The 57,671-nt window shown below is 38.3% G+C and carries 58 protein-coding genes (2 of these 58 cut by a window edge); 36 read left to right on the top strand and 22 right to left on the bottom strand.

Going from position 1 to position 57,671, the window contains the following annotated elements:
- The 4 genes from MN204_RS06210 to MN204_RS06195 all read left to right on the top strand — a co-directional run.
- Positions 1-1,091: the 3' portion of a bifunctional cystathionine gamma-lyase/homocysteine desulfhydrase gene (locus tag MN204_RS06210; protein WP_249870205.1), read on the top strand. The gene continues 43 nt to the left of window position 1, outside the view; the window shows 1,091 of its 1,134 coding nt (coding positions 44-1,134); its start codon lies beyond the left edge, outside the window; its stop codon occupies positions 1,089-1,091.
- A 92-nt stretch (positions 1,092-1,183) separates the two neighbouring features.
- Entirely contained in the window at positions 1,184-2,551 is a 1,368-nt protein-coding gene (locus MN204_RS06205; protein WP_249870204.1) for a dipeptidase, read from the top strand.
- 141 nt (positions 2,552-2,692) lie between these two features.
- Positions 2,693-3,448 carry a (S)-benzoin forming benzil reductase gene (locus MN204_RS06200; protein ID WP_249870203.1) on the top strand — a complete coding sequence of 252 codons (756 nt, stop codon included), beginning with the start codon at positions 2,693-2,695 and terminating at the stop codon, positions 3,446-3,448.
- A gap of 93 nt (positions 3,449-3,541) precedes the next feature.
- Positions 3,542-3,679 (top strand): YjcZ family sporulation protein, encoded by a 138-nt coding sequence (locus MN204_RS06195; RefSeq protein ID WP_249870202.1) that lies wholly within the window; start codon positions 3,542-3,544, stop codon positions 3,677-3,679.
- A gap of 133 nt (positions 3,680-3,812) precedes the next feature.
- Here MN204_RS06195 and MN204_RS06190 read toward each other — a convergent pair whose 3' ends face one another.
- Both MN204_RS06190 and MN204_RS06185 read right to left on the bottom strand, forming a co-directional pair.
- A complete protein-coding gene (locus MN204_RS06190) occupies positions 3,813-5,453 on the bottom strand; it encodes a putative ABC transporter permease subunit (RefSeq protein ID WP_249870201.1) in 1,641 nt (546 codons plus the stop codon).
- Positions 5,446-6,171 (bottom strand): ABC transporter ATP-binding protein, encoded by a 726-nt coding sequence (locus MN204_RS06185; protein ID WP_249870200.1) that lies wholly within the window; start codon positions 6,169-6,171, stop codon positions 5,446-5,448. Before MN204_RS06185 ends, MN204_RS06190 begins: the two co-directional genes overlap by 8 nt.
- Positions 6,172-6,427: 256 nt before the next feature.
- Between MN204_RS06185 and map the strand changes: the two genes are divergently transcribed.
- A complete protein-coding gene (map, locus tag MN204_RS06180; RefSeq protein ID WP_249870199.1) occupies positions 6,428-7,180 on the top strand; it encodes a type I methionyl aminopeptidase in 753 nt (250 codons plus the stop codon).
- 22 nt (positions 7,181-7,202) lie between these two features.
- Positions 7,203-7,964 (top strand): cobalamin-binding protein, encoded by a 762-nt coding sequence (locus MN204_RS06175; protein ID WP_249870198.1) that lies wholly within the window; start codon positions 7,203-7,205, stop codon positions 7,962-7,964.
- A gap of 590 nt (positions 7,965-8,554) precedes the next feature.
- Here the strand turns inward: MN204_RS06175 and nhaC are convergent.
- The gene (gene nhaC / locus MN204_RS06170) at positions 8,555-9,925 is read right to left on the bottom strand and encodes a Na+/H+ antiporter NhaC (RefSeq protein WP_249870197.1); all 1,371 of its coding nucleotides are present in this window, start codon (positions 9,923-9,925) and stop codon (positions 8,555-8,557) included.
- Positions 9,926-11,261: 1,336 nt separating this feature from the next.
- Between nhaC and MN204_RS06165 the strand changes: the two genes are divergently transcribed.
- Both MN204_RS06165 and MN204_RS06160 read left to right on the top strand, forming a co-directional pair.
- Positions 11,262-11,945: an AzlC family ABC transporter permease gene (locus tag MN204_RS06165; protein ID WP_249870255.1), complete on the top strand. Its 684-nt coding sequence runs from the start codon at positions 11,262-11,264 to the stop codon at positions 11,943-11,945.
- Positions 11,942-12,235: an AzlD domain-containing protein gene (locus MN204_RS06160; protein WP_249870196.1), complete on the top strand. Its 294-nt coding sequence runs from the start codon at positions 11,942-11,944 to the stop codon at positions 12,233-12,235. Before MN204_RS06165 ends, MN204_RS06160 begins: the two co-directional genes overlap by 4 nt.
- Positions 12,236-12,263: 28 nt before the next feature.
- On the opposite strand, the gene MN204_RS06155 is transcribed toward MN204_RS06160, so the two are convergent.
- Positions 12,264-13,142 carry a cation diffusion facilitator family transporter gene (locus MN204_RS06155; RefSeq protein WP_249870195.1) on the bottom strand — a complete coding sequence of 293 codons (879 nt, stop codon included), beginning with the start codon at positions 13,140-13,142 and terminating at the stop codon, positions 12,264-12,266.
- A 346-nt stretch (positions 13,143-13,488) separates the two neighbouring features.
- Here MN204_RS06155 and MN204_RS21465 point away from each other — a divergent pair, with 346 nt between their 5' ends.
- From MN204_RS21465 to MN204_RS06140, 3 genes are all read left to right on the top strand, one after another.
- Complete coding sequence (locus MN204_RS21465; protein WP_249870194.1) at positions 13,489-13,722, top strand: IDEAL domain-containing protein; 234 nt, start codon at positions 13,489-13,491, stop codon at positions 13,720-13,722.
- Positions 13,723-13,807: 85 nt separating this feature from the next.
- Positions 13,808-15,277 (top strand): methyl-accepting chemotaxis protein, encoded by a 1,470-nt coding sequence (locus MN204_RS06145; protein ID WP_249870193.1) that lies wholly within the window; start codon positions 13,808-13,810, stop codon positions 15,275-15,277.
- A gap of 116 nt (positions 15,278-15,393) precedes the next feature.
- Positions 15,394-16,698 (top strand): MFS transporter, encoded by a 1,305-nt coding sequence (locus MN204_RS06140; protein ID WP_249870192.1) that lies wholly within the window; start codon positions 15,394-15,396, stop codon positions 16,696-16,698.
- A 40-nt stretch (positions 16,699-16,738) separates the two neighbouring features.
- Here MN204_RS06140 and MN204_RS06135 read toward each other — a convergent pair whose 3' ends face one another.
- Entirely contained in the window at positions 16,739-17,653 is a 915-nt protein-coding gene (locus MN204_RS06135; protein WP_249870191.1) for a zinc dependent phospholipase C family protein, read from the bottom strand.
- Positions 17,654-18,034: 381 nt separating this feature from the next.
- Between MN204_RS06135 and fumC the strand changes: the two genes are divergently transcribed.
- Both fumC and MN204_RS06125 read left to right on the top strand, forming a co-directional pair.
- The gene (fumC, locus tag MN204_RS06130; RefSeq protein WP_249870190.1) at positions 18,035-19,420 is read left to right on the top strand and encodes a class II fumarate hydratase; all 1,386 of its coding nucleotides are present in this window, start codon (positions 18,035-18,037) and stop codon (positions 19,418-19,420) included.
- A 183-nt stretch (positions 19,421-19,603) separates the two neighbouring features.
- Positions 19,604-19,801, top strand: coding sequence for an alpha/beta-type small acid-soluble spore protein (locus MN204_RS06125; RefSeq protein ID WP_249870189.1), 198 nt, complete (start codon positions 19,604-19,606; stop codon positions 19,799-19,801).
- 99 nt (positions 19,802-19,900) lie between these two features.
- Here MN204_RS06125 and MN204_RS06120 read toward each other — a convergent pair whose 3' ends face one another.
- Both MN204_RS06120 and MN204_RS06115 read right to left on the bottom strand, forming a co-directional pair.
- Entirely contained in the window at positions 19,901-21,001 is a 1,101-nt protein-coding gene (locus MN204_RS06120; RefSeq protein WP_249870188.1) for an ABC transporter ATP-binding protein, read from the bottom strand.
- An 89-nt stretch (positions 21,002-21,090) separates the two neighbouring features.
- On the bottom strand, positions 21,091-21,981 hold the full coding sequence (locus MN204_RS06115) for a PucR family transcriptional regulator (protein ID WP_249870187.1): 891 nt from the start codon (positions 21,979-21,981) through the stop codon (positions 21,091-21,093).
- Positions 21,982-22,139: 158 nt separating this feature from the next.
- Between MN204_RS06115 and MN204_RS06110 the strand changes: the two genes are divergently transcribed.
- Complete coding sequence (locus MN204_RS06110; RefSeq protein WP_249870186.1) at positions 22,140-22,496, top strand: YlbF/YmcA family competence regulator; 357 nt, start codon at positions 22,140-22,142, stop codon at positions 22,494-22,496.
- Between the two features lie 107 nt (positions 22,497-22,603).
- On the opposite strand, the gene MN204_RS06105 is transcribed toward MN204_RS06110, so the two are convergent.
- A complete protein-coding gene (locus MN204_RS06105) occupies positions 22,604-22,789 on the bottom strand; it encodes a YhzD family protein (protein WP_249870185.1) in 186 nt (61 codons plus the stop codon).
- Between the two features lie 445 nt (positions 22,790-23,234).
- Between MN204_RS06105 and MN204_RS06100 the strand changes: the two genes are divergently transcribed.
- The 6 genes from MN204_RS06100 (at position 23,235) to MN204_RS06075 (ending at position 31,439) form a co-directional block, all read left to right on the top strand.
- Positions 23,235-24,710, top strand: coding sequence for a potassium/proton antiporter (locus tag MN204_RS06100; protein WP_249870184.1), 1,476 nt, complete (start codon positions 23,235-23,237; stop codon positions 24,708-24,710).
- 98 nt (positions 24,711-24,808) lie between these two features.
- Positions 24,809-25,810: an LLM class flavin-dependent oxidoreductase gene (locus tag MN204_RS06095; RefSeq protein WP_249870183.1), complete on the top strand. Its 1,002-nt coding sequence runs from the start codon at positions 24,809-24,811 to the stop codon at positions 25,808-25,810.
- Positions 25,811-25,971: 161 nt separating this feature from the next.
- Positions 25,972-27,189 (top strand): metallophosphoesterase family protein, encoded by a 1,218-nt coding sequence (locus MN204_RS06090; RefSeq protein WP_249870182.1) that lies wholly within the window; start codon positions 25,972-25,974, stop codon positions 27,187-27,189.
- A 7-nt stretch (positions 27,190-27,196) separates the two neighbouring features.
- Complete coding sequence (locus tag MN204_RS06085; protein WP_249870181.1) at positions 27,197-30,160, top strand: ATP-binding protein; 2,964 nt, start codon at positions 27,197-27,199, stop codon at positions 30,158-30,160.
- Positions 30,161-30,229: 69 nt separating this feature from the next.
- Positions 30,230-31,177 (top strand): 3'-5' exoribonuclease YhaM, encoded by a 948-nt coding sequence (gene yhaM / locus MN204_RS06080; protein ID WP_249870180.1) that lies wholly within the window; start codon positions 30,230-30,232, stop codon positions 31,175-31,177.
- Between the two features lie 67 nt (positions 31,178-31,244).
- On the top strand, positions 31,245-31,439 hold the full coding sequence (locus tag MN204_RS06075) for a sporulation YhaL family protein (protein ID WP_249870179.1): 195 nt from the start codon (positions 31,245-31,247) through the stop codon (positions 31,437-31,439).
- Positions 31,440-31,511: 72 nt separating this feature from the next.
- Here the strand turns inward: MN204_RS06075 and MN204_RS06070 are convergent, their stop codons facing one another.
- The 3 genes from MN204_RS06070 to MN204_RS06060 form a co-directional block, all read right to left on the bottom strand.
- Positions 31,512-32,390, bottom strand: coding sequence for a peptidylprolyl isomerase (locus MN204_RS06070; protein ID WP_249870178.1), 879 nt, complete (start codon positions 32,388-32,390; stop codon positions 31,512-31,514).
- Between the two features lie 109 nt (positions 32,391-32,499).
- Positions 32,500-32,685, bottom strand: a complete 186-nt coding sequence (locus MN204_RS06065) for a hypothetical protein (RefSeq protein ID WP_249870177.1) — start codon at positions 32,683-32,685, stop codon at positions 32,500-32,502.
- 144 nt (positions 32,686-32,829) lie between these two features.
- Positions 32,830-33,372, bottom strand: a complete 543-nt coding sequence (locus MN204_RS06060; protein ID WP_249870176.1) for a DUF3267 domain-containing protein — start codon at positions 33,370-33,372, stop codon at positions 32,830-32,832.
- A 198-nt stretch (positions 33,373-33,570) separates the two neighbouring features.
- Here MN204_RS06060 and MN204_RS06055 point away from each other — a divergent pair, with 198 nt between their 5' ends.
- Complete coding sequence (locus tag MN204_RS06055; protein WP_249870175.1) at positions 33,571-33,930, top strand: DUF1878 family protein; 360 nt, start codon at positions 33,571-33,573, stop codon at positions 33,928-33,930.
- A 168-nt stretch (positions 33,931-34,098) separates the two neighbouring features.
- Here the strand turns inward: MN204_RS06055 and MN204_RS06050 are convergent, their stop codons facing one another.
- From MN204_RS06050 to MN204_RS06040, 3 genes are all read right to left on the bottom strand, one after another.
- Positions 34,099-34,458, bottom strand: coding sequence for a YtxH domain-containing protein (locus MN204_RS06050; RefSeq protein WP_249870174.1), 360 nt, complete (start codon positions 34,456-34,458; stop codon positions 34,099-34,101).
- A gap of 217 nt (positions 34,459-34,675) precedes the next feature.
- Positions 34,676-35,197 (bottom strand): tryptophan transporter, encoded by a 522-nt coding sequence (locus tag MN204_RS06045; protein WP_249870173.1) that lies wholly within the window; start codon positions 35,195-35,197, stop codon positions 34,676-34,678.
- A 386-nt stretch (positions 35,198-35,583) separates the two neighbouring features.
- Entirely contained in the window at positions 35,584-36,009 is a 426-nt protein-coding gene (locus MN204_RS06040; RefSeq protein WP_249870172.1) for an HIT family protein, read from the bottom strand.
- 1,231 nt (positions 36,010-37,240) lie between these two features.
- On the opposite strand from MN204_RS06040, the gene MN204_RS06035 reads away from it, so the two are divergent.
- Positions 37,241-37,987 (top strand): ABC transporter ATP-binding protein, encoded by a 747-nt coding sequence (locus tag MN204_RS06035; protein WP_249870171.1) that lies wholly within the window; start codon positions 37,241-37,243, stop codon positions 37,985-37,987.
- Entirely contained in the window at positions 37,980-39,194 is a 1,215-nt protein-coding gene (locus MN204_RS06030) for an ABC transporter permease (RefSeq protein WP_249870170.1), read from the top strand. Before MN204_RS06035 ends, MN204_RS06030 begins: the two co-directional genes overlap by 8 nt.
- 27 nt (positions 39,195-39,221) lie before the next feature.
- Here the strand turns inward: MN204_RS06030 and MN204_RS06025 are convergent, their stop codons facing one another.
- Both MN204_RS06025 and MN204_RS06020 read right to left on the bottom strand, forming a co-directional pair.
- Entirely contained in the window at positions 39,222-40,403 is a 1,182-nt protein-coding gene (locus tag MN204_RS06025) for a M20 family metallopeptidase (RefSeq protein ID WP_249870169.1), read from the bottom strand.
- Positions 40,404-40,766: 363 nt separating this feature from the next.
- Complete coding sequence (locus tag MN204_RS06020; RefSeq protein ID WP_249870168.1) at positions 40,767-41,201, bottom strand: ferritin-like domain-containing protein; 435 nt, start codon at positions 41,199-41,201, stop codon at positions 40,767-40,769.
- 102 nt (positions 41,202-41,303) lie between these two features.
- On the opposite strand from MN204_RS06020, the gene MN204_RS06015 reads away from it, so the two are divergent.
- The 6 genes from MN204_RS06015 to MN204_RS05990 all read left to right on the top strand — a co-directional run bounded on the left by MN204_RS06015 (position 41,304) and on the right by MN204_RS05990 (position 45,542).
- Positions 41,304-41,948: a phosphatase PAP2 family protein gene (locus tag MN204_RS06015; RefSeq protein ID WP_249870167.1), complete on the top strand. Its 645-nt coding sequence runs from the start codon at positions 41,304-41,306 to the stop codon at positions 41,946-41,948.
- Positions 41,949-42,054: 106 nt separating this feature from the next.
- On the top strand, positions 42,055-42,801 hold the full coding sequence (liaF, locus tag MN204_RS06010) for a cell wall-active antibiotics response protein LiaF (RefSeq protein WP_249870166.1): 747 nt from the start codon (positions 42,055-42,057) through the stop codon (positions 42,799-42,801).
- Between the two features lie 11 nt (positions 42,802-42,812).
- Complete coding sequence (locus tag MN204_RS06005) at positions 42,813-43,865, top strand: sensor histidine kinase (protein WP_249870165.1); 1,053 nt, start codon at positions 42,813-42,815, stop codon at positions 43,863-43,865.
- Positions 43,866-43,901: 36 nt separating this feature from the next.
- Positions 43,902-44,528, top strand: coding sequence for a response regulator transcription factor (locus MN204_RS06000; RefSeq protein WP_249870164.1), 627 nt, complete (start codon positions 43,902-43,904; stop codon positions 44,526-44,528).
- Positions 44,529-44,633: 105 nt separating this feature from the next.
- The gene (locus MN204_RS05995; protein WP_249870163.1) at positions 44,634-45,059 is read left to right on the top strand and encodes a disulfide oxidoreductase; all 426 of its coding nucleotides are present in this window, start codon (positions 44,634-44,636) and stop codon (positions 45,057-45,059) included.
- A gap of 3 nt (positions 45,060-45,062) precedes the next feature.
- A complete protein-coding gene (locus MN204_RS05990; protein WP_249870162.1) occupies positions 45,063-45,542 on the top strand; it encodes a thioredoxin family protein in 480 nt (159 codons plus the stop codon).
- A 76-nt stretch (positions 45,543-45,618) separates the two neighbouring features.
- Here MN204_RS05990 and MN204_RS05985 read toward each other — a convergent pair whose 3' ends face one another.
- On the bottom strand, positions 45,619-46,122 hold the full coding sequence (locus MN204_RS05985; protein WP_249870161.1) for an antibiotic biosynthesis monooxygenase family protein: 504 nt from the start codon (positions 46,120-46,122) through the stop codon (positions 45,619-45,621).
- Positions 46,123-46,286: 164 nt separating this feature from the next.
- Between MN204_RS05985 and MN204_RS05980 the strand changes: the two genes are divergently transcribed.
- The 5 genes from MN204_RS05980 (at position 46,287) to MN204_RS05960 (ending at position 52,996) form a co-directional block, all read left to right on the top strand.
- Positions 46,287-48,458, top strand: a complete 2,172-nt coding sequence (locus MN204_RS05980; RefSeq protein WP_249870160.1) for a transglycosylase domain-containing protein — start codon at positions 46,287-46,289, stop codon at positions 48,456-48,458.
- A gap of 190 nt (positions 48,459-48,648) precedes the next feature.
- Positions 48,649-49,683 (top strand): uroporphyrinogen decarboxylase, encoded by a 1,035-nt coding sequence (gene hemE / locus MN204_RS05975; RefSeq protein WP_249870159.1) that lies wholly within the window; start codon positions 48,649-48,651, stop codon positions 49,681-49,683.
- Between the two features lie 31 nt (positions 49,684-49,714).
- Entirely contained in the window at positions 49,715-50,650 is a 936-nt protein-coding gene (gene hemH / locus MN204_RS05970; RefSeq protein WP_249870158.1) for a ferrochelatase, read from the top strand.
- Positions 50,650-52,056 carry a protoporphyrinogen oxidase gene (hemY, locus tag MN204_RS05965; protein ID WP_249870157.1) on the top strand — a complete coding sequence of 469 codons (1,407 nt, stop codon included), beginning with the start codon at positions 50,650-50,652 and terminating at the stop codon, positions 52,054-52,056. The genes hemH and hemY overlap by 1 nt, the downstream gene beginning before the upstream one ends.
- 319 nt (positions 52,057-52,375) lie before the next feature.
- Positions 52,376-52,996, top strand: coding sequence for an NAD(P)-dependent oxidoreductase (locus MN204_RS05960; RefSeq protein ID WP_249870156.1), 621 nt, complete (start codon positions 52,376-52,378; stop codon positions 52,994-52,996).
- 289 nt (positions 52,997-53,285) lie between these two features.
- On the opposite strand, the gene MN204_RS05955 is transcribed toward MN204_RS05960, so the two are convergent.
- From MN204_RS05955 to yhfH, 5 genes are all read right to left on the bottom strand, one after another.
- On the bottom strand, positions 53,286-53,501 hold the full coding sequence (locus MN204_RS05955) for a pepsin/retropepsin-like aspartic protease family protein (RefSeq protein ID WP_249870155.1): 216 nt from the start codon (positions 53,499-53,501) through the stop codon (positions 53,286-53,288).
- Positions 53,485-53,622: an aspartyl protease family protein gene (locus MN204_RS21460; RefSeq protein WP_368858647.1), complete on the bottom strand. Its 138-nt coding sequence runs from the start codon at positions 53,620-53,622 to the stop codon at positions 53,485-53,487. Before MN204_RS21460 ends, MN204_RS05955 begins: the two co-directional genes overlap by 17 nt.
- 42 nt (positions 53,623-53,664) lie before the next feature.
- Positions 53,665-53,922 (bottom strand): hypothetical protein, encoded by a 258-nt coding sequence (locus MN204_RS05950; RefSeq protein WP_249870154.1) that lies wholly within the window; start codon positions 53,920-53,922, stop codon positions 53,665-53,667.
- A 362-nt stretch (positions 53,923-54,284) separates the two neighbouring features.
- Complete coding sequence (gene pepF, locus MN204_RS05945) at positions 54,285-56,099, bottom strand: oligoendopeptidase F (protein ID WP_249870153.1); 1,815 nt, start codon at positions 56,097-56,099, stop codon at positions 54,285-54,287.
- A 273-nt stretch (positions 56,100-56,372) separates the two neighbouring features.
- Positions 56,373-56,504 (bottom strand): protein YhfH, encoded by a 132-nt coding sequence (yhfH, locus tag MN204_RS05940; RefSeq protein WP_249870152.1) that lies wholly within the window; start codon positions 56,502-56,504, stop codon positions 56,373-56,375.
- A gap of 112 nt (positions 56,505-56,616) precedes the next feature.
- Here yhfH and MN204_RS05935 point away from each other — a divergent pair, with 112 nt between their 5' ends.
- A complete protein-coding gene (locus MN204_RS05935; RefSeq protein ID WP_249870151.1) occupies positions 56,617-57,348 on the top strand; it encodes an MBL fold metallo-hydrolase in 732 nt (243 codons plus the stop codon).
- Positions 57,349-57,435: 87 nt separating this feature from the next.
- A protein-coding gene (gene lplA / locus MN204_RS05930; RefSeq protein WP_249870150.1) for a lipoate--protein ligase crosses the window boundary here: on the top strand, positions 57,436-57,671 show its start. The gene runs 760 nt beyond the window's last position; only the first 236 of its 996 coding nucleotides appear in the window; its start codon is at positions 57,436-57,438; its stop codon lies beyond the right edge, outside the window.

The raw sequence follows: 57,671 nt of genomic DNA, 5'->3' as shown, positions 1-57,671 counted from the left end.
ATGAAACCACAGGTGCTGTTTCTGTTCCAATATATCAAGTAAGCACATACAAACAGGATGGAGTAGGGAAACACAGCGGCTATGAATATTCCCGTACTGGAAATCCAACCCGGAACGCCCTGGAAACAGTAATTGCAAATTTGGAAAACGGTACGGCTGGATTTGCATTTGGTTCCGGAATGGCAGCAATCAGTTCGGTTATGATGTTATTTAATTCAGGAGATCATGTCGTCATGACTGATGATGTATACGGCGGTTCCTATCGTGTCATGACAAAGGTATTCAATCGTTTTAATTTGGATCACACCTTTACGGATACTAGTTCACTGGAAGCAGTGGAAGCTTCCCTAAACGAAAATACCAAGGCGATCTTCGTGGAAACACCTACAAATCCACTCCTGAAAATTACGGATCTCGAAAAAATAGCTGCTATCGCCAAAAAGAATGATTTATTACTAATTGTCGATAATACATTCGCAACACCTTACCTTCAGCAGCCTTTGGATTTTGGAGCGGATATTGTTCTTCACAGTGCGACGAAATATATCGGTGGGCATAGTGATGTTGTTGCTGGTTTGGTTGCCGTCAAGACGGAAGAACTTGCAGAACAGCTACATTTTATCCAAAACTCCGTCGGTGCCGTTCTCGGACCTCAGGATTCCTGGCTTTTGATGCGAGGAATTAAAACCTTGGCATTACGGATGGAAGCAATTGAGCAAAATACGAAGAAAATCGTTGCCTTTCTACAAAATCATAAGAAGGTATCGACTATATATTACCCGGGAATAGAAAGTCACCCTGGACATGCAATTGCAGCCAAACAAGCTACCGGTTTTGGTGGAATGGTTTCATTTGATGTCGGCAGTGAAGAAAAAGCAGAAAAAGTGTTGGAGAATGTGAAGTATTTTACGCTGGCAGAGAGCCTTGGGGCTGTGGAGAGCCTGATTTCCATTCCAGCCAAAATGACACATGCATCCATCCCAGCGGATAGAAGGAGAGAGCTTGGCATTACAGACGGATTAATTCGAATTTCTGTAGGGATAGAAGATGCAGACGATTTAATAGAAGATCTCGAAAAAGCGTTGGATTAATATACTGGGACAGTCCATATTTGGTGGATTGTCCTTTTTATTTTGTCTGTTATGCTAAAATAGGTATACTAAAGAATATGGAGGTATGTGCGATGAGTGAAAAAGCTTTAAACTATATTCAAGAAAACAGAGCTAGTCTACTTGAGAAATTAAATGAATTTTTATCCATACCAAGTGTGAGCACGGACAGCAGTCATAAAGATGATGTTAGAAATGCTGCAGATTTTATCATTACATATTTAAAGGAAATCGGTTTTGAAAATGCTGAGATACAGGAGACAGCTGGGCACCCTCTTGTATTTGCCGAATATAATGGAGCAGGAGCAGATGCCCCAACAGTACTTTTCTATGGCCATTACGATGTACAGCCTGTCGATCCAATCGAATTATGGGAAAGTGACCCTTTTAAACCTGAAGTAAGAGACGGCAGACTATATGCCCGTGGTTCCAGTGATGATAAAGGTCAGGTATTTATGCATTTGGCAGTTTTCGAGGCATATATGAACACGGAAGGCGAACTTCCAATCAATGTGAAAGTATGCATTGAAGGAGAAGAAGAAATCGGCAGTGAAAACCTATACCATATTCTCATGGAGAAAAAAGAACAATTTCAGGCGGATTTTGCAGTAATATCCGATTCAGGGATGGCAGCAAAAAATCAGCCTACCATCCTTTATGGCTTAAAAGGATTTACCGGTATTGAAATTACGGTAAATGGTCCTGATCATGACTTGCATTCCGGAATGTATGGCGGTGCAGTTAGGAATCCGATTATGGCCCTCAGCCACATACTGTCTTCCATGAAAGATGAGAATGAAGTCATTACGGTAGATGGTTTTTATGATGATGTTGAACCACTGACTGAGGATGAAAGGAAATTAATGGAGCAGGCCCCAGGTGAAGATTTTGTTGAAACGGCAGGTGTTCCGGAAACAGTATCGGAAAAAGGATATACTGCGAAAGAGCATACGATGGGTCGTCCGACTTTTGAAATTAACGGAATTTACGGGGGCTACCAAGGTGAAGGAACGAAAACAATTATTCCTTCTCAAGCAACCGCTAAAATAACCTGTCGTCTTGTTCCTGGTCAGGATCCTGGTAAGATTCAGGCCTTACTGGAAGCACATGTAAATAAAGTAGCACCTTCTGGAGTAAACGTGGAAGTGAAAAAAGAGAAGCTCTCAGCAAGAGCATATAAAGTAGAGCCGACACACCCACTTATTAAAAAAGCGGCGGAAAGCTATACGAAAGCATTCGGAAAAGACACTGTCTATCTAAGAATGGGTGGATCGATTCCGGTTGTGGAGTGGATTGATGATATCTATAAGATGCCAATCATTTTACTGGGATTTGGGACACCAGAGGATCGACTGCATTCCCCAAATGAGAGTTTCCCCTTGGATAGTTTCGATAAAGGTATGGAAACACTTGTGTATTACTGGAATGAAGTTAAGAACTAAACTACCGCTGTAATAGGTTTGAAAACGGATTGATAAAAACTGTGTGGTAAAAGTTAAGTTTATGTTACCATTCCGTTTCTGACGATCGGATTCGGGGTATTTCACTTAATAGAAAATAATGTAAAAAAAGGGGGGGATTGGATGAAATACGCTATAGTTACAGGTTCCTCTAAAGGACTCGGTGAATCGATTGCACAGCTATTTCTGGAATCAGGAGTACATGTGATTGGATTATCCCGAAGTACAAATGGGCATTTATCTGAAGTAGCTAAAGAGAATAACACAATATACAAACATATAGCCTGCGATCTATCGAAAATTGAATTATTGAATGAGGCATGTGAGGAAATTAGTGAAGCGATTTTTCCAGAAAATCCAAGTACCATTTATTTGGTGAATAATGCAGGGGTTGTTGAACCCATTCAACAATCGATGCATATACAAACAGAAGAGCTTCTGAAGCATGTCCATGTGAATACAGTTGCTCCTATGGGACTTACAAATTACTTTCTGAACAAGGCAAATGAAAAAGGTGTTCCACTCATAAGTGCAATCATCACATCCGGAGCTGCAGAATCTCCTATGTTTGGCTGGAGTGTGTATTGTTCAACAAAAGCGAGTATGAATATGTATACAAAAACGGTGGCATTGGAGCAGGAGGAACTGAAAACGGAGAATAAAATCATTGCCTTCAGTCCCGGTATTATGGATACAGAAATGCAGAAAAAAATTCGTTCTAGTTCAAAGGAAGAATTTATGGATGTGGAAAAATTTAAAGACTATAAGAAACATGACCTTTTGAAGGGGACAGAGCTTATAGGTGGTGTCCTTGTGGATATTCTTACTGACGATGATATTAAAAATGGTAAGATTTACTACGCAAGAAATTACTTGTAACGTTCAAATCCAAAAAAATAAGCAAATAGCCCTCCCAATTTTAGAAACGCTGCATAAAGTAAAGTAGTCTTCGAAAATAGGGGAGGGAAAAGAATGAGTAAAGCTAGAGCAGTATCACCTGTTGTATCACCTTTCAAAACTAGCGGTTTCGCATTGCTGGTCGTATTATTCATTTTATTGGTAATCATCGGGACAGCATATACAGATGGTTATGGAAAAGGATATTACTAAGGATTAAAAAAATGCAGCGGACTTTCCGCTGCATTTTTTAGCATGTAGAAAATTATAAAAATCCAATGAAGACATTCGCCAAGACTTGGATGGATAATGTCTTTGCTATCGAGCATATATCGTTGCGCTTTTACTATAGCTGCTGAAAAGCATTGTTTCTCATTTTCTTATTGAATAGCTTATTGACGATAAAGATGCAAATGAAAAGTGAACCTAGTAATATAATAGAAATTCCATACATAGTTTGAATTCTCTCCGTACGCCATAAAACAAAAGTAATGATTCCGAATAATCCACCTTCAAATAAAAAGGCAATTAAACCAATAAGGCGCCCCTTGAAAAGTTCCTGTTCATCTGTCCAGTCCAGTTTAGGCTTCAATAAATCAAGATATGTTCCCACACTGCTTGCCAGCCAACTGCCAGTAAGAATGATCACAAGCCAGATCAATACCGCATCAAAAGGTATTCTGACAAGGAGGGCAAGGATAAGAAACAAGGATATGACGAATAAATTAATAAGCCAGGAAGCTGCAATTTTACTGAATAAAACTTGCTTTGGGTCAAGTGGCAGATACAGATTGCTGTACCATGTCTTTCCTTCCCTTGAAAAAGATGAAATAGGTGTGACATTTGTGCTGATTATGATGAAAGATGTTATAAAAAGTAATAGTACATACTGTTTATCGGATAAGGAACCGAGGAAGTCCGCTTGAAACCCAGTACCAAAGTCAAATAGAAGTATAACTACGATGAATATCGGTCCGAGCAAGCCTTGGACGACACACTGCATCAGAAAAGTTGGAGTTCGAAAAATAACCCGTAATTCTTTCTTCATATAGGAAAGCCACACCGGTCGGCTTTTCATTCTTCTTTGTATTTTCTGCCCAGACATCTTTCGTTTCCTTCCACTATTAACCCCTAATACACCCTTAAGATAGAATAATTGTCCCATTGTGGCAAATAACAGGAGTGCACCTACCGTTAAGACAATAATCATTATGAAAAAGAACAGTCCAATCCAAGACTCGGCTTCATTTAAAGTCCTTGCACTCAGATACGCAGGTGGGTAAAATGCGGTCACCATGTTCAATAGACCATCCTGGTTCTTAAGCAGTACAGTCAATTCATCTATCATTTTAGTGGAATCGGCATTTAACCTGATCAGTACATTGATTAAAATAATGAACAGAAAGGATGCTATTCCTGCAATTATTTTTGACCTGTCTTTGTTTTTTGCTATATTTACAAAACGCATCATGAACATCAGTATGATGGCAGCAACCGAAAAGGGAATAATTGGTATCAACAAAAACAGACTAATTCCATATAGATAATAAGGTAACGAACCGCCGCTCGCACTGCCATAGGAAAAGAATGCAGGCAGATATACGATAGCGGCAGTCACATATAAATAAAGGAATGGCAGTGTAGCCTTTCCAAGCAGCAATTGATAGGCTTGGAAAGGGAATGGAATATAGGACTGTATATCGTCCGCGAAATAAAATGCGCTCAATACCGAAACAAAGCTCATAATAAATAATAAAATGTGAATGCTTAAGAATAAAATCCCCAATAAAACGGATTCCTGACCAAACGGTTGAAGGCCCGAATAGAGAGAATGAATAAACCGATTTATAAAAGATATATAAATGACAGATAAAGGCAATAAAAAGATGAAAGATATAACATAGAACCAAATATGAGATTTTTTATTTTCAGGATTGGAAAACTGCATTTTTAGCATCGTTTTCATAAGGAGCCATGTATTATTCATCACTCGTCAACTCCAGAAATACTTTCTCCAATGACTGATCGGATTGGTATTGGGCCCTTAATTCTTCCATATTTCCATAGAATATTAATTTTCCTTTATTAATGATGGCTACAGCATCACATAATTGTTCCACTACTTCAAGACCATGGCTAGAGAAAAACACCGTATTTCCCTTGTCCGCATGATTTCGCATCATTTCTTTCAGGATGTATGCCGATTTTGGGTCTAGGCCAGTCAGTGGCTCATCCAGTATCCATATAGCAGGATCATGGATTAATACACCTGTAACGATCATTTTTTGCCGCATTCCATGTGAATATGTCTGGATATAATCCTCGAGGGCTTCGTAAATGGAAAACTGCTTCGTGAAGTACTCTATCCGCTCTTTTCGAATATCAGAAGGGACATTGAAAATATTACCTATGAAATTTAAATATTCGATGCCCTTTAATCGAAGGAACATATCCGGTTGGTCAGGTACAAGACCAAATACCTTTTTGGCTTCCAATGGCTGCTTCTCAATATCCAGGCCATTTAGTTTGATTGTACCCACATCAATAGGGAGAATTCCTGTCATCATCTTGATGGTGGTCGATTTTCCAGCACCATTTGGACCGAGAAACCCAACAATTTTTCCATCAGGAATCACTAGATTGAGACGATTAATAGCATTATGTTTTCCATAAAAACTTTTACTTACATCATTAATTTCAATCATAAAATGCCCCCATTTCAATTTAACTAGTAAGAAGTGTTCTGTTGCTGTATTTGGTACTATTTTATGATACACTTTATTTTGGATAATTTTTTTAGTAAAGAGGAAAGTAGATAGCTTTCTTAGCTGCATATGTGCAACTAGGCTGTCACAGAAAGTCTTTGTTAAACTTTAGTTTTCTACCAATACTTCATTTGATGGATGATAATTTATAGTATAACGTATATCGATTCACCATAAAAGAAAGGAAGTTATATATATGATTACAAGAAAAAGCAATCGTGAAATTGAACAAATGCAGGCGGCAGCCGATGTACTGGTAGCATGTCACAAGGAAATCGCTAACATGATAAAGCCGGGGATTACTACATTGGAGATTGATGCATTCGCGGAAAAATTCATGGCAGAAAACGGTGCAACACCAGAGCAAAAAGGATATAGTGGCTATCCATATGCTATCTGTGCATCTGTTAATGATGAAATATGCCATGGTTTCCCCACTGACGAAAAATTAAAAGATGGAGATATGGTTACCATTGATATGGTCGTAAACCTTAATGGAGGATTGGCTGATTCTGCCTGGACCTATGCGGTGGGAGATGTCGATGTTGCAGGGAAAAGATTAATGGAAGTTACGAAAATAGCCCTTTACAAAGGAATCGAGCAAGCACAGGAAGGGAATAGAATTGGTGATATTGGCCATGCAATTCAATCCTATGCAGAAGGGGAAGGCTTTTCGGTAGTTCGTGATTTTACAGGTCATGGAATTGGACCGACGATACATGAGGATCCGCATGTCCCACATTTTGGGCTACCAAATAAAGGATTACGTTTGAAAGAGGGGATGGTTATTACCATTGAACCAATGATTAATGAGGGGACATGGGAAAGTCAGATGGATGACAACGGATGGACTGCCAGAACGATTGATCAGGGACGTTCTGCACAGTATGAACACCAAATTGTCATTACAAAAGGTGGCCCACTAATTTTAACTGAACAAGATAAATAAAAGAATAAAGGAGAGGGTTGTCATGCGTGTCGTATCCATTTGTCCGAGCAACACGGAAATTTTAGCCTATTTAGGTAAATTGAATGTATTAGTCGGCATTGATGACTTTTCGGATTGGCCTGCATCTGTCTTGACGTTACCGAAAGTTGGACCGGATCTTTCCATTGATATGGATAAGGTGGAAGCATTACAGCCAGATTTAGTCCTCGCTTCCCTTAGTGTTCCAGGTATGGAAAAAAACATCCAGGCGTTGGAAGAGCGGGGGCTTCCTTATATTATTCTGAATCCAAATTCCCTCAAAGAGATAGCTAATGATATGAAGACTGTAGGGGAAGCTCTTAACTTTAAAAAGACCGGTGAGGAAAAAGCGGAAGAATTTCTTAGTGAAGTGGCTGAATTAAGAAGAATTGCTTCAGATAGGAAGGGAAAGCCCACTTTATATTGGGAATGGTGGCCGAAGCCAGTATTTACACCAGGCAGTGTGAACTGGTTGACAGAAATCAGCGAGCTTGCAGGAGCGGAAAATATTTTTGCGACGGAGAATGTAGCAAGCTATCAGACAGACTGGGAAGATGTCAAACGAAGAAATCCGGATCATATCTGTATGGTGTGGGTTGGGGTCAAAGAAGAGAAAATGAGACCGGAATTCGTTATAAAGCGCCCAGGCTGGAAGGAAATGAAGGCAATTCAGAACGGAAATATTCATGTTCTTGAAGAATCACTCTTTTGCAGACCATCTCCCCGATTGCTTGATGGGTTAAGGAAATTACTGGAAGTAATCTAATTATCTACACAGAAGTCTTTCTATTTCTAAAGGAGTATAATATTCCCGATGTGGCTAACATATAATGTGCTTTTCGGTTAAAGACACTGGAGGGATTTAGTATGAAACATTACAACAGAAGAAAAGATAACGATTTTATATGACATAATAGCGATTAAAACTATTAATGAAAATGAAATCGAAGTGGCAAATTACTTGAAAGATTTATTTGCAGAATACGGCATCGAGTCTAAAATTGTTCCGGTTACAGACACTCGTGTTAATTTAGTGGCTGAAATTGGAAGCGGGATAAAGAGCTAATTTTAGGATTATCGAAATAAAAAGAGATTTTTAAACAAATAAGAGGTGACTACGATTTTTTTGGTGGTTAGCTCTTTTTTGCTTTGGTTTTGAATTATGTATATGGGTTAATGGAATCTTAATAAGTTAAATAAACTTGTTTTTTATAATAAAAAGCTCTGCTAAAATGCAGAGCTTTTCTACTTTATTTGTAAGTTCATTTAATACCTTAATGAACGTTTTGCGCCACAAAACAGAACCTGTTATCCTGAATGGAAGCTTTGGGAGAATTCCTCTGTCTCTGACTTCCATCACTTTTTCAATTGTGCTGTTCTGGCGCCGAATAGAATCGTAATCAACGGACTGAGCAAGCAGAAAAATGCGAATGGCAAATATTCAAGAACAGAAACGCCCAATACATTTGCGATAAACACCCCACAAACACTCCATGGGACGAGAGGGTTAATGACTGTTCCCGCATCCTCCAACGTTCTGGAAAGTGCCTTTTTGTGAAGTCCTGCTTTTTCATAAATACCTTTAAATGTTTCGCCTGTCAGCAAAATGGATAAGTATTGTTCACCGATTAGTACATTCACTCCAATTGCAGTTGCTGCTGTTGAAAGAATAATCGAACGGGTTTTCTGCAATTTTTCCTGCAGAGCTTTAAGCAGACTGGGAAGGATACCGGTTATAAACAATAATCCTCCGAAGCTTAAGGCCAGAATAACGAGTGATATCGTAAACAGCATACTGTTGATGCCGCCTTTCGTAAGCAATTCGTTAACAGGAGCAAAGTCAGTTGTGCCCGTATAACCATTGAACCAGATTGTCCAGATCTCGGACCAAGTAAAGTTGTTTGTAATGCTTGCGGATAAAGTTGCTGTTATACTGCTAGCCATTAATGCTATGAATGCAGGCACTTTAAAAATGGTACATATAATCAGCACAATCAGTGGTATCCAGGAAGCCCAGTGAATCAAATTTGCTGACTGTAATGCTAACTGGTAGTTTTCCACACTGTTCAGTGAGACTGATTTGTCTGGAGATAACATAATAAATATAACAAATGAAATGATAAATGCAGGTATGGTTGTCAGGCTAATGTTTTTTATATGATCAAATAAATCGACTCCAACAATCGTGGAAGCGAGATTCGTCGTGTCGGATAACGGAGACATTTTATCTCCAAAAAAGGCTCCAGACACGATTGCACCAGCTGTTATTGCAAGAGAAGCTTCCATCGCTCCAGCCATACCAATAAATGCTACACCAATCGTCGCCACAGTTGTCAGAGAACTGCCAAGAGCCACCCCGATAATTGCGGTAACAGCAAATACGATTCCATAAAACCAGGTAGTGCCAATAACAGAAAATCCAGTATTGATTAGAGCGGGGATGGTCCCACTGATCATCCAGCTGCTGATTAATATACCAATAACAAAGAAAAGAAAAACTGCTCCCATTCCGGAATTGGCGCCTGAAATCATTGCTTCCTGGAGTTTATGGAATGGTATTCGTTTCATTAAACCATAGGCAACTAGTGAAAAAATACCAAGTAGTATCGGTATATGGGGAACAGTTTCCAATTCAATAATAAAATAGCTGATTAGACCGATGATGAAAATAAAAAATAGAGCTGCTTCCATAATTGAAGGATGATAGTTTGGTTTGATTGGGATCATGATGTTTCCTCCTTCTAAAATAATAAAAGCCCCGCCCCTAAAATAGGGACGAAGCTTAACTCCGCGTTACCACCCTGATTGGTGAAATAAATTCCACCCTCTCATTGTAATGATCCATTTGCAATCGCTGTGACGTATGTCAGTACAAACAAGTGCATAGGATTTGTAATTCAATTATTGCCCTCCAAAGCTTGCACCAACCGCTTTGTCTCTACCTTCTGCTAGGAAATAACCTACTGCGAATCCTCGGATAACTTTTGTGATTTAGTTATGATACTATTGACTATACATGCTTTATTCTTTATTTGTCAATATCATATCTTTTCCATTGAATTTGATTCAGGTTATATGAGTCAGTTACTCAAATTTTGCATTGTAAGAATACAAATGTACCTTGGTAGAATTTGGTGTGTTGGAATACACTGCTTCCATTGACTTTGGATTAACTGATACACTTTTCACCACATTTGATATAAAATGCGATGTACCTGCTATCCATGTAAGATATGTAGCACTGGTAATGGTAATAGGTTACTTCGGCAACCGCCGCCCGTATACACTCCGCTTTCCGCGGGCGGCTGGTGAGCCCCTTCATGCTGGCGCATTTCAGTGTCTCACCGATGCCTTTCCTCCCGCTGGAGTCTACGTGTATACGGGCTGCTGGTATTCATTTGTATCAATCATCGATGGCTTTTGAATAGACTTTTAGTTCATCAAATATTTTAAAACAATTAACAAAGAATTCTCCCATAAACATGAGTTTCACCAGTTCGAGAACACTCTGGGTATACTTTTTACGAAGGCTCTGGATACATTCTATTCCAGGAGTATTCACAGCCCACCGCTTGCCTGGAATGGTAAAGCTGGATGATTTTTTATTGTATTGGGATTTCAGGTAATTTCTCAGCAAGCGTAAAAATAGCTCTGGGAAATACACGGAGACTCCTACGGGAGGAGAGGCATCGGTGAGACAGCGCAGCGCTCTAGCGCAAGTTGGCTCACCAGCCGCCCGTGGAAAGCGCAGTGTATTTCCCAGAGCGGTAGCCGAAGCAACTTGCTTCCATTATGAGCTACAGGTCTAACGTAAATAGCAGTTACTTCGGAATTCACAGAAAATCGTATGCTTATAAAGCTACCAAAAATTACAAAAATCAGTCTTACTTTTTCAAAGCTTAGCAAGGTGATTATTTATGGCTTTTTAAATTTAACCTAGTTAAACGGTTGAATCTATTTTATTGGTGCGAAAGTTGAGTTATAATATAAAGAATTTTACGGAGGAGGCTAGTTATAAATTGTGAGGGAAAGAGAAGGAATTAATTCATTGAATTCTATACTTATGATCAGAAAAGGATTGCTTACAGGCTTACCAATTATGCTTGGTTATTTACCTGTTGCCATTACATACGGAGTTCTTGCAAAACAAGCAGGAATGTCATTGACAGAATTAACCTTGATGAGTGTCCTGGTTTTTGCTGGAGCAAGTCAGTTTATGGCAGTGAATATGATTGCAGTAGGAACCGGTGCACTTGAAATAATTATCGCGACATTTGTTCTGAACTTCCGCCATTTTGTAATGAGTCTATCTTTTATGAATCAGCTTAGAGACTTTAGCTTAAAATGGAAAGTGCCTCTTTCTATGGGCCTGACAGATGAATCGTTTGCTGTCTCAGCGCTTAACCCAAAAGAAGCTAAAATGGAAAAAGGGGCATTTTTCTATGGAACAATCATTGTAATAGCTTATTTATCCTGGATTTTTGGTTCCTTTCTCGGCGGGCTCCTCGGAGATGTAATTCCTGAAAAGTTGAGCCAAAGTATGGGAATTGCTCTATATGCTATGTTTATTGGACTCCTTGTACCTTCCATAAAAAGAGAAAGAAGAGTTGCCGTAATTGCCCTATTTGCGATGCTGATTAATGCGCTTTGCATTCAGCTTGGGATGAGTACAGGCTGGGCAATTGTGGCAGGAACAATTATTGGTGGAATGAGTGGTATTCATTTGCTTAAGGAGGACAGGCGATGATTATTCTAATTATTATTGGTATGTCTTTGGTAACGATGCTGCCAAGAGTTCTCCCAGCATTCATCGTAGAAAAAATGCAGTTTCGCCCTTGGCTAAACAGGTGGCTTGGTGCGATACCATATGCTGCGCTAGGTGCCCTTATTTTTCCGGGAATCTTGTCTGTTAACCCTGAAGAACCCCATTTAGGCATATTTGGTGGGCTTGTTGCTGTTGTATTAGCATTTGCAGGATTAAACGTCGTATTGGTTGTTATTGGGGCAATCGTAACTGTTTTTATATTATCATTATAAGAGATGCAGGCTTAACGCAATAAATGTGTTAAGCCTGTTTTCCTTTATATGGTTCAATATGAATATGTGCATGTGTAATCTTATGCTTTGAATACAGGTGATTCTCAAGTCTTTCTGTTATGTTATGACTTTCTTCCACATTCAGATTTGGATCGACAAGGATCGTGAGTTCAATTAATGCCTGATTGCCGTGAACCCTTCCTTTGACATCAACTACTTCTTTAACATCAGCATCCTTCGAAATACTAGTTTGAATTTTTGCCAACTGTTCATCATCAAAACCGTCTGTCAGTGTTATGGTGGCATCTTTAAAAATATCCCAGGCAGTTTTACATATGATGATACCGACTACCAATCCAGCTAATGGGTCCAGCCAGAAAATCCCGAACTGCGCTCCGATAATCCCGATGAACACACCAATACTTACTAAAGCATCTGATCGGTTGTCCTGGGCAGCTGCGTTCAAGGAGCTGCTTTCAATTTTTTTGGCAAGTTTAAAATTGTATCGGTAAACGAGTAACATAACTAGAGCTGCCCCCAGTGCCGTCCAGGCAGTCAACATATCCGGTTGGGAAACATCACCAATAAACAAATTTTGAAACGTATCAAAAATAACTTGTATACCAATAAACATCATGATAAATGCTGCAAACAAGGATGCAATTGTCTCAGCTCTATAATGACCATAACGATGGACTTCATCAGGAGGCTTTCTCGATATCTTCAATCCAATCAGTACAGCAACCGATGCAATAACATCCGTTGCATTGTTTAAACCATCCGCTCTCAAAGCGTCAGAATTACCTATTGCTGCAATGTAAAGCTTGGTTATCGCAAGTATGATATAGGCACCAATACTAATCCAAGCTCCTTTTTCTCCTTTTTTCAGGTTTTCTGAATGATTCATTATTATGCCTCCACATGTTTTCTAACTGAAATGGTTTCTATATCCCTTATAAGAGGTTGTTCAAAAATGAAAAGAATTATAAGTGGGTATTTCCTTCCCTATGTAATCCTTATCCAGTTTTGTAGCTTAGTAAGGGCTCTAAATAGTCTATCAGAGGTGGAATGGGTGGGTCTAGAGAAACATTCAAGTACAAGGGTATATGTATTGCAAGGTGCTAATTATATTTCCTTGAGGAAAAAACGATTAAAATTTCAATTTAACGAGAGTTAACTTTTTTTTCAATTTCTGTTGCAATTAGTTTAAAAATTGCGGATAATGATGTAAAGGAACAAAGGGGGCGTGTTCCGTGAAAAAGGAAAAAATAGTTTACAGATTTTATCGGTATCAAGGTAAAAGTATAAATGCTAAACGTGAAATTCCTTATGAACTAAGACTTTTTGCACGCTTAATACTGGATGAACTTTGTTTTACATGGAATAAGATAAGATTAGAGGAAGATCTGAATAGCTCACTTGAAAAAGGTAATAAAGAAGCATTTATGAAATTAAGTGAAGCATACAGACATTTTGTTTGGGAATAGAGCAAGCGCTTACAATGAGCCTTACCCATTAAGAGGTGAGGCTTTTTTATGGATAATTAGAACTTACAAACCAGGGGGAAATCAGATGAAAAAAAAGAATGCGCTGATACAGAGACAGAATAACATTATTTTTTATATTTTATTATTTTCAATTATACTTGGTATCAGTACACAGATTATTGTAGGGGCCCCGCTAGCAAACTTTTTGGCAATCGGAGTGGGAGGAACCCTTTGTTTACTTACAGTAGGTATGTTTAACTATAAGAATATATATCTAGAAGTAATTCCATATATTGTGATTATCGCTATAGCTGGAGTTTCTTTTACGATTATTCTCAGTTCTGACTATGTTACCAATATGCTGTTTATGTTTTATATGCTCGCTGTTGCTGCTATATCCTTATCAATGGCCGCTCTTATAACAGGAGGAGTAGTTGGTCTGGGTTTACTTATGTTTTTTGTTATGGAAAAAGGGGATGTAATTGGATTTGATGGCCGTGCAATAGCGATTACGTTTGTGTTTTATCTTCTTGTTTTCGTAGTACTCGTTATTCAGGTCAAGATTGCACGAATGCTGATAAGGAGTGCTGAAGAAGCACTTGCAGAAAGTAAGAATTTTTCGGAATTGCAGAAAGCCCAAGCTACAATCGTGCAGAACGGTGCAAAAGAAGTTCGTTCGCAAATGCGTGTTCTCGAGCAGGACAGTCATTTGAATACGCAATCGATGACAGAAATGCGCGAAGCTTTTAAAGAGATAAACCGTGCCAGTCAATCCCAAATTGAAGAAGCAGGGAGAATATCTATAACTACGGACGAAACAAGTAAATTGATGGGAAAAATGATGGACTCCTTTTCCAAAACAGTTGATGAAGGTGAACAGTTAAAGGCATTGTCAGAAAAAGGATATGAATCAATTGAAGGTCTAACAAAAATAATGGAAGGATTCCAGCGTTCTTTTAATCAATTAATCCATAATATGGGGAACCTTGTAACGAAAATCCAACTGAATAATAATTTTACAACGCAAATACAGGACATTGCTGCCCAAACGAATCTGCTTGCACTAAATGCCAGCATTGAAGCAGCAAGGGCTGGAGAGGCTGGAAAAGGATTTGCGGTGGTTGCAGGGGAAGTAAGGAAATTAGCAGAGATTTCCCATCAGACCGCCCAACAGATAGAGAAAAATATGAACGACATTGAACAAGGAGCTCTGGAAACTCAAAAGGAAGTCAATATAAATAAAACGGAGCTTCTAAATAGTACAGAAAGTGCAAAAGTTGCTCAAGTTAATTTTGAAAAAATAACTACCCAATTAATTAATTTCATTCAATATTTAGGCGATCTTAGAAAACAGGCAAGTGAAATACAAACATCATCTTTTACAATTGATGATTCTGTCGATCAATTGGCGGCAATAATCGAAGAAACTACGTCGACAATTGAAGAACTGGAAGCAATTGTAGAAGAACAGGTTAGTCGTATGTCCAACTTGGCATTGGCTATTGAAGAGACAAATCAGGCGGCAGCAGTACTTGAAAAAGTTCCATCCTCCTAATGGTAAAGGAAGAAAAAATCACTTGTAATTTTATATTGTTTTTGTAAAATTTTCAACTTTCATATGTGCCATTTGACCCTTATTTGATATGCTGATGTAAAAAGGGGGCCTGTCCAATGGAGGATAAAAAGAAAATACAAAGAAGCTGGATGCTTTATGATTTTGGTAACTCTGCATTTGCAACTACAATAATGGCTGCCGTACTTCCAGTATATTATTCGACTGTTGCTGCTTCCGGCCTTGAAGAAGGACTGGCTACAAGTTACTGGGGATACTCACAGTCCATTTCCGTACTGATAGTTGCTATACTGGCACCAATTTTAGGTGCAATCAGCGATTATTCAGCCGCTAAAAAGAAATTCCTTCAATTTTTTGCATTTATGGGTATTATCGCCAGTGTTCTATTATTTTTTGTAGGTGAAGGAGATTATATTTTAGCTTCTGTATTGTTTATAGTCGGTTCGATTGGCTTCTCTGGTGGAAATATATTTTATGATGGATTTCTTCCGGAGATTGCGGACAAAGATGAGATGGATCGAGTCTCATCTGGTGGATTTGCCTATGGGTATATCGGTGGAGGGCTTCTGCTTTTAATCAACGTCCTGATGATTCTGAATCCAGGCTGGTTTGGACTTGCTGATACAGCTATGGCAAGTAGGGTATCATTTGCATCAGTAGGTTTATGGTGGCTTATATTTACAATACCATTATTAAAAAATATGAAAGAAGAGAAGAAGGTACATGCTAAGCGGGATAAATCCTATGCCGCAATTGGCTTTTCCAGGGTTGGGAAAACGTTTAAGGAAATAAGGCAATATAAACAGGTACTGCTCTTTTTGCTCGCATTCTGGCTATATAATGATGGGATATCTACCATTATCCGGATGGCAACCATTTATGGAAGTGAAATTGGTATTGCTCAGAATGATTTAATTGTGGCATTGCTCATTACGCAGTTCGTTGGTATTCCATTTACCTTTTTCTTTGGATGGCTCGCCTCAATCATTACTGCTAAGAAAGCCTTAAATATAACACTTTTCGTCTATCTTGGTATCGTCATACTTGGATACTTCATGACTTCAGCCGCTCATTTTTACATTTTGGCAATATGTGTAGGGATGGTGCAGGGTGGAGCCCAAGCTTTGAGCAGGTCGATTTTCGGGAGGATGATACCTGCTAATAAACATGCGGAATTCTTTGGTTTTTATGGGATTTCCTCCAAATTCGCGGCTGTCGCAGGTCCTTTCATGTTTGCTTTTATCGGGCAGGTTACAGGAAACAGCAGACTTGGGATTATCTCCCTTGTGGTCTTTTTCATTTTAGGTATTTTCATTCTGCGATTTGTTGATGTTGATCAGGGAATTCGGGATGCGGAAAGACTAACAGATCCTCAAGGAAAAGTAGAGGTAAAACCAAAATAGAGTATAAAAAAACAGAGTGGACTGGTACCACTCTGTTTTTTTATACAATTGGGTCGCAGTATTTGTTTTTTAGGTCAAGATGCAACGGTTTTCCAGTATCATATGAGATATTTGCAATAAGATCTGACAATCTTTCTGTGGAATACGCATTGCTGCTTTCCCAATAATTCTTTAATTCGATGATGATATCAATACTTTCTCCTCTTGCGTTACTGTACAATTCAATAAAACTTTTATTGGAAGGCTCATTCGTTGCCGGATGATACCAGGTTGTCTGACTCAGGTTCAAATAATCAGCATCATCTTTTATGGGTCGATGCGAATAGGAAGAAATCATTGATCTTAACAATACATTTTTCCAACCATGCGGATCCGAGAGAATTTTCAGCGCAAGCATCATATCTTTGTATGCTTTTTGTATATACTCCGGATTTTTTTGTTTTAATTCCGGATAAAATTTGTTAATCTTTTGATTAAGCAATAAATGGACTTCTGAATTTAGTGATCTCCCTACATTAATTTCTTTATATACAGGTGATTTCCATGTTTTCAACTTGTGAAATTTTTCCATCATCAATGTATCAATGAAAATCTCCAGTTTTTGGTGGTTGCTACCTTCGTAACCTGCGCGATAATGAATATAAGGATGTGTATTGCGGTCCAATATGTGATGCGTTATAAAGCCAGTAACAAAAGCTTTAACTTCGCTGCATTGATCTTTTGCACTAATGATAAGGTCCATCAGGAATTCACCACATCTTCTTGTATGCAGTGCCATTCCAACTTCATGTACAGGTTCATCCTTAATCCATGGCCAAAAATTATAATAGAAAAAAGGATCAGGACCCTGAGCACCTAGTTTCATGTATGGTTCGTATTGTGAAAATGGATATGGTTGCTTTACGGTATCGATAACATCTTCACAGAATAAAATATGTGTCCATATATTCGGCATATAGAAATCCTCCTTTTAACGTATCTCAAAATTCTATAGCTCTTTAGAAAATTTGGTTGTCACAAAGTATTCCTGTGACAGCCTTATTGTACTGTGCAGAGGTTTTCTGTCTGCTAAGAAAGACTTATAGGGTATGATTTATTCTGTAATGATTGGCTTTCCGAATATAAATAAATCCTCTTATAGTATTATATCGAAAAGGGAACTATTTTTGGCCAAACGGGTAGTACAAATTTGTGTCATTACGATTTTTTACCACTTTTTCATTATAGACATCTAAATTATGAAAGATAAGTATTATAACTATTATTTTATTTGAAAAATTTGATACAATAGAAATGTATAAGCAATCATCTATACATAACAAGGGAGGAAATCAAGATGGATTATCGTGTTGAGAGAGATACAATCGGGGAAATTAATGTACAAGCTGACAAATATTGGGGGGCACAAACGGAAAGAAGTAAACAGAACTTCCCAATTGGTAATGAAAAAATGCCGAATGAAATTATAAAAGCGTTTGCAATATTAAAGCGAAGTGCTGCCAAGGCCAATAGTGATTTCGGTCTTTTGGAAAGTGAAAAAGCAGAGGCCATTTATTATGCCGCTGAACAGGTGCTGGAAGATAAATTGACGGAACATTTTCCACTTGTCGTATGGCAAACCGGTAGTGGTACACAGTCAAATATGAACGTGAACGAAGTACTGGCTTTTGTTGGAAACAAGTGGCTGGAAGAAAGAGGAAGTGAATTAAGACTTCATCCAAATGATGATGTAAATAAATCTCAAAGCTCCAATGATACATATCCTACTGCCATGCATGTAGCATCTGTAATAAAATTGGAAGATACTGTAATCCCTGCTGTGAAACAACTTAAAACGACACTGAAAGAAAAACAAGATGCTTTCTCAGATATTGTTAAAATAGGACGAACACATTTACAGGATGCAACACCATTGACACTTGGGCAAGAAATTAGTGGATGGCATCGCATGCTGGAAAAATCAGAAATGATGATCAGCGAAAGCACCAATCATCTAAGGGAATTGGCGATTGGAGGTACTGCCGTCGGAACTGGCTTGAATGCCCATCCGGAGTTCTCTGAACGTGTCTGTAAAGCGATAAGTGAATACACAGGTAAAAAATTTATCTCTGCTCCTAATAAATTTCATTCCTTAACAAGTCATGATGAAACGGTTTATGCTCATGGGGCACTTAAAGCATTGGCAGCGGATATGATGAAAATCGCAAATGATGTACGTTGGTTAGCGAGTGGACCACGTTGTGGAATTGGTGAAATAACGATTCCTGCAAATGAACCTGGAAGCTCCATTATGCCAGGAAAGGTTAATCCAACCCAAAGTGAGGCGGTCACGATGGTAGCAGCCCAGGTTATGGGGAATGATGCTGCCATCGGGTTTGCTGCAAGTCAGGGTAATTTTGAACTAAATGTATTCAAACCGGTTATCGCTTATAACTTCCTGCAATCCAGTCAATTGCTGGCAGATAGCATCATTTCGTTTGACGAACGTTGTGCAGTAGGCATAGAACCTAATCATGAACAAATCGAAAAGAATTTAAATGATTCCCTCATGCTTGTAACGGCATTGAATCCTCATATTGGATATGAAAATGCGGCTAAAATCGCTAAAAAAGCATTCAATGATAATTCGACATTAAAAGAAACTGCTGTAGAACTTGGTTTATTGACAGAAAAAGAATTTGATGAATATGTAAAGCCAGAAGAAATGACATATCCGAAATAATGTTGGAAAGAGCGCACAACGGTGTGCTCTTTTTTTCGTATAAGAAACCAACAAGGCTGAGATTGCAGCGATGTTGGTTTCTTTAATGTTCATTGAGTTGGAAGTTATACTACAATTTACCAGCAAGAACTAGTTATAAGATTTTATGAAGTGCAGACAATAGAGTTACAGGAGGTGATAATCATGGCTAACAACAATTCAAACCAATTACTAGTTCCTGGAGTACAACAAGCTCTTGATCAAATGAAATATGAAATTGCTCAGGAATTTGGTGTTAATCTTGGTGCAGATACAACTTCACGTGCGAATGGTTCTGTAGGTGGAGAGATTACAAAACGTCTTGTACAAACTGCTCAACAACAAATGAATGGCGGCTTCTAAATAATATGGATGGAGGGAAGTCTTTAGGGGCTTTCCTCCCTTACATATTTAATCCCCCGAAAATAAAAGAGAAGCGGAATTTCCGCTTCTCTTTACCGATTACCTGATTCGAAGTTCTGTTTCTTTATCAAAAAAGTGTACTTTGTTCATGTCAAATGCAAGGTCTATACTGTCGCCGCCCTGAACATCTGTACGGGAATCAATTCTTGCAACAAAATCCTGTGAACTTAGTTTTGAATAAAGAACGGATTCAGCGCCCATCAGTTCGGCAACTTCAATTGACGCGGTCGTTCTGGATTCAGGAGACGACTCGAGAAATACAAGCTCATCATGAATATCTTCAGGTCGAATGCCTAAAATGACTTCTTTTCCTGAATAATGTTGCGCTCGAAGAATGTTTAACTTTGCTTCCGGAACTTTTAACTTCACCTGATCATCCAGAACAAAATAGCCATCTGATAAGGTACCCGTGAAGAAGTTCATGGAAGGTGAACCGATAAAACCGCCAACAAATACATTTTCCGGATGATCATATACGTCTTTTGGCGCTCCTACCTGTTGGATAATTCCATCTTTCATAACTACGAGACGTGTTGCCATCGTCATGGCTTCCGTTTGATCATGTGTTACATAGACAGTAGTTGTTTGCAGACGACGGTGAAGTTTTTGAATCTCGGCACGCATTTGTACACGTAATTTTGCATCCAGGTTAGATAAAGGCTCGTCCATAAGAAAAACTTTTGCGTCTCGAACGATCGCTCGTCCAAGTGCAACTCGCTGCCTTTGCCCGCCGGATAGAGCTTTTGGCTTACGGTCCAAATATGCTTCCAAGCCTAAAATTTTTGCCGCATTTTGAACACGTTGCTCGATTTCATCTTTTTTAAATTTGCGAAGCTTTAAACCAAATGCCATATTGTCATATACATTCATATGTGGATACAATGCATAGTTCTGGAAAACCATTGCAATATCACGGTCTTTTGGTGCCACGTCATTCATTTTCTTATCATCAATGTAGAATTCACCAGCTGTAATTTCCTCAAGACCTGCAATCATTCGTAACGTTGTTGATTTACCACAACCAGAAGGACCTACAAATACAATAAATTCTTTATCCTTAATATGTAAATTGAAGTCATTTACTGCAATAACATTTTTATCATAGGTTTTCTGAATATGTTCCAGTCGCAATTCTGCCATTACTACCCCTCCAAATTGTAAACGTTTTATAATTTTATTATACAGAATGGGCTACATGCAGGAAATAGCCATGATGCACAAAGTTCTAGTTAGTCTTTGTGCATATGTGCTAGAAGGGCAAGATAAACGGTTACAGCCTGTTCAAATTGTTTGAGATCAATTCCGGTTTTCTCATGGAATTTATCAATTCGGTATTGGAGACTATTTCGATGCATGTATAATTTTTTTGCTGTTACGGAAATATTCAGGTTACAGTCGATAAATGTCCTTATGGTATGGAGGAAATCTTCATCATCTTTAAAATCCGCCAGTATAAAGTTGCTAATTTCTCTTCTTTTGTCAGGTGCGGTATGCTCCACCAGATTATAAGGAATGACTTCCACATAGGTTACGACTGTTTTGTCTGTAACTGTAAAAACAGATGCGGCAGATTCCAAAAGAAATGAATAATAATTACGTAAACCGGTGTATTGGCTTAAAAAAGGTCCGACGAGAAATTTAATTTTTACGTACAAATCACTCATTAATGTATCACTGATTTGATCATAGGATATACTTTCCTCCATATAAGCTTCCTGCTGCTCAATAATTATTCCTTCATGCTGACTCTCCCACAATATAGATATCGGTCCCGAAAAAAATTCCTGAATGGTTGCTTTAAAAATCATCGGTTCAATCTGATTTTTATTGAAAAGGAAATAGACAAAACGAAACCTTTCGTCAGGCTCTTCCATAATCGAAGTCGAGTTGATTCTTTCTTTCCATAGATGTTCCTGTTTTGTTGGTTTTGGAATATGAAAGCTATATGGAGTCATAAATGCAGATAATATATCTTTGTCTTTGCCACTCAACTCCTGTTTGCTGATGCCGACAATTTCGTCGTTACCTGTGAGAAACCATTCATAGTTATCCGGTAGCTCAGGCAGATTTTCATCAAAAATTAAAAAAGTTGAAAATATCTTTTTCAGCGTATCTAGCATGGTGAAAACTCCTTCATGACAGTCTGTTTTCCAATTATAGCAGTTCTATTGAAACTAAAAAGTTATTTTCTAGCAATTTTGTGTTTTTGCTATGGGTATACATGATTTGAAACCTCTGTTATAGTAACTTTAGAATTGATACCAAGGAGGAAAAATACATGCCTAATATTTATGATAGCGCATATGAGCTGGAAAAAGCCATTCGTGAAAGCGAAGAATTTAAAAATTTAAAAACTGCATATGAAACGGTTATGAATGATCCAACTGCCAAGCAAATGTTTGAAAATTTCCGTGACACTCAAATGGAGTTACAGGAAAAGCAGATGCAGGGACTTGAAATTACGGAAGAAGAAGTTGAAAAAGCTCGTACCATTGTGGAAGCCGTCCAGGAACATCAGGATATTGCTAAACTGATGGAAGAGGAACAACGTTTGAATCTTGTCATTAATGATATTAGTCGTATTATTACGAAGCCATTGGAAGAACTTTACGGTAACCCGGAAGAAACAAACTAATATAGGATAGATGAAGCCCGCAGATGAAACCATCTACGGGCTTTACGATTTTAAATAGCTACTTTCCTATTTCCAGTTGTCCTTAAAAATTCAGGAAGTGACGAACCTTATCTGTGAAAAAGGACGAGTTTTGCTTCTGGACTTACGCAACGGTGGGTGTATTCTGAATAACCTTTCTCCTCAAGCTGCGTTTTTCCAATCTCTTTTGCCTCTTCATCATTTGTTGCAGAAAAAGATTCATCAAGCAGTTTTTCACCTGAGCTATCAAATACAGTTAAAGCATAGGATTTCATAACGATTCTCCCTTCTTGATATGTAACCGCTTAAATGGATATATCTTCATTATAGTAGAAATATTGATGCAAGTGAACAAAAATCAATTTATTTAGTAAAAAAGAGAACGTTTGGCAGCAATTAGTTCCTAAACTAAACAGCCAACTCCAGATTCGGTCGGCGCTTGCTTTTTATTCGGAAAAATTTCCGTTCGTAATAACTAAACTTTTGCATAGTGAAATTTCATGTTAGATAGATAATATAAATAATCGAATCGTTGGAAATGAACGTTGTCTTTTATAAAATTCCTGAATAGTACAAAGGAATAAAGCAGTATTATTTGAGGAAATGGACATATTTCGCGTACAATAATAGTTATGACAGTTATTATTAACTGGTACGGAAACGTCCACGTCAGGAAGGTTCTCTTTATCCTGAGTTCTCATTTACGAAAGGAATGTTGTCATGGAAACTAGTGGAGGACTATTGTTATTACTCTCTATCATGTTAATTATAGGTGTGCTGGCTACGAAGTTCTCATCGCGCTTAGGTCTACCAGCACTAATTCTTTTCCTCATTGCTGGTATGTTACTTAACAATTATATTTACTTTGAGGATGCACAACTAACACAATTTATCGGTACGCTGGCATTAATTATAATTTTATTTGATGGTGGAACACAAACGAAGTGGGCAAATATCCGACCTATCCTTGTGCCAGCTGGTTCCCTTGCCACAATAGGAGTTTTAATTACATCATTTGTGGTGGGTATTGCAGCAATGTACATACTTGATTTTTCATTATTGGAAGGGCTCCTGTTGGGTGCAATTATTGGATCGACCGATGCAGCAGCTGTCTTTTCTGTGCTTGGTAATAAAAATTTCAATAAACGACTAACTTCCACATTGGAAGCTGAGTCCGGTTCCAATGATCCAATGGCTGTATTTCTAACAGTGACATTGATTGAAATGATCAAAACGCCGGAATTATCCATCTGGTCTGCAGTCTGGGGCTTTTTTCTCCAGATGGGACTGGGCCTAATCTTAGGGTTGATTCTAGGTAAAATCACTGTCGTGGTAATCAATAACATTAAGTTGGACATCTCCGGATTATACCCGGTACTAGCAATGGGTGCATCCGTTTTTACTTATGCCGTGACCGACTATATAGGCGGGAGTGGATTGCTGGCCGTATATGTCATGGCCGTATTCGTGGGTAACAGCGATTTGACTCACCGATTTTCAATTCTTAGATTTAACGAAGGTTTTGCCTGGATGATGCAGATTGTTATGTTTACACTGCTCGGACTGCTCGTATTTCCTGAAGAGTTGATTGAGGTATTCTGGGAAGGGATGTTAATAGCTATCCTTTTAATGTTCGTCGCTCGTCCGGTTGCGGTTTTTATCAGTATGCTTTTTATGGGGTACAACCTGAATCAAAAGTTGTTCATTTCTTGGGCTGGCTTAAAAGGTGCGGTGCCAATTGTTCTGGCAACCTATCCAATTCTGGCAGGGTTGGAGAACAGCAACCTTATTTTTAACACCGTATTCTTCGTTGTCCTCATCTCTGCTTTAGTTCAAGGAAGTAGTTTATCCTGGTTAGCTGAAAAACTTAAATTGACCGGAGAACCAGATGATGGACATACAAGCATGGAATTAATTAACTTGGGGGATACGGATTCGGAAATTATGAAGGTTACGATACCGAAAAGCTCTCCTGCTGTCGGAAAGTCTTTAATCGATATTACGCTGCCGGATGATACACTCATTATTGGAATAACGAGAAGCAAAAAATTAATGACACCAACAGGAACAACTGTGATCGAAAAAGGAGATACATTATTTGTTTTAAGTGATAAAGAAAAAAGGAATAAAGCAAAAATAACGTTGTTAGGAAATACTGCTAAACCGAAAAGCAGCAAATCAAAAAAAATGACGTGATGGATGCAACTTTATGAAACAGTTAACGTGTGCATTGGATCACGCTGATTATTCAGCATTTGCTGCTTATTAACGGACGCTAAAAGGAGAAATGTTACATGTCAACTATACAAATCCCTGTATCTGTTTTAAACCTGGCACCTATCCGGGAAGGTCAGGAACCTAAGGATGCCATTGAATCAATGGTTGATCTGGCACGAGCAACAGATCAATTGGGCTATGCACGGTATTGGATTGCGGAGCATCACAATACACCGACACTGGTTAGTTCTGCTACCTCCATTTTAATTAAACATACGTTGGAACATACAGAAAAGATACGCGTCGGCTCAGGTGGAATCATGCTGCCTAACCATACACCTCTGGTTGTTGCAGAGCAATTTGGGACAATGGCAACAATGTATCCAGATCGGTTGGACCTTGGTCTTGGAAGAGCACCTGGTACAGATATGCTGACCGCAAGTGCACTGAGAAGGTCCCAAAGTGATACAGTTCAATCATTTCCAGAAGATGTAAAATCCTTACTCACTTATTTTGGATCTGAAGAAGTTCAAGGTCATGTGAAAGCTTATCCTGGAGTTGGTACGAATATTCCACTATATATCCTTGGTTCTTCGCCAGATTCTGCCATTTTAGCTGCCAAGTTAGGTCTGCCCTATGTATTTGCTTCCCATTTTGCTCCAAGATATATGGAGGAGGCAATATCCATTTATCGTGAACGGTTCCAGCCATCTGCATATTTGGATGCGCCCTATGTGATGATTTGTCTGAATGTAATCGCCGCTGAAAGTGATGCAGAGGCCAGAGTTGAATCAACGACGATGCAGCAATTTTTCTTAAATGTTGTCCGCGGATCTCAATCTTTATTGAGCCCTCCAGTTGAAGACATGGATCAGATTTGGAGCCCACGGGAGAAAGAAGTTGCTCTATCGATGTCTAGTGTTACGTTGCAGGGAGGTAAAGCGTCGATACGGAAACAGTTGACGGATTTCCAGGATAAGTATAACGTCGATGAAATCATGGCTGTATCTTATATTTATGATCCTCGAAAGCAGATACGTTCCTATGAAATATTAAAAGAAGTTGTTGACGGAAAATAACAGTTGGAAAGCACTGTTGGACAGTAGGGATACTTGTCCAACAGTGCTTTTTATAAAGGATATGGAAACGATTAGGTTTAATTTAGCTATCTCACGAATAGAACGTGCATTCTGTTATCGGATTTGATAGAATGGAAGTAATAAAAAAAGGAGGGGAACATATGGCAAAGCAACTATCGTTTATTCATGCCGCTGATTTGCATTTAGACAGCCCTTTTAAAGGGTTGAGCAGCACCCCGGAATCGATTTTTCGGCAAATAAGAGAAAGTACATTTATTGCATTGGACAGGTTAGTGGAGGCAGCTATTGAAAAGGAAGTTGATTTTATACTGCTAGCTGGAGATTTATTTGACAATGAAAAGCAAAGCCTGAAAGCTCAGATACGCTTGCGTAGGGCATTTGAAAGATTAGAGCAGTATCGGATAAATGTTTATTTATCCTATGGAAACCACGATTACATAAAAGGAAATCGTTATCCTGTGACATATCCTGGAAATGTATTTGTTTTTACCGAAGAACAGGTGAGCCATTTTACATTTGAAAAAGACGATCAGCAGCTCGCCCAGATTTATGGATTTAGCTACGAAAACCGTGCAGTACTCGACAGAAAAGCAGAGGAGTATAAAGTCTCTGATGAAACGATCCCATTCCATATTGCCATGCTTCACGGCAGTATTTTAAGCAACACCGAACATGATGTATATGCTCCTTTTCAAATGAATGATCTGCTTAAAGAAAATTTCGATTATTGGGCACTCGGACATATTCATCAACGAGAAATCCTGAAAACAACCCCTCCTATTGTCTATCCAGGTAATATTCAAGGACGGAACAGAAAGGAAACAGGTGAAAAAGGCTGTTATCATGTAGTATTACATGAACAGGATGCAGAACTTTCCTTCATTCCCCTTCAGGCAATCCAATTTCATTCCCTGACGATTGATATATCAGAATGTGAGGAAATTCATCATGTAGAAAAGCATATTCTGAACGCCTTCATAGAAAGCGAATCCCCACAACTAATGGATATCACCTTGGAAAGTAAGCACACCAGTTTGAAAGAATGGGAAAGTGACAAGCTTGTTGATGAGGTCATTGATCTTGTTAATGAAACCACAATGAATCATCGTAACTGGAAATATATTTTTAGAGTTTCGACCAAGGTGAATCAGCAGTATGATGATGAATTATTTAAAGGTAAACATTTCTTTGGAGAACTTTCACGCCACTTTGATGAGAAATCAATCCAACCGTACGTTAGTGATTTGTATCATCATAAGCAGGCGAGAAAATATTTGGATGTATTGTCCGAATACGAAGAAACAGAAATAAAAGAAGAAGCAAAACAGCTCTTGTTCAATGAGCTGCTGAAAGGGTGATTACGGCATGAAAATCCTGAGGGCAACAATATACGGATTTGGAAAGTTGGTTGACTATACGATCGATTTTTCGAAAAACTCCGCCACTTGTATCTATGGGGAGAACGAATCTGGTAAATCCACTATCCAACGATTTATCCTATTTATGCTATTCGGTCTTCCGCCCAGACAGCGGGACTTTTATCGCCCAAAAACAAGTGGGAAAATGGGTGGAAGAATGAGTGTCGATCATCCTGAGGCAGGAGAATTTATCATTGAACGATTTGATGAAGTGAAAAATGGTGCCGCAATTTGTATGACGACCGATGGAGAAGTACATGATGAAGCATGGCTCGAAGAAAAACTGAACGGAATGACGGCAAAAACATATCAATCGATTTTCTCATTTTCGGCCACGGATTTAACGGAGATTCGGAACATGAGAGATGAAGATTTAGGAGAAGTTTTACTTGGAATTGGTCTCACGGGATCTAACAGCATCTATTCTATCGAAAGACGACTAGAGGCGAAAATTGGTGATTTATTCAAACCGGCTGGAAAAAAACCTGTAATCAATCAGCAGATAGAAACATTAAAAAGTATCTCGAGTTCCTTGCAACGTTTTCGGGAAGTAGAACAATCTTACCGTGACAAAAAGGAATTGATGGAGCAATCGGAACGGACATTAGAGGAGCTGCAGCAACAATTAAAGGATGAGAATGCAAAAGCATTTTCCATCGAAAAGCAGCTCCATGCTCTTCCACTAATCCAGGAATATCATCAATTGAAAGAAAGGCTGTCTGATTACCCGCCAACCATCCTATTTCCTGAAAACGGTACAGAGCGATTACAAAGATGGAAAGAAACCTTACTTCCGCTCCATAGTGAATGGAATGTCCTGAAAGAAAATGAGAGAAACTACACTGAAAAAGTAAATGCTATTAAACAGAATCTATATTCAGAGACAGTACAGAAAGATGCGGAAATATTACTGAAAGACCATATAGTGGTAGAATCGCAAATTCAGGAACTAAAAAAAATCAAACGTTTGATGCATGATGACAAACGCCGGATAAATGAAGAGATAGAGCGTTTGAATATTGGCATTCAGCCAGATGAACTGGAGAATATGGAACTGCCTTTCTACTTGGAAAATACATGGAATCAAATAAGAAGTGACAGGGAACAGCTGAGTAGTGAAAAGGAACAGCTCACTGTAGAGGAACAGCAGCTGAAGCAGGAAAGGAACTATTTACGCAACCAAATAGAGCAGCTAGAGGATAGTCTGTTAAAAGATCATCAAATAGATGAACTGCATAATAGGGTCAATACGTTTCAAGAATACCATCTGATGGAAAAGCTTGAGCAGGAATCAGAAAATCAAATAATAAAATGGGAAGAAAATAAAACTGCAAAGAAAAAAAGAGCCTTATCCATACTAACGACAAGTCTTATAGTAGCTGCACTCGCTGCTTTTGGAGCGCTAGTTACCGATACGACATGGTTGTTCGTTATTATGAGCGTTGCATTTGTCTTCGGTATTGGACAATGGGCTATGACAAATCATTCTGTGACTGAAATGGATAATATGTTCCAAACAAATTCGAAACAGAAACCCATAAGTGTAACGGAAGCGGAAAAAATGGAAGCAGAAAATCTATTGGAACGCCACAACAATACTAGAAGTGAACTGACTACCATTCAGCAGCAGGATAAACTGAGTGCAACTCAATTCATTAAATGGGATGAAAAGAAAAAACAATTGGATGAAAGAGCAAAGCGGTTGGAGAAGCAAATCGATTTGCAGTATGACAATTATCCATTTCTTAAAAAAGTGGAAATTTCTTTTTGGCCGGAGCTTTTTCATAATCTAAATCAGCTATTGAAGATTAATAGAGAACGTCATAAGGCTGCTAAGGAAGCAGATCTGCTCGAGGAAAGAATAACCGTTTATCATCATAGGGTTGACCAATTTTTGAAGAATGCAGATATAGATCTGGCTGATAATAACGATGAAAATAAACTTGAATTCGTGCGAAAAATGGTGAAAAAACAGGAGGAAAAGCTGCGGGAATACGATCACTTCTGTCATTTACTGGAAGACTTAAAAAATAAACAGCACGAATTAAAACAAAAGATGCAGACATATGAAATCGAAATCAAGCAATTATTTGAAATTGCAGAAGTCGAGACAGAAGAATTGTTTTATTATCAGGCAAGACAGTATAAAGAGAAAAGCGATTTGGAACTTGCTTTACAAAAAACGGTAAATCAACTGTCTAAAATCGTTCCACAGGAAAGTTTACGACATTATACAGAAAAAGCAGCAACGGAAGACGAATTGGAAATGTTGCGACAACAGATTTCCACATCAATTCGAACAATTGAGGAACAAATGGAAAAGGAAAGGAATAAGCTGGCTGCAGTTAAAGCAGAGCTAGCTGCAATGGAGTCGTCTGAATCCTATTCCGATAGTCTTCATCAATATGAAATGGAAAACGAGCAATTAAGAAAATTGGCGAAGGAATGGTCCGTTTTAAAAACTGCCAAGGAAATGCTCAGTGAGACGAAACGAGATTACCGGGATAAATATATGACAAAGGTCATCGAAGTAACTACCAAATACTTTCGAGAAATTACAGGAAATATGTATATTCATGTCAATGCACCAACTGACAGCAATCCGTTTCAAGTAGAATCCTATGACAATATAAGATACACTATTAATGAATTATCACAGGGTACCATTGATCAGCTCTATGTATCATTACGTTTAGCAATTAGTGAAATTATGAGTGAAGACCATGGACTGCCATTTATAATTGATGATGCATTTGTTCATTTTGATGCGACACGGACGAAAAGGATAATTGAAATTTTGAATCAGGCAGCAAACAAACAGCAGGTCATTCTCTTTACATGCAAAGAGGAAATTGTAAATACAGCTTCAGGTATGAATCGAATTGACCTCACAGGGGAATTGCATGCCTGAAGTGATAGGTTTATTAACTAGAAGCGAACATTCGTGACAGTGTAGATTTAAAATCAAGGAGGGGAATAGATGAGACAAGGAATTGGATACAGTTCAGTAGGAGATACATTTGATGACTTTCTATTGATCAAGGAATCTACCAAAGGGGTAGCAAGCAATGGAAAGCCATTCCTAACACTTATTCTACGTGATGCAACTGGTGAAATCGAAGCAAAGCTATGGGATGCAACGAAAGAAGATGAAGCGCTTTTTATACCTGAAACGATTATTCGTGTAACGGGAGAAGTAAATCAGTTTAGAGGGAAATCGCAACTGAAAATTATGTCATTGCGTCCTGCTCAGCCAACAGATGGTGTTCAAGTTTCCGACTTTGTGGAGAAGGCACCTGTTGAGAAAGCATATTTATCGGAAAAATTGACAGAAGCTATTTTTGAGATGCAAAATCCTACCATACAACGACTCGTAAGGGCATTTATTAAAAAGTATCAGGAAGATCTGCTGACTTATCCCGCAGCATCTAAAAACCATCACGAATATGCATCTGGATTGGCCCATCATATCGTTAGTATGCTCCAACTAGGGAGAGAACTACATAAATTGTATCCGGAAATAAACAAAGATTTACTCTATGCAGGAATTATTCTGCATGATTTAGGCAAACTTAAGGAACTTTCCGGTGTAGTCACCACATCCTATACGCTAGAGGGTAAGTTGCTGGGGCATATACCTATCATGGTTGAAGAAATAGGTTTAATGGCCAGAGACCTTCAAATAGAGGGGGAAGAGGTATTAATGCTTCAGCATTTGGTTCTGAGCCATCACGGAAAAGCGGAGTGGGGAAGTCCGACACCTCCATTAGTGCGTGAAGCAGAACTTCTTCATTTAATAGACTTAATCGATGCCAAAATGAATATGCTTAATCGGGCACTTGATAAAGTTAAACCAGGAGAGTTTACGGAGCGATTGTTTGCAATGGATAATCGCGCTTTTTATAAACCATTATTCGAAGAAAATTAACCTCCAGTAATTTTCCTCATTTTTGTTCATATATATGATAGAAAGGATTGGACAAGGAGGATATATAATGGGTGAAATTCCTTTATGGGTTATCGCAGTGATTATCCTGATTTTCCTTAGTGGGTATATGGCTTATCGTGCAATGCTTGCCGAAAGAAAATTGGACCAGCAATTTATTGAGCGGGAAGGTAAGATATACTTGGAACGCATTCAGGAGGACAGGCAGAAGCGTGAGGCAAGAAAACAGCAAAGATCTAATTAAAAAAAGCTGTCAGAGAGTATATACTCCTGACAGCTTTTTATTTGAGGCTTGAACACGCACTTTTAGTAGAGATTACCCTTGTGCCTCTTCGGTTTCGTCTTCAAAAATATTTTTCAAATCATCATCTTTAATATCAACTTGTGCATTTTCAATCAAAGAGTCCAATTTTTCCTGGACTTGTGTAACATCCATTCGCTTCGTTATTAATTCTCTTCGAAGGTCTTCTTTAACATCTTCAAATTCGCCGATGCTTTCTTCTTTTTCACGAACATCGTTAACTTTAATGATGTGGAAACCAAATTGAGACTGTACAGGCTCGCTGACTTCTCCTGATTCCATGTTATACGCAGCATCTTCAAACTCTGGTACCATTTGACCGGAAGAGAAATATCCAAGATTCCCGCCGTCCTGTGCAGTGCCGTCTGTAGAATATTCTGCTGCCAACTCAGCGAAATCGCCACCTTCATCAAGCTGTTGTTTAACTTCATTTGCAGTTTCTTCATCTGCCACTAAAATATGCTGGGCATCTATTTCCGTGTTTTGACGGTTGTATTCTTCCTGAAGATCTTCTTCCGTGATTTCAATATCTTCTGCAATCGCTGCTTCTTGTAACAAACTCACACGAATAATTTCGCGTAAAGCATCTTCATCACCAAAATTTTGTTCAATAATTAAATCAAATTGGTCACCATATGCTTCTCTCATTGCTTCCATTTCAGATTCAACGTCTTCCTCAGTTACTTCATAGTTATCTTCAAGCACTTTAATCGTGATCATTTCTTCAAGGATAGCTTCACCATTACGGTCCTTTAACTCTTGATAAAATTCTTCTTTGGTGATATTGCCAGCAGCAGTTTCAGCAACATTTTCGGAATCTGCTTCGTTTTGGGTGCACGCAGCTAATGTAAGTACGCCCGCTGTTAATGCAGCAGCCAATGCAAGTTTTTTCATATTCCATATACACTCCTAATCTTTACTTACTTCTAGTTTTAACAATGATAAATATATCATACTTCAACTGAAAAAAAATAGTCTCGTGTAAAATACCTATAAAATCCCTTTAAACTGTCACATTCATGACACGCAAGTAGGAACTTACGAGCAATGTGACCATAATTATGTTAATGACCCTGAAGTTTTTAGCCTGCTTTTTCTTATCCATCTGCATTTTTATACAAAAGTTGTTCGTTAGTAAATTAAAAATAACAAGAACAATAAATGCGTAAATCATATAAAAAATAACCATAATCTCTAACCCCTTTCACTCCCATATTCATAACTCTACCAAAAAGATAGGAGAATGAACAGGTCCTAAAACAAAAAAAGAAAGTTGTATCATTATTTGATTTGGAAAAGTCGAACTTAAAAAGAGCCGCATAAGCGCTGGCTCTTAGTTTCCTTTTAACAGAATATCGAATCCGTCATGTACATTTTGAATAAATGCTTTTTTGGGAGCTTTAATGACATGCTGTAGAAATAGAAAATCTATAACCGTTATCCCAATATGAATACATGTAAATATTAAAATATATCCATAAAAATCTGTAAATATAAAGCTTGCAGCCAATCCTGGAATAGTTATAAGTAAGGTCGGTGCGAAACCAACCAACAGTGATTCCGTTTTTGACAAATGTGTCTTTGTATAATAATGAAAAGTTGGATACCATTTAACTTTAGACGTAAAATAGATTTTAATTCGTTTGCGCATGAAAAATAATGGTAGAATATTCATAAATGAGTGTAAACTAGGCAGCATAATAAGTCCTATTAATAGTGGCAATATGCCTGCATCATTTATTTGTGTTGTACCATGAAACAAGGAAATAGGTACATATAGCAATAAGAATGATAATATACCGATAATGGAAGATATTAGTACTAAACGGGTTTGACCGATTTCTTTTGTAATATTGATAGATTTCCAGCAATTCATTTGAATCACCTCAGGTTCTTTCTAATGTATTATATCGCTTTTTGTAATGAGCACTTCATGAATGATAGTACGTTTGTAATTTAAAAGCAATAGATTTTTAGATATTTATTTGTAAATTTTTTTACATGTGTTTTTTCTTTGCTGTAGAATAGAGTTTAAAGGTGCTGAAACAGTTTATTAAAGAGGGGGAGTATACTGTTGGAGAGATTTAATAATAGTAATGATGGACCATCTTTTCACATACAATTACTTTCAAAAATTATAGATATGAATCAATACCCCTTGACTAAACTGATTATCGAAAATAATATTACCCAAGAAGAATATATGGAGCTAATGAAGATGATCAAAGGTCTTAATGACACGTATGAATGCCAGAAAGAGGAAGGGTTTTTAGATTTTTCTTCTCTTCTGATCCATTTTGCCGGGATGTTGAATGAAAAGCTTGACCCAAATGAAACCATAAATGCTTTAAAGAAAGAAGATTGCTTTCCAGAGTTGATGGAAGAATTTAGTAATATATTGGAAGAAAATGAGAAAAAGTACAGAAGGAAATAAAGGGAATTTCATTCGTGGCGGTTTTCTTTCACCCCTTACTGCTGTGGTATTAGTCGAACCTTGAACAGAATCGGATATTGACTGTCAATAACGCAGAATAGATGAAAATAATGCTTTCCAGACAAAGAGCTTTCCCAAATCGGGAAAGCTCTTTGTCTGATCATCAAATTATTGATTTTTCATCTTATTTTCTAGGTCTCTAATACTTGTTTCGATTTGTTCCAATGATTGGTAAATACTTTCCTGATGAGGCTCCACAGTCTCTTTCCAATCCACAACGGAATTTTTTATTTCTTCTGTCAGTTCTTTAATTAGGACAGCACCTTCTTTGGAAGTTTTTCTAAGCTGATCTTTTAGTTTTAACCCGTCTTCTTTCAAGGATACTAATAGGTTTTTCAGTTCCATTCCCTGATCTTTTACGCGGCCTCGCATAGAACTTCCGGATTCAGGTGTGCTTAATAATGTAACTGTAGCACCGACAGTACTTCCAACAAGAAGCCCCAATACCAATGATTTTCCTCTGGACATAATAACGCACTCCTTTCCTGCTTCCATTATATCATTTCCTCTTTTCATACCGCTATCAAACATCATTTATGAAAAGGTTTTATTATATTACATTATAAAAAAAGTTAGCATTTAATGCCATCATATGAAACTAAAAAGTCCTCTGACATTATTTCGTCAGAGGACTTTGTTGACAGATAGGAATTCCTACCTGCATATGTGACAACAACATTCTAAACTAAGCAGCTGTAATAGGTTTTGATCTCTTCATGATTCCTTGAACTACTGGATACACGACAACCATAATAATCGTGTTAACAACAGCGGCTGGTAAAACAACTCCTACGAATAGAGCCAAAAAACCGCCTTCCATTAATCCTAAGATAAATAAAGCTACTGAAAGGAAGATGGAACCACTTATTATCGTACCGACTGCAGTAAGTACAGGTGCACTAATCGTTGTACTGATACGGTCCTTTACCAATAAAAACATAGCCAGAAATAGAATTGCTGTAATAGGTTTATCAATAATATTTGCAATCTGTCCACCTGGTGCCGATGTGGTCAGTGCGGAAATGATTCCAGTTGCGATGGATAAAATAAGTACGTATTTCATTTTTGGGAAAAGCAATATTCCCAGAAACATCATTGCTAATAGCATATCCGGTTTAACACCGAATAACATAGGTGGTACAACTGTATGCAGTACAGCACCAATACCTACCAATAGTGATAAAATAACTAAAATTCTTGTATTCATTTGTAAACTCTCCTCTACTAAGCTTTACTCAGCTATTTTTTCCCAACTGTACACTTATTGTCAGCTGCGGAATGTTAAGAACATTATAACAGAACATCGAACAAAAGCGCAAGCGCCCGTTTAGGGACGTACAGACTGCGCCCCGTACTGTGGGGTGGTTCGACTTGTCGAACAATCCTACCGCAGGAGATAAAGGAAACACGGTGAGGGACGAACCGATGTTGACTTATCGTACGGAGGTACGGGAAGTCTGATAGTCCCTGGGCGCTGGAGCTGGACGTGACTGTTTAAGTTTAAGAATTAATTGCTGCCAAAATTTTATACTTTCTATTCTAATAAAAAATAAAAAGCATCATTTTCTGTGAGATGGCCATTACCAACATTTATTAGATTGCCGCATTTATTTCCTTGGCAATATTCTGCAAATCTTCAGAGTTGTAGTCATCCGTATGTACTGTCCAGTTTGGTGAGTAACCATCACCTTCACCGTATCTTGGAATGATATGAATATGCAGATGAAAAACAGATTGTTCCGCAGCAGCTTCATTATTATTCAGTAGGTTCATCCCAAGTGGGCTGTACGTTTTCCGGATTGCATTTGCAATGACAGGTACCCTTGCAAATAATTCCTTCGCTACTTCAGGCGGTGTTTCAAAAATATTTTTTGTATGTGTTTTTGGAATGACAAGTGTGTGACCTTTCGTTACTTGGCTAATATCAAGAAACGCGTATACATGATCATCCTCATAAACTTTTGCAGATGGAATGTCCCCATTAATGATTTTACAAAAAATACAATCTTCATGCTCCATGAAATCAACTCTCCTTCGTTATTTGTATTACTGTTATTGTATAAATGTTCACCGATAAAAGCAAAGCAATTCCTTCATTATCTGATAAGTTATTTAAAACAGCTGTTGATTTTCGACACAATATCAGTATACTACATCATAAAATAAGTAGCTTCGGCCATCGCTCTGGGAAATACACTGCACTTTTCGCGGGCGGCTGGTGAGCCAACTTGCACTAAAGCGCTGCGTTGTCTCACCGATGCCTCTGCTCCCGCAGAAGTCTCCGTGTATTCCCCAGAGCTGGTTAGAAGATTGCTGCAATTACTATCCATGGAATACTAATAATTAACGGAATAATTTTTGCCGTTTGTTTTAAAATGCTCGGTGCGCTGAAAGTAAATCAAATGCATTGATTGTTTTGAGCAGAATTCTTTTTTTTATTTAAAAAACTCCATACTAGCAGCCCGTATACACGTAGACTCCAACGGGAGGAAAGGCATAGGTGAGACACTGAAATGCGTCAGCATGAAGTGGCTCACCAGCCGCCCGTGGAAAGCGAAGTGTATACGGGCTGCGGTTGCCTGAAAAACTATTTTCCATTACAAGTGCTTTACATTTAACATTGAAGTTAGGTCACACTTTATATCAACTACAGGATTATCCAGCATTAGACTTATGAAGAATGCATAAAATAAGGAAACAGGCTAGGTCCGCTTTTTACACGGACCTGCCTGCTTTAAGAAGAAAGAGGATGCCTGTTCACCTCATGCGTGGGAATTGTTGACCAAATCGTAAATCATGTGCAAATAAATCTTTCACAATTTACAAAACCGTTATACCAATTATCCATTTCACCCGAAGTGGAACTTGGTAAAAAGGTTTTATTATTCGTATCCCAACACGAACACCTCATCCTGTTTACTACGAAATTCAGAGCAATTATCGAACACTAACACCTCATTTTGTGTTTTTTACACGAAACTAAAGTAGATACTCGATCGCTGACACCTCATTTACGTTTGACAAGATTTTGTTGCGGTGAGACACCCTCGTTTCTTCCTTTCTATTTTGTGCCGAAACGTTATGCTTATACATCTGAAATTGAAAAATAACGATATTCTTGCTGATACTAAAAATCGAGAAGAAGTATTCGACAAGAGCTGGAATTTGTGGATAAAACTTTAGTGGCTTTGACTTTGGCAATGTAACCCAATAATGATAAAATCAAAGGTAGTAAAGAGGAGGGACTCTTGTGAAATCATTATTACATATCGATAACCTGTATGGTGGGTATACACATAAAAATGTACTTCATGGTATTTCCTTCGAAGTTAACCCAAAGGAAATTGTTGGTCTGATTGGGCTTAATGGAGCAGGGAAAAGTACTACGATAAAACATATAATCGGTTTAATGCAGCCAAAGAAAGGCAATGTGCTGGTAAATGGCAAATCATTTAAAGATAACCCGGAAACATACCGCAATCAGATGGCATATATTCCAGAGATGCCAATATTATATGATGAATTAACGCTTTATGAACATCTCCGTTTAACGGCGATGGCATATGGTCTGACAGAGGACGTATTTGAAAAGCGATTATCTCCATTGCTAAAAGAATTCCGATTGGAGAAAAAACTGAACTGGTTTCCTGTCCATTTCTCAAAAGGGATGCGCCAAAAAGTGATGATTATGTGTGCATTTCTAATTGAGCCACCGCTCTATATTGTGGATGAGCCGTTTGTTGGATTGGATCCATTGGGGATTCAGTCATACTTGCAATTAATGGATGAAATGAAAAACAATGGTTCAGGTGTGCTCATGTCCACCCACATCCTGGCAACAGCGGAGCGTTACTGTGATCGTTTTGTTATTTTACATGATGGGAAAGTGAGAGCAATCGGTACGCTGGAAGAATTGCGTGAAAGTTTCCAAATGCCCGGATCTACCTTGGATGATTTATATGTTCAGTTAACAAAGGAAGAAGATAGCCATGTTTGATTCGCACGAATTTTATAAAAAACGGTTATCGCAGCACTTGAAGGAGACAAGCCGTTATTTAAAATACATTTTTAATGGCCATATGGCATTTGCGATTCTGTTCTTCATATCTGCCTCAGCCTATTACTACCAGCAATGGCTTGCAGAACTGCCTGATAACTTTCCTACAGCGCTTATTATTGGAGCAACATTTGGTTTGCTTGTAAGCTATAGTCCGGTTAGAACCTTATTAAAGGAACCAGATCTTGTCTTCCTAATCGTCGCTGAAAATAAGATGGGACCGTATTTTCGCAATTCAATTCTATATAGCTTTGTCATTCAACTATATTTAATATTGCTGCTTGCGGCTGCTTTTGGCCCTTTGTATTTTGCGTCCTATCCGGACAGGCAGGGCAATGTCTATATGCTGACGCTTTTGGTTGTGCTCTTATTTAAGGTAGCTAATCTCTTGGCGAACTGGTGGATGCTCAAAGTGCGGGAACAAGGAATCAGAAATACAGATCTGCTTATAAGGACGCTCATAAATATCGTCATCTTCTACTTTATCATTAAAGGGGAAATGCTTTTTGCTGGAATCACATCTGTCATCTTCGTGGCCGTTTTCCTTTATGATTATTATTTTTCCAATAAGCAGTCTGGTCTTGTCTGGGATTTGTTAGTTGAAAAAGATCAGAATCGAATGCAGGCATTTTATCGTTTGGCAAACATGTTTGCTGATGTTCCGCATCTAAAAAATCGTGTCAAAAGGCGTCAGGTGCTTGTAGATCTAGTTAGCAAAAGAATACCTTTGGAAAAGAAAAGTACGTATGAATACTTATTCCGGATTTCGTTCATTAGAAGTGGGGACTATCTTGGGATGTATCTTCGTCTTATCGTACTTGGAGGATTATTCATTTATTTCGTACCTCATTTATGGATGAGATTATTGTTTGCACTTCTGTTTCTATACTTAAGCACTTTTCAGATGATGGCGATTTATCAGCACCATCGGACAAATATTTGGCTGGATTTATATCCAGTTAAAATGAACGATAAAAAGAAGGCTGCACTAAATATTATTTTTCAGCTCAGTTTTCTCCAGACCATATTATTTTCGCTTGTTTTCTTACTAGTAGGGGAATACGTAGGTTTTATAATTGCTCTTGCAGGAGGAACTTTATTTACTATTGGATTTGTAAATGGATATATAAAAGGGAGGTTGTTATAAAAAATGGAGCCGAGAGGGCTCCATTTTTTATCGTGATGCATTTTGATAGCCAAAATAGGCACCAATCAGTGTTTTTGCTGCAATCGGCAATGCTTTTTCATCAATATCAAATTTAGGATGATGATGTGGATACGGATTGCCTTCTTTATTTGCACCTGTAAAGAAATAAGCTCCAGGTTTCTCCATCGTATAGTAGGCAAAATCTTCCCCGCCCATTACCGGTGGTACGATTTCTGCTGTATGAATTTCTACAATATCTTTACTTGCCTCAAGTACCATTTTTGCATCTTCCGGATGATTGATTAAAGGCGGATAACCTTTTATGTAATCAAACGTATAGTCTGCATCATTTGAAATACAGATCCCTTTAATGATCTTTTCCATTTCATCAATAATTATTTTTTGAATACCCGTATTAAAGTATCTTACTGTTCCAGTTAATTTTGCCTGATCTGCTATGACATTGAACGCACTTCCAGCCTGGAAAATGCCAGTTGTCACGACAGCTGTTTCCAATGGATCCAATCTTCTGCTTACAATTTGCTGTAGCTGTGTAACTAATTCAGATCCGAGTACGATGGCATCCTTTGTTTCATGTGGATAGGCACCATGTCCACCTTGCCCCTGTATCGTTATTTCGAAACGATCAGCACCAGCCATAAAAGCAGATGTTGAAGTTTGCAATACACCGACTGGAACGGTTGACCATAAATGTGTGCCGAATACTGCATCAACATTGTCGAGAGCTCCTGATTCAATTATAGGTTTCGCACCGCCCGGGGCATATTCCTCTGCATGCTGATGCAGGAACACGATGGTACCTTCCAATTCATCCTGGTATTCCTGCATCACTTTGGCAAGGGTCAATAATGTGGCTGTATGACCATCATGACCACAAGCATGCATGACACCGGGAACCTTGGATTTGTATGGCACATCTTTTTCATCCTGAATCGGCAACGCGTCAAAATCAGCTCTTAAGGCAACGGTTTTACCAGGCTTTCCACCTTTAAGTGTAGCTATTACTCCATTTCCGCCTACGTTTGATTCATATGGAATTTGCAGCTTCTCATAAAAATCTGCAATATACTTAGCTGTTTCGGTTTCCTGAAAAGATAATTCCGGATGCTGATGCAGATATCTTCTTATCTCCACCATTTCTGGATATAGTTGATCGATTGATTTATGTATATTTTTCAGCAATACCATTTCCTCCTTTTGAAATTTGCTTTCCAGTTAGACTTCATTGAATCTGTGTGATAAGCACCCAGTTCGCTAGCCTATGCAACTGTTTTAAACCGTCACATTAACGATTGAAATTCATTATAACATTTTTTTGATATCTTTTATATTTCCATTTTAAAACTTCAGTGATGTACGAAATCAACTTTGAAATGGAATAATTTCGATCCGAAGCTGGTTATGGATGTTTATATGTAACTCAACTTTAGCATAGCGAAATTAATTATTAAACCTTATAAAAAGATCGAATGGTTACCAAGATTATATGTTTCTGCAAAAAAAAGGATGACTGTTCAAACAGTCATCCTTAAAAGAGGGAGGTACGCTATATTAAGAAAGTCTCGGGTCGGCAAGTAAACGTTCTATTTCTTCTTTATGATGTGTCTCATCGGATATTAAATCTTCGAGTTTGACGACGAGCTCTGTCAAGCCAAGATTTTCAGCCTGTTTTTTGCGCTTTTCGTATCGTTCAATTGTGTCTGACTCTGAACGGAGCGTTGCTTCCAATATTTCCTTGACCTCTGTCGGTTGTGGTACTTCTGCAGCTTTTGTTGTTGGTGTACCACCGAGTGATTTAATCTTTTCCGATAAATATAATGCATGTCCAAGTTCATCTGTAATTTCAGCTTCAAAAAATGGCTTCAAAGCAGAACGGTAAAGCCCTGAAACGACGGATGCACTATACGTGTATTGAATGGCAGCTCCATACTCATGTGATAAATCTTCATTTAAACCATCAATTAAATCTTGTAATTCTTTTTCCATGTCAATTACCCCTGCCTTTAATAAAATTTTGTATAGTAATAAAATACCCCGTTCAGTTTTTTTGAAACCTAAATTAAGGTATGATAATACAAGGGGGAATCGATGGTGGAGAACAAACGGAAATCTATTATTTTTCTATTATTTTTTATCGTTTTGGTTGTTTTACTGATTTGGATTTTGCAAATTGTCAATGACAGTGTTCCATATATTGATCGATGGACAAGGGGATTAGTTGAAACGTTGGGTGACTCGGCTGCATATCAACCTTTTCGCTTCATTACGGAATTGGGTTCTAGATCATTTCTATTTCCATTTGTGATTATGATGGCAATTGTGTTATGGGTTCTGATAAAAGACATGTTTGCTGCTCTAGTATTTGCTGGAGGGACATTAGCAACACATCTATTAAATATATTTATTAAAAATGTAGTTAATCGGGAAAGACCAAGCATTTCTGTTGCCGCAAATGCGGAGGGATATAGCTTCCCGTCTGGCCATGCAATGATTCCAATGGTCTGTTATGGATTACTGGCATATTTTTTGGTCAAAAGAATGAAATTAAAATTAGCAATCCTAATGACACAAGTATTCTTTGCATTGGTTATTTTTCTTATCGGAATCAGCCGATATGTCATTAATGTTCATTATATAACGGATGTTATGGCCGGATTTGTAATTGGATTTATCTGTCTTGTTGGATTCATCTACTTTTACGAGTTTGTCCATAAATACTGGTCCCAGTCTTAAGTTGGAGTGAAAAGCATTCTCTGGATGGTTCAGCTTAGAAGGATTTTTAGTTATGATAGGATTAGCTCTTTAGAACACATAGACCTGACGGAGGGATGACAGACGAATGAAAAACTTCTTTCGATATTTTTTTGCGATCTTTTTAATAGCAATCGGAGTCATGCTTATAATGGCAAATATTGGAGTGGGTGATTTCAACTTTAATGTTTCCTGGCAGTATATTTATCCAATCTTTTTTATAGCAATTGGATTGAAATGGTTCATTGATTTTTTAAGGAAACGGGGCGGAAGCTGGGTTTTTGGATCTTTTTTTCTAATATTTGGTTCACTTTTATTAATGGATAGTTTTAAATGGATTGTATTCGGTTTTTGGGACGTTTTTAAATTGTGGCCATTGTTAATTGTGTATATTGGATTTTCACTGCTTGGCCGCAAACACTTTACAATTCATTATGATGCGGATACAAACACTCATAAATCTTTTTTTGATGGCTTCACTTTCACTGTCGGTGATCATCATTTTAATGATGAGAACTGGAAAGTTGAGCCTATGAATTTAAGACACTTGGCTGGAGACTTTTATTTTGATTTTTCCAAAGCGTTTATTCCAGAAAAGAGAATCCCAATTTCTGTAAGTTCACTTGCAGGTGATATAAATATTCTGATGCCGGAAAATGTGGATTTTCGAGTACATGCCTCCGTAAACGCAGGAGATATCAAGATTCTCGGACAGTCAGCTGATGGTCTAAATCGTACCCTTAATTTTCAAACGAGCAACTATGATGCTGCAACTAAAAAAATTGACTTTCATATAAGTCTAAAAGCCGGTTCTGTCAGGATAGATCAAGTATAGGAGGGAGAAGTATGAAAAAGAAATTCACAAGTATTCGCTATATGTTTATACGTTCTCATTTATATATTTTATTCCTGACCACTGTTCTGTTATTATCCATTCTTTTATCCATTCACGTATTGTTTGAACCAGAATGGCTTACGGTTCAAAGCATTTTTCTGTTTGCGATTTTATATGTACTTATTGCCTTTGTACTTTCTGTTTATTCCGGATTTAACCATGCTGGGAAATCATTAAAGACAAAGCTTGATTCCCTCTCTGTGCTCATTACTCAATTCTCAAATGGAAATTACCAATCTTCCATTAAATTTATGGAAGCTGAGGACGATGGAGATGAACTCAGCAGAATCGGTGAAGAGTTAAATGAACTGGGGAGTAAATTGCAGAATCAAGTAAAATCCCTGCAACGGATGGCGGATGAAAAAGCAGACTTTGCCAAATCGGCTCACAAAGCAGCGGTCATTGAAGAAAGACAACGTATAGCTAGAGATCTCCACGACGCGGTTAGCCAGCAGCTCTTTGCATTAACAATGATGTCAGAAGCTTCTGTAAAGCAATTTGACAAGAACCCAGTATTGGCGAAAAAGCAAATGAAAGAGGTTGCCGAAGCAGCATTACAGGCACAAACAGAAATGCGTGCTCTACTGTTGCATTTGCGACCTGTGCACCTTTCCGGAGACTCCTTACCGACAGGGATACATAAATTAATGGATGAATTGAAACAAAAAAGCCAGATTCAGTTTAATTTGAATGTAGATAATAATCTTAAACTTACAGATGCCATTGAAGAACATGTCTTTCGGATTATCCAGGAATCTTTATCAAATATACTCCGACATGCAAATGCGACCGAAGTGGATGTGGAAATTTTTAAAAAAACAAACGAATTATTTATTCATATCCAGGATAATGGCAAAGGCTTTGAGGTAATGAAGGACTCGAAAAGAAAGACATCCTATGGGTTGAAAACAATGCGGGAACGGAGCGAGGAATTGGGTGGAACATTTATTATCCGTTCTAATCCTGAGGAAGGAACGTATATTGATATTCGTATCCCATGTTAAACGGCTCCTGAAAACGATATGAAAGGGGATTTTCCTATGGTTCGTATAGTAGTTATTGATGATCATGAGATTGTAAGAAAAGGTATTATTGCATATTTACAGACAGAAGATGATATTGATATTGTTGGTCAGGCTTCAAGCGGAAATGAGGGAGCTGACCTTGTTTTGGAGTTGAAACCAGATGTTGTATTGATGGATCTTATTATGGATAATGGGAATGGAATAGAAGCAACAAGGCAGATTATGGAGCAATTGCCAACATGTAAGATCATTATATTGACAAGTTTCTATGATGATGAGCAGATATTCCCGGCAATTGAAGCAGGTGCTTTCAGTTATATCCTTAAAACTTCCTCAGCACCTGAAATCGCAGAAGCCATCAAAAAGGCAGCAAATGAAGAAAATGTAATTGAGCCGAAAGTCGCAGGGAAGATGCTGTCTAACTTCCGGACAGTGTCAAAAAAACTTCATGATGACCTGACTGAACGAGAACTTGAGGTACTACTTTGTATCGGAAATGGTATGACGAATCAAGAAATCAGTGATAAACTTTACATTGGAATAAAGACTGTAAAAACGCATGTCAGCAATATTCTGTCTAAATTGGAAGTCAATGACAGAACACAGGCTGCAGTCTATGTTCATCGAAATCAATTATTATAGAAATCTAGCTGTCAAATCCTGCTACCAAGAATAATTTATTGTTTTTATTTCCATGCATTTGTATAATACTAATGTACTTGATAGAAATAAGAGAGGAAAATGCTTATGACCAAGAAGGCGGAAAATCTGCTGCTTCTTATATGGGTACAGGCCTTTCTGGCTATGGCAGGCAGTTTGTTCTATTCTGAGGTAATGGGATATATCCCATGTGAATTGTGCTGGTACCAACGTATTTTAATGTATCCTCTCGTAGTAATTTATGGTGTTGCTGCTATTAAGAAGGAGATTTCAGTTGCATTGCCAGGTTTACTTCTAAGTGGCGTCGGGATGGTTGTTTCGATTTACCATTATATGCTTCAAAAAGTACCTGCCATGCAGGAATTGGGCGGGTCCTGTACAGGAGGAGTTCCGTGTAATGCCATTTATGTGAATTATTTTGGCTTTATTACGATTCCATTTTTAGCTGGAATAGCATTTATCGTAATATTTGTCTTACATGTTATGTTATTGAAAGAACAAAGGAGGAAATAATGTATGGGGAAGAAAATGTTAATTATTATAGGATCAATTGTCGTATTATTTATTGCTCTATTCTTTGTGATTGATTATAAAAATAATCAGGCATTGGAAAACAGTGATAATCCGTATGGAACAAATAATTTGCAGCAATCCACGATTGATCAGCTGAACGATCCTTTATACCAAAATCAGATTCTGCCGGATGAGTTAAATGAGAAAATCAGTAACGGAGAAGATGTTACGGTTTATTTCTACAGTCCAGAATGTGTGTATTGTCTGAATACAACGCCATACCTTGCACCACTTGCTGAAGATATGAATGTAGATATGAAAAAATTCAACTTACTAGAATTTGGCCAGCAGGGACTTGGATACGGTATCGAATCAACGCCAACTGTTGTACATTATGAAAATGGGGAAGAAGTATCCCGTTTGGTTGGACAATACCCGGAAAATGAATATGAAGCATTTTTTAATGAATATGTTTTAAACTAACTGAAACGAATATACAAAGCTAGCTGTTTTGATGTACAGCTAGCTGTTTTGATGTACAGCTAGCTTTTGTTCTACTTTATTCCTCTTCTTCTTCAATATACATGGTGCACTTTGTCAGGAATGGCCTATCGTTTGTATAGGCAGGCTGTTTAACTGCCTGGCTTTTATGAGCTTCCTTGAACTGATCAGAATCCTTCCAGTTCTCAAAATCAGCAGATGATCCCCATTGTGTGAAAACCACATACGTATTGCCCTGGAGTGGCCGCAATAATCGAAACGCTTTGAATCCGGGCATGCTTTCTACTATATTGTTTTGATTTTTAAAGCGGTGCTCGAATCCAGGTTTACTTTCATCGGATACAGGAATATTATTCATGACGACGTATCCTTCCTCCAGAATCTCACCAGTTTTCATGACAACCTCAAATACACGGCCAGCACTGAATATTTTTTTCTCGTTATTTTCATAATATGCCATGCCGCCTTCACTGTTGGTCATTAAATAGAGGTTGAGTTCAGGATTTTCGTTGTCAATTTTTTTCAGGAAATCAATGGTGCCGCTTGTCATATATGCTTTCATACAATTGCCCCCTTAAAATTGGTTTATATTATCATATTACCCTATACCGGAAATAACTACACTATATGTTAATTAAAGTAATTATTAAATGATAGGGAGTATATTCTTTAACGCTGGCGAAAAATGTCGTATAATAAGTAATGTACTTGTGTAGAGGTGAACATATGTTTAAAAAATCTAAAAAAGATGAAAAAAGGTTTTTCCTTCCTCGTAAATTGAAACTAGTTCTATGGATGATGGTTTCTCTACTATTAATTGGTCTAATTGGGTTTGGGACTATATTATATGGTGGAAAACTTGTTGTGGATGAAGCAGATATGGTGCTCGACGCAACAACTACCATTGAAACCCGTGATGGGGAGGTTATCGGGAAACTATATAATGAAAATCGTTCCCTAATAACAATGAATCAAATTCCGGAAGATTTAACAAATGCCTTTATCTCCATTGAGGATAGAAGGTTTTATGAGCATGCCGGTGTGGATATAAAATCAATCATGCGGGCTGTTTATAAGGATATTATTGCTATGAGCAAAGTAGAAGGTGCAAGTACGATTACCCAGCAGCTGGCTAAAAATCTGTTCCTTTATAATGATAAAACATGGACACGAAAAGTAAAAGAGGCAATGGCAGCCATTTATCTTGAAAGAAATATATCTAAGGACGAAATCCTAGAATTATATATGAATGAAGTGTACTTTGGGCATGGTTTATATGGAGTGGAAGCTGCCTCCAATCATTTTTTCTCTAAATCAGTGAAGGAGCTCACTCTGGCTGAAGCTGCAATGATAGCGGGCCTTGTAAAAGCTCCGAATGGTTATTCCCCGATAAATCATCCCGATAAAGCATTGGACAGAAGAAATATAGTGCTTCAGGCGATGGAAGATGTAGGGTATATTTCAACCGAGACGAGAATAGCTGAACAAAGAAAGACACTTGGGTTGGTTTTACAGGAAACGGAACCAACCCCATGGACGGACAGTTATATTGATTTAGTCATGAAAGAAGCTGCCGATAAGCACCAGCTGTCTGTGGAAGCACTGAAAAAAGGTGGCTACCGAATCGTAGTCAATATGGATCGTGATATACAGCAAATTGCATATGAGCAATTTCAGAACGACGAATTCTTTCCTGGTAATACAGCAGGGGTAGAAGGTGCATTCGTCATGATGGAGGAAGGCACAGGGAAAATCGTCTCTGCCATTGGTGGCAGAAATTATCAGCTTGGCGACTTAAACCGTGTGACTGTCCAAAGACAGCCCGGTTCAACATTTAAGCCGGTAGCTGTATACGGACCGGCAATGATGCAGGAAGATAAATACACGCCATTTACACTCCTTCCAGATCGGCAAATGGGTGAATATACGGTTGCCAATTCGGATGATGTCTATGCAAATGTAGTAACAGTCTATGAAGCTTTAATTACCTCAAAGAATACGTCAACGGTTTGGTTATTGGATCAAATTGGAATTGATTATTCCAAGAGCTATCTTGAAAAATTAGGTATGTCCATTGAGGATGAAGGTCTGGCATTAGCACTTGGCGGGTTAACAAAAGGTGTGACACCTTTACAGATGGCACAAAGCTACCAGTCATTTGCTGGGGACGGACAAATGATTGACTCCACAACAATCGAGAAGATTATTGATCGACATGATCAAGTGGTCTACGAAGCTGAAATTCATACGGAGCAGGTTTTCACTCCGCAAGTGTCATGGAATATGACCGAGATGCTTGAGGAAACGGTCGATAATGGTACGGCGACAGCTGGAGAGTACTCCAAAGCTTTGGCGGGAAAAACTGGTTCCACGCAGCATCCACATGTTGAAGGACAGACAAAGGATGCCTGGTTTGTTGGGTATACGCCGGAATATGTGTCCGCTGTGTGGATGGGGTATGACAAATCGGATAAGAATCATTATTTAACAGGTGGTAGTTCTTATCCGACAAGTTTAACGAAAGCCATTCTGACCGAGATTGATAAACAGTCTGGTGGCACACTGTCTGAAGACTTCACAAAGCCGGATAATGTCGAGGAGTTACCGAGGCCAATCACTCTCCCACAGATTACTAACTTGACAGCGGAATATCAACTTGGCGGATTTTCACTGATAAGGGGTAAACTTTCATGGGACGGCTCCGATGACGACCGCGTTATTTATCGTATTTATCAGCAAAATGATGGGATAGATAAACGGATTGGTGAAGTGACCGGGAAAACAGAGTATACAATCAGCAATGCGCTATTCCGTAATAACAGATTTTATGTTGTAGCGTACGATCCATTGACTAAATTGGAAGGGGGAAGATCTGAAATCGTTGAACTTGACTGGTAATGATCTCCCTTCCAGAAATGGGATAAAAGAACGGCTTCAAAGGCTTGGTTTTAACACTACTTAGAAATTTTGAATTACCCTTACAAATGAGGCAAATTCATGACAAACCGTCACCTTTACTATACAGTTTTGTTCGAAATCGCTATAGTAGGTAGTGGATATAGTAGAATGTGCAGAAGGATGGGATCATATGTCGAAAATACTTAATGATACAATTTTAAAAGCATATAACGGTGAAAATACAGATTATATTCCTGGCTGGTTTATGAGACAGGCAGGGCGTTCTCAGCCGGAATACCGTGAACTGAAAAAAAAGTATTCCTTATTTGAAATTACCCATCAGCCGGAATTATGTGCTTATGTTACAAGGCTTCCCGTTGAAAATTACGGCGTAGACGCAGCAATTTTATATAAAGATATTATGACACCATTGCCTGCAATGGGAGTGGATGTCGAAATCAAAGGTGGAATTGGTCCGGTAATTCATAACCCAATCCGAAAATTCAGTGATGTGGAAAAACTCGGTGAACTAAATCCTAGCTCCGATATTCCATATGTACTTGATACCATTCGTCTGTTGACTAAAGAACAGTTGGAAGTTCCATTAATAGGATTCAGTGGGGCCCCATTTACATTGGCAAGCTATATGATTGAAGGGGGTCCATCGAAAAATTATAGTAAAACAAAAGCGTTAATGTATCGTGAGCCTGAAACATGGTTTGCATTGATGGACAAACTGGCAGATATGATCATCACTTATGTGGATGCACAAGTTGAAGCTGGTGTGAAGGCCATTCAAATCTTTGATTCATGGGTGGGTTCTCTGAATGCTGCAGACTATCGTGTATTCATCAAACCGGTAATGACGAGAATTTTTTCCGAGCTTAGAAAACACAATGTACCTTTAATTCTCTTCGGTGTGGGTGCACGCCACTTGCTACTGGAGTGGAACGACCTCCCTGTAGATGTAATAGGACTTGATTGGCGCACATCCATCTCTGAAGCACGCGAAATGGGTGTGACCAAAGTTGTTCAAGGAAATCTTGATCCAACCATCCTGCTTACAGAATGGGAAACCATTGAAAAACGCACGAAAGGAATCCTGGATGAAGGGATGCAACATGGAAGATATGTTTTCAATCTCGGACATGGTGTAACGCCAGATATCCAACCTGCCACATTGAAAAAGTTGACAGCGTTTATTCATTCATACACAACAAGATAGACGAAAATTTTACAAAAGAGGTGTTCAAAAAATGGAAAAGAAAAAAATGGGATTATTAGTAATGGCTTATGGTACGCCGAATAAAGAAGAAGAAATCGAACCGTACTACACACATATCCGTCATGGGAGAAAACCTGAACCAGAAGCACTTCAGGATTTGAAAGACCGCTATAAAGCAATTGGTGGGATTTCCCCGTTGGCAAAAATTACTGAAGCTCAGGCACACGCTCTAGAATCTAGTCTAAATGAAGCGCAAGGTGAGTATGAATTTAAAGCTTATATCGGATTAAAACATATCGCTCCTTTTATTGAGGATGCGGTAGAAGAAATGGCGAAAGATGGTATTAAAGAGGCTGTTTCCATCGTTTTGGCACCACATTATTCAACATTCAGCGTGAAATCATACAATGAGCGTGCTGGAAAAGAAGCCGAAAAGCACGGCATTACAATTGATTCTGTGAGAGACTGGTACGCTGAACCAGGATTTATCCAGTTCTGGGCTGATGGCATAACCAAAATCTATGCAGATATGCCTGCAGAAGAACGTGAGAAAGCTGTACTCATTGTATCAGCACACAGTCTGCCTGAGAAAATTTTGCAAAATGGTGACCCCTATCCGGATCAATTAAGAGAAACTGCCGATCTTATCGCAGAAAAAGCTGCTATTAAAAACTATGCAATCGGTTGGCAAAGTGAAGGAAATACGCCAGATCCATGGCTAGGACCGGATGTTCAGGATCTTACACGCGAACTTTATGAAAAAGAAGGATATCGTTCATTTGTCTATGCTCCTGTTGGGTTCATTGCAGATCATCTGGAAGTCTTATATGACAATGATTACGAATGTAAAGTTGTTTGTGATGAAGTTGGTGCAAACTATCACCGTCCTGAAATGCCAAACGTTCACCCTGACTTTATCCAAACACTTGCAAAAGTAGTGTTGAACAAAGTAAAGAGTGAAGTATAATGGACACAAAAAAAATAGTTATTGTAGGTGGCGGAATCACGGGATTATCCGCCGCTTACAACTTGCAAAAGCAAATAAGCGAAAAAAATCTGCCGTTCGAAGTGAAGCTCGTTGAAGCAAGCAGCCATCTTGGTGGCAGAATAAAGAGCATCAAGCGGGATGGTTTTACAATTGATCTTGGACCCGATTCGCTTTTGGCAAGAAAACCTGCTGCAGTGAAACTGGTTGAAGAGCTCGGATTAAGTGATCAGACTGTTCGTAATGGAACTGGACAATCTTATATGTTGGTAAAAAATAAATTACATAAAATGCCTAAAGGGACATTTATGGGTGTTCCCAAAGAAATTCGACCATTACTGGCTTCCAATGTTTTCTCATCAAAAGGGAAACTGCGTGCTCTGATGGATCTTGTTTTGCCAAAAAGCAAGGTTGAAGGTGACCAATCACTTGGTATGTTTATGCGCCGGCGGTTCGGCAATGACCTTGTTGATAATCAGATTGATCCTCTATTGTCAGGGATTCATTCCGGCGATATCGATAAAATGAGTCTGAAAGCAATTTATCCAATGTTCCATCAGGTTGAACAAAAGCATGGAAGTTTAATAAAGGGCTTACAAAAAACATTGCCAAAAGCTCCGAAACAGTCTAAAGGTAAAAAGGCGGAAAGTTTATTCTTTTCTTTTGAAGACGGCATGGAAACACTGGTAAAAGGACTCGTAGAAAAGCTGGATGACAAAATTATAAGTATGAACACTGCAGTTGACCATATTGAGAAAAAAGAACATGGCTACCATCTTTTATTAAGTGATGGAAAAGTGTACAAAGCAGATGCTGTTATTATGGCTGTACCTCACACAGCAGTACCTGGCATGCTCACCCAATATGACTTTTTGAATAAATTGGATGAAATTCCTGCCACGTCGACGGCAAATGTCGTGATGGCCTTTGATCAAGCAGATATTAAGAGAGATATTGATGGCACTGGTTTCCTTGTTAGCCGAAGCAGCAATTACCGAATTACTGCCTGCACATGGACCCACCGTAAATGGCCAACCACGACACCGGAAGGCAAAGCACTATTCCGTTGCTATGTTGGCAGACCGGATGATCAGGAAATAGTAGATTTATCGGACGAAGAAATAACAGACATTGTTTTAAAAGACATGAATAAAACAATGAAAATAAAAGCAAAACCTGAATTCAGCATCATTACTAGATTTAAAGATGCCAGACCACAATATCACGTAGGCCACCTGGAACTCGTATCCGAAGTGCGAGCGGATGCCTCGAGGGAATTACCTGGACTATTTTTGACTGGCAGTTCCTATGATGGTGTAGGAATACCTGATTGCATTGAACACGGCCAAAAAAGCGCCACAGAAGTAATTGCATTCTTGAATGGATGATGAACGAAAGAAGAGGAAATCCCCACGGATTAAGTAGTTCGGTTAACGTGGAGAAATCACATGTTAACATATGAATTAGTATACAAGTACAATGCAAATAGCACACAAAAAGAGCTTGAGGTGAATTTTTCAAATCTCAAGCTTTTTGACTTTAATGTAGTATGCTGCTTGCTTAGTTAAAGCACCTTTTATTTAATCGAATATCTAAGGTATGTACTCTATCATAAAGTCACTTAGTTCCTCTTTCACTAATCCAAAACGCCTGAAAAGACAATGGATAACTTTTATAGTAAAGTAATTGTAAAGGAGACTCATTCTTATGAATATATTAGTTTTAGGATCAACCGGAAGAGTAGGGAGTCAAATAGTTGCTTATGCTCTACGTGATAGACATCATGTTACTGCATTCGTTCGAACTCCAGAGAAGATACAAATAAATGATGAAAATTTAACTGTTTTTCAAGGTAATGTTTTAAATAAAGCTGATATTGTACGTGCAATGTATGGGATTGATGTAGTTATTAGTGCATTAAATACGGATGGGACAACCACTCTATCAGAAAGCATGCCAATAATTATTGGAGAAATGGAAAACGAAGGTATACAACGAATTATAACTGTAGGAACTGCAGGTATCCTGCAAAGTAGAACTACACCAAATATACTGCGTTATCAGTCCAGTGAATCAAAGCGCAAATCAACCCGTGCAGCGAAAGAACATCATAAAGTTTACGATATCCTTAAAGAGGCTACACTCGACTGGACTATTGTTTGTCCTACGTATTTACCCGACGGAGAAAGAATAGGTAAATATCGTGTAGAACGTAATTATTTGCCGGAGAGTGGGGCTGAAATTTCCGTACCGGATACAGCGGAATTTACATATAACCAGATAATATCAAGTGATTATATCAATTCACGTGTAGGTATCGCCTACTAATAAAATTCCTATACTGTCTTCTTGCTAGATTAACCTGTTTGTCGAAAAAGAAATGAGTTGAGGTACAACAATCCCCTTTGTTCAAACAAAGCTCCCTTTCTGGAATATCTAAAGTATGAATTAAAACAAAAAAACTACAGTAAAAGGGATATTACAAATTAACATCTCTTCTTTCACTATCCTGGGCTTTAATAAATTCAACAAGAAAGGGTGCTTCTCCTTCTTTCAGAAAAGCGTTTGTTGAAAAAGATCACAAAAAAACAGCTAGTATTAATATACCTGCTGTTATCTAATTCGAACCTAACTTTAAGTCATCTATATTAATAATTACTTTTAAATTTCTTAACAAGTCTAATCCAATAATTCCATCTAAATCAAAACCGTAATTCATAGCCCCAATTTCTAAAGCAAAATCTGTTGTTTTCATGTCTCCCACTTTTACTAAATCAACCGTCTTTGAATATACAAACTCAGAACCGCCTACTCCGCTAACACGGTATATCATTTTCCTCTCCCACAATGCCTATCGTTTCAGCTAAATCCGTTGAAATAACGGTACTACCTGAGCCAGTATCCACTAATACACGTTGGAGATGAAGAAATTCTCCCTTAAATTTTATTTCCATGTCTACCCAATAGTAAATCATTATCTATTCTTAGTTTTTTCACTATCTCCTGACACCTACCCACTTCTTTTCAATTATATTGGGTTCTTTACGACTGGTGTGCAGAACATACAATTCTTTATTAGGGTCTTCTCGATGAATTTCTTGATATACTCTCATTGCCTCTGGAGAATTGGAAAACTTATTTAACGGTACTATTTCTTCTAAAATTCGCTCGCTTTGTTCATTTGTAAAGGCTTCGGTTGCTTCTATCAATACCCAAGTATCTGGAAATGCCTGGCGTACATCCTCCCACTTCATTGAATCACCTCCAGAATATTTAGTAATATTATAACATGATATTGCTGAAAAGTATTCTCCCTGGTTCAGCCTATTCAACAGTTTATTACACACTTTTTCTAATCCTATTTACTAGATTTTCTTTATTTTAAATTAAGATATTCCTGAATTTCGATCAAATATGTTATTTATACGCTTTAATTATTGCTATTATAGTTATAATATTCGTTTGCAATTTTAATTGCTCATTCGGTCCTAACTGGCATAAGAGTTAAGAAAGGCGTTCTCCAAAAACAATCTTCTTCCTTTAAAAAAAGATGGTGCAAAACGTTTTATACCTTTCTGCCAAAAAAAGACCAGCCTAAGCTGATCTCATCCTGACACTATTTGTAACTCTCAATCAGTTCATCAACGAGAGATCCAACGTAATCTACTGCTACTTTAATTGCGTCTGGTTTGGACATATCCACGCCAGCCTGTTTTATCAAATCGAGCGGTTTTTGTGTACCGCCTGCTCTTAGAACGTCAAGCCAGCTGTCGACTGCCGATTGGCCTTCTTCTTTGATTTTTTGCGCTACTGCTGTGGAAACTGTGAGTCCCGCTGAGTAGGTGTATGGATATAGGCCCATATAGTAATGCTGTTGACGCATCCATGTGAGACCTGCTCCTTCATCAAAAGTGACTTCATCACCCCAGAATTTTTCAAGTGCTTCCTGTTTTTCTCTACATAATACATTCGCTGTCAGCGGAACTCCTTGTTCTGCCAGGTTATAGACACGGCGCTGGTATTCGCCTTCCAGTAAATGCGTAACAAAGTTGTGATGGTAAGTTCCAAGTAACTGTGTAATGACCCAGCGTTTCATGCGAACGTCATCTGTATTTTTCATCAAATGCTCTGCCAATAATAGCTCATTTAATGTTGATGGTGCTTCAATAAAGTAAGTAGATGGTCGGGTATTCATAAGTGATTGATTTTTACCAGCAAGATAGAAATGCCCTGCATGCCCAAGTTCGTGGGCCAGTACAAATGCACCGCGCATCGTATCGGTCCAAGTGATTAAAATGTATGGATGTACGCCGTAAGGACTAGAGCAGAAAGCACCGTTTGCTTTACCGATATTATCAGACCGGTCGATCCAGCGATTGGCGAGACCTTCCCTCATGATTTCTGTATATTCAGGACCCATAACCTTCAAAGCTTCCACAATGGTTGCTGACGCGTCTTCATAGGTCATTTTTGGATTGTATTCCGGATCGAGTGGTGCTTTCAAATCACAGTAACGAATATCATCGAGGCCGAGCTTTTCCTTTTTCAGCTTGGAAAAACGTCGCATATGTGGTGCGAGTTCGTTTTGGATAACATCCAATTGATTATGATACATTTCTTTTGTGACCTGCTGTGGTGCTAATAACATATCGGTAACCGATTCATAGTTACGCAGTTTTGACATCGTTATCTGTTTCGTTACTTCTGTTGCATACGTTGCAGCATATGTGTTTTTGTATTGGTTTAATGTTTTTGTGAAAGAATCGTATGCAGCCCGTCGTGTATTTGTGTCTGCGGAGAATTCATAACGATCCTCATACAAAGCTTGAGACATTGGAAGTTCCACACCTTCTGGATTTTTAATGGATTCGAACGCCATATCCGAACTCTGGCTCCTTTGAAAAATCATATAGGGTGCATTATGTACTTGGCTAAGTGCTGCCAGTGTTTCTTCAATTTCAGGCGATAGCGTATGAGATTTATCTTCCATTAAATCTTCCAGCATCTTCCGGTAGTTTTTCAATTCAGGCTGCTCATGAAGGAACTGTTCAATCGTTTCCTCAGAAAGCGTGAGTAATTCAGTTTGGAAGAAGGATAGTTTCGCACTAATGGCAGCCATTGCTTGAGAAACCATAGAAGAATCTCTCTGATTATCGGGATCTGATCCATCAGCGCTTGAACGTAGGTTTGCATAAACAGCTACACGAATAACGCGCTGTTGATATGCTTCCAATTTTTTAAAAGCCAGAAATAAAGTAGCAGAATCGGAAGTTAATTTTCCTTTATAGTCAGTAACTTCGCTTACGGCTTCCTGTATGTTGACAAGTTCCTGATTCCAGGCTGTATCATCAGGGAATAAATCCGTTAAATCCCATGTTTGTTCCTCGGGTACATCTGAACGGCTCCATCTTGAGGTTTTAGTGATTGACATATACAAGCTCCTTTATCAACTATATTTCGTAGCTCTAAGTAGTAATTATAATATAAAAATAAACAGAATAATAGAACTTTCTGATTATGTAACACAAAAACTGCAGCTATATTAATAGCTGCAGCTAGAAAAAAATATTTTGTTGTAGTACAGTTTGATTAAAGTCTATGTTCAAAAAGGAGGATGAAAATTTCACCAGACATTTTGAACGTCTTCTTAAGGTATTTTTTCAAGTAGGAGTCTTTACACGTTTTAACGTATCAGGTATTCCAGTTATCTTGCAGGATGGTCACATTCGTCACAGATATTGCCGTAGCAATCAGCTTTTTCATGTACCATGTCTTCACCACATTGTGAACATTTCTTTTTAGGCATATTTCTGAAAAACTCAATTACACTGATCATGTGTATCCTCCTCTTAGAATGGCTTATTTGATGTTACTAACATTGTATTATAACAGCATGTAAATTGTCAATACTGTTTTACAACATTTTTATAAAATAGGAGTGATTTATTATGAAATTGACTGTCATTGGATTCTGGGGAGGTTATCCTGCAAGGGATGGAGCCACTTCTTCCTATTTGATTGAAAAGAATAACTTCTCTTTACTCATCGATGCGGGAAGTGGGTCGTTATCCAAATTACAAAAATACAAAGAACTTGCCGAGCTGGATGCTGTCGTAGTTTCCCATTATCATCATGATCATGTGGCAGACATTGGCGTGCTTCAATATGCCAAACTTATTGAGTACTATGTAAAAGGTTCTGAAAAAGTCCTGCCGATATATGGCCATACGAAGGACGAAAAGGAATTTGAAACATTGAACCACCAGTATACAAAGGCGCTACCTTATAACCCGGAACAGGAGTTGCAAGTAGGTCCCTTTACTATCCAATTTCTTGAAACGGTTCATCCAGTTCCATGTTATGGTATGCGAATCACAGACGGAGAAAGTGTTATTGTCTATACAGCAGATACGAGCTATAAGGATGAATGGAGCAGGTTTGCTGAAAATGCGAACCTATTGATTACGGACTGTAACTATTATGCTGGTCAGGACGGCTCCAATGCTGGCCATATGAACAGTGAAGAAGGAGCAAAGATAGCTCGGGATGCAGGGGTAGAGACCTTGATTCTTAGCCACTTGCCACAATATGGTGAGCTTGATCAATTGGCTGAAGAAGCAGCAGAATACTTTAAGGGTACGATCAGATTGGCTCAAGAGGGACTTGTTTGGGAGAACTAGTCCGATTAAGCTATTTCCTTTGATAACTTTGATTTTTTGCATTAAACTTATTCTGTAGGAAGATAGATTAAGGGAGGATCCATTATAATGAAGTTTATTGACAATAAAGGTATCACAGATCCAATGGTAAATCTGGCTATCGAAGAATATATTCTAGAAAATTTTGGTGAAAAAGATACATATTTATTATTCTATATTAATAAACCGTCTATTATCATTGGTCGGAATCAAAATACGGTCGAAGAGATCAATACAGATTATGTAGATGAAAAGGGAATTAAAGTAGTACGTCGTCTATCAGGTGGCGGTGCAGTCTACCATGA

The sequence above is a fragment of the Oceanobacillus saliphilus genome (genome assembly GCF_023522835.1).
GTDB classification, from domain to species: domain Bacteria; phylum Bacillota; class Bacilli; order Bacillales; family Amphibacillaceae; genus Oceanobacillus; species Oceanobacillus saliphilus.
Note: the sequence above shows the minus strand (reverse complement) of the source record. Positions and strands in the feature narration are given on the sequence as shown.

Bases quoted from the DNA above. Each gene is read 5' to 3' on its own strand.
- MN204_RS06205 (WP_249870204.1), top strand. From the start codon at position 1,184: ATGAGTGAAAAAGCTTTAAACTATATTCAAGAAAACAGAGCTAGTCTA.
- MN204_RS06200 (WP_249870203.1), top strand. From the start codon at position 2,693: ATGAAATACGCTATAGTTACAGGTTCCTCTAAAGGACTCGGTGAATCG.
- MN204_RS06195 (WP_249870202.1), top strand. From the start codon at position 3,542: ATGAGTAAAGCTAGAGCAGTATCACCTGTTGTATCACCTTTCAAAACT.
- MN204_RS06190 (WP_249870201.1), bottom strand. From the start codon at position 5,453: ATGAATAATACATGGCTCCTTATGAAAACGATGCTAAAAATGCAGTTT.
- MN204_RS06185 (WP_249870200.1), bottom strand. From the start codon at position 6,171: ATGATTGAAATTAATGATGTAAGTAAAAGTTTTTATGGAAAACATAAT.
- map (WP_249870199.1), top strand. From the start codon at position 6,428: ATGATTACAAGAAAAAGCAATCGTGAAATTGAACAAATGCAGGCGGCA.
- MN204_RS06175 (WP_249870198.1), top strand. From the start codon at position 7,203: ATGCGTGTCGTATCCATTTGTCCGAGCAACACGGAAATTTTAGCCTAT.
- nhaC (WP_249870197.1), bottom strand. From the start codon at position 9,925: ATGATCCCAATCAAACCAAACTATCATCCTTCAATTATGGAAGCAGCT.
- MN204_RS06165 (WP_249870255.1), top strand. From the start codon at position 11,262: ATGATCAGAAAAGGATTGCTTACAGGCTTACCAATTATGCTTGGTTAT.
- MN204_RS06160 (WP_249870196.1), top strand. From the start codon at position 11,942: ATGATTATTCTAATTATTATTGGTATGTCTTTGGTAACGATGCTGCCA.
- MN204_RS06155 (WP_249870195.1), bottom strand. From the start codon at position 13,142: ATGAATCATTCAGAAAACCTGAAAAAAGGAGAAAAAGGAGCTTGGATT.
- MN204_RS06145 (WP_249870193.1), top strand. From the start codon at position 13,808: ATGAAAAAAAAGAATGCGCTGATACAGAGACAGAATAACATTATTTTT.
- MN204_RS06140 (WP_249870192.1), top strand. From the start codon at position 15,394: ATGGAGGATAAAAAGAAAATACAAAGAAGCTGGATGCTTTATGATTTT.
- MN204_RS06135 (WP_249870191.1), bottom strand. From the start codon at position 17,653: ATGCCGAATATATGGACACATATTTTATTCTGTGAAGATGTTATCGAT.
- fumC (WP_249870190.1), top strand. From the start codon at position 18,035: ATGGATTATCGTGTTGAGAGAGATACAATCGGGGAAATTAATGTACAA.
- MN204_RS06125 (WP_249870189.1), top strand. From the start codon at position 19,604: ATGGCTAACAACAATTCAAACCAATTACTAGTTCCTGGAGTACAACAA.
- MN204_RS06120 (WP_249870188.1), bottom strand. From the start codon at position 21,001: ATGGCAGAATTGCGACTGGAACATATTCAGAAAACCTATGATAAAAAT.
- MN204_RS06115 (WP_249870187.1), bottom strand. From the start codon at position 21,981: ATGCTAGATACGCTGAAAAAGATATTTTCAACTTTTTTAATTTTTGAT.
- MN204_RS06110 (WP_249870186.1), top strand. From the start codon at position 22,140: ATGCCTAATATTTATGATAGCGCATATGAGCTGGAAAAAGCCATTCGT.
- MN204_RS06105 (WP_249870185.1), bottom strand. From the start codon at position 22,789: ATGAAATCCTATGCTTTAACTGTATTTGATAGCTCAGGTGAAAAACTG.
- MN204_RS06100 (WP_249870184.1), top strand. From the start codon at position 23,235: ATGGAAACTAGTGGAGGACTATTGTTATTACTCTCTATCATGTTAATT.
- MN204_RS06095 (WP_249870183.1), top strand. From the start codon at position 24,809: ATGTCAACTATACAAATCCCTGTATCTGTTTTAAACCTGGCACCTATC.
- MN204_RS06090 (WP_249870182.1), top strand. From the start codon at position 25,972: ATGGCAAAGCAACTATCGTTTATTCATGCCGCTGATTTGCATTTAGAC.
- MN204_RS06085 (WP_249870181.1), top strand. From the start codon at position 27,197: ATGAAAATCCTGAGGGCAACAATATACGGATTTGGAAAGTTGGTTGAC.
- yhaM (WP_249870180.1), top strand. From the start codon at position 30,230: ATGAGACAAGGAATTGGATACAGTTCAGTAGGAGATACATTTGATGAC.
- MN204_RS06075 (WP_249870179.1), top strand. From the start codon at position 31,245: ATGGGTGAAATTCCTTTATGGGTTATCGCAGTGATTATCCTGATTTTC.
- MN204_RS06070 (WP_249870178.1), bottom strand. From the start codon at position 32,390: ATGAAAAAACTTGCATTGGCTGCTGCATTAACAGCGGGCGTACTTACA.
- MN204_RS06065 (WP_249870177.1), bottom strand. From the start codon at position 32,685: ATGGTTATTTTTTATATGATTTACGCATTTATTGTTCTTGTTATTTTT.
- MN204_RS06060 (WP_249870176.1), bottom strand. From the start codon at position 33,372: ATGAATTGCTGGAAATCTATCAATATTACAAAAGAAATCGGTCAAACC.
- MN204_RS06050 (WP_249870174.1), bottom strand. From the start codon at position 34,458: ATGTCCAGAGGAAAATCATTGGTATTGGGGCTTCTTGTTGGAAGTACT.
- MN204_RS06045 (WP_249870173.1), bottom strand. From the start codon at position 35,197: ATGAATACAAGAATTTTAGTTATTTTATCACTATTGGTAGGTATTGGT.
- MN204_RS06040 (WP_249870172.1), bottom strand. From the start codon at position 36,009: ATGGAGCATGAAGATTGTATTTTTTGTAAAATCATTAATGGGGACATT.
- MN204_RS06030 (WP_249870170.1), top strand. From the start codon at position 37,980: ATGTTTGATTCGCACGAATTTTATAAAAAACGGTTATCGCAGCACTTG.
- MN204_RS06025 (WP_249870169.1), bottom strand. From the start codon at position 40,403: ATGGTATTGCTGAAAAATATACATAAATCAATCGATCAACTATATCCA.
- MN204_RS06020 (WP_249870168.1), bottom strand. From the start codon at position 41,201: ATGGAAAAAGAATTACAAGATTTAATTGATGGTTTAAATGAAGATTTA.
- MN204_RS06015 (WP_249870167.1), top strand. From the start codon at position 41,304: ATGGTGGAGAACAAACGGAAATCTATTATTTTTCTATTATTTTTTATC.
- liaF (WP_249870166.1), top strand. From the start codon at position 42,055: ATGAAAAACTTCTTTCGATATTTTTTTGCGATCTTTTTAATAGCAATC.
- MN204_RS06005 (WP_249870165.1), top strand. From the start codon at position 42,813: ATGAAAAAGAAATTCACAAGTATTCGCTATATGTTTATACGTTCTCAT.
- MN204_RS06000 (WP_249870164.1), top strand. From the start codon at position 43,902: ATGGTTCGTATAGTAGTTATTGATGATCATGAGATTGTAAGAAAAGGT.
- MN204_RS05995 (WP_249870163.1), top strand. From the start codon at position 44,634: ATGACCAAGAAGGCGGAAAATCTGCTGCTTCTTATATGGGTACAGGCC.
- MN204_RS05990 (WP_249870162.1), top strand. From the start codon at position 45,063: ATGGGGAAGAAAATGTTAATTATTATAGGATCAATTGTCGTATTATTT.
- MN204_RS05985 (WP_249870161.1), bottom strand. From the start codon at position 46,122: ATGAAAGCATATATGACAAGCGGCACCATTGATTTCCTGAAAAAAATT.
- MN204_RS05980 (WP_249870160.1), top strand. From the start codon at position 46,287: ATGTTTAAAAAATCTAAAAAAGATGAAAAAAGGTTTTTCCTTCCTCGT.
- hemE (WP_249870159.1), top strand. From the start codon at position 48,649: ATGTCGAAAATACTTAATGATACAATTTTAAAAGCATATAACGGTGAA.
- hemH (WP_249870158.1), top strand. From the start codon at position 49,715: ATGGAAAAGAAAAAAATGGGATTATTAGTAATGGCTTATGGTACGCCG.
- hemY (WP_249870157.1), top strand. From the start codon at position 50,650: ATGGACACAAAAAAAATAGTTATTGTAGGTGGCGGAATCACGGGATTA.
- MN204_RS05960 (WP_249870156.1), top strand. From the start codon at position 52,376: ATGAATATATTAGTTTTAGGATCAACCGGAAGAGTAGGGAGTCAAATA.
- MN204_RS05955 (WP_249870155.1), bottom strand. From the start codon at position 53,501: ATGATATACCGTGTTAGCGGAGTAGGCGGTTCTGAGTTTGTATATTCA.
- MN204_RS21460 (WP_368858647.1), bottom strand. From the start codon at position 53,622: ATGGAAATAAAATTTAAGGGAGAATTTCTTCATCTCCAACGTGTATTA.
- MN204_RS05950 (WP_249870154.1), bottom strand. From the start codon at position 53,922: ATGAAGTGGGAGGATGTACGCCAGGCATTTCCAGATACTTGGGTATTG.
- pepF (WP_249870153.1), bottom strand. From the start codon at position 56,099: ATGTCAATCACTAAAACCTCAAGATGGAGCCGTTCAGATGTACCCGAG.
- yhfH (WP_249870152.1), bottom strand. From the start codon at position 56,504: ATGATCAGTGTAATTGAGTTTTTCAGAAATATGCCTAAAAAGAAATGT.
- MN204_RS05935 (WP_249870151.1), top strand. From the start codon at position 56,617: ATGAAATTGACTGTCATTGGATTCTGGGGAGGTTATCCTGCAAGGGAT.